Genomic DNA, 45,952 nt, shown 5'->3' with positions numbered 1-45,952 from the left:
TCGGCGGCCCGCCGCCCGTCGAACACCTCACCGGTCAGGTACAGCTCGGCGGCGGCGCGCGGACTGAGCCGGGGCAGCACGGTCGCCGAGATGACCGCCGGGATCACCCCGAGCCGCACCTCGGTGAACGCGAACGTCGCCTCCTCGGCGCAGACCGCCAGGTCGGCGGCGGCGATCAGGCCCAGCCCACCGGCCCGCGCCGGCCCGGCCACCTTCGCCAGCACCGGCTTCGGGCACTCCCGCACGGCGACCAGCACGTCACCCAGCATCCCGGCGGGTACCGTGCCGCTGGCGTACGCGGCGGCGGTCTCCTTCAGGTCGGCGCCGGAGCAGAACACCGGGCCGGTGTGGTCCAGCACGATCGCCCGGACCGCGTCGTCGGCCACGGCGGCGGCCAGGCCGGCCAGCAGCTCGGTCATCAGCGGAGTGGAGAGCGCGTTGCGGTTGTGCGGGCTGTCGAGGGTGAGGGTGGTCACCCCGGCAGTCGTGGCGACCCGCACGAGAGCGTCCGGAGAGGTCATGCCGGGCACACTAGTGGCCATGCCCGGCGTCCTTCCAGAAGGCGAGCCCGTCCCGCGCGACGGGTCGCTGCCCGCCACCGCCCGCCGCGCCGTCGGCGCCCGCGGTTTCGGGGTGTACGTGCACGTCCCGTTCTGCGCCAGCCGGTGCGGCTACTGCGACTTCAACACGTACACCGCGGCCGAGCTGGGTGGCGGGGCGAGCCGGGAGTCGTACGCCGACGCCGTGCTGGCCGAGCTGGCGCTCGCCGCCCGGGTGCTGGGTGACTCGCCGCCGCCCCGGGTGGACACCGTCTTCGTCGGCGGCGGCACGCCCACCCTGCTGCCCGCCGACGACCTGGCCCGGATCCTCGACGGCATCGACCGCACCTGGGGGCTGGCCGCCGACGCCGAGGTGACCACCGAGGCCAACCCCGAGTCGGTCACGCCGGAGTCGCTGAAGACGCTGCGGGTGGCCGGCTACACCCGGATCTCGCTCGGCATGCAGTCGGCCGCGCCGGGGGTGCTCGCCGTGCTCGACCGGCGGCACAGCGCGGGCCGGGCCACCGCCGCCGCCGTGGAGGCGCGCGACGCCGGGTTCGACCACGTGAACCTGGACCTGATCTACGGCACGCCGGGGGAGACCGCCGACGACTTCGCCGCCTCGCTGGCCCGGGTGGTCGAGGCGGGGGTGGACCACGTCAGCGCGTACGCCCTGATCGTGGAGGACGGCACCCGGCTGGCCGCGCGGATGCGCCGCGGCGAGCTGCCGTACCCCTCCGACGACGTGGCGGCGGACCGCTACCTGGCCGCGGAGGCGGCGCTGCACGCGGCGGGCTTCTCCTGGTACGAGGTCTCCAACTGGGCCCGCTCCGAGGCGGCCCGGTGCCGGCACAACCTGCTCTACTGGGCCGGCGCGGACTGGTGGGGCCTGGGCCCGGGGGCGCACAGCCACGTCGGCGGGGTGCGCTGGTGGAACGTCAAGCACCCCTCCGCGTACGCGCAGCGCCTCGCCGACGGCGCGTCGCCCGCGCTGGCCCGGGAACGGCTCACCCCGGACGAACAGCACATGGAGGACGTGATGCTGCGGCTGCGGCTCGCCTCCGGGCTGCCGCTGGACGTGCTCGACGACGCCGGGCGGACCGGCGCCGAACGGGCCCGGGCCGGCGGGCTGCTCGACGACGGGGCCTACGCGGCCGGCCGGGCCGTGCTCACCCTGCGCGGCCGGCTGCTGGCCGACGCGGNNGCCGGCCCCGCCGAGCGGGACCGGCCGGAGCGGGTCACTTGATCAGGTTGGCCGACATCGGGTAGCGGTAGAGCTGCCCCTCGTTGGCCTTCACCCCGGCCAGGATGCCGAAGATGATGCCCACGATCATGGCGCCGAAGCCGATCACCAGGCCGATCAGGATGCAGGTGAGGATCCAGCCGATCAGCGCGATGACCGACCAGACGAGCTGGAAGTTGAGCGCGGCGACCGCGTGCGCCCGGGCGGTCGGGGACTGGTTGCCCCGGGCCAGCAGCGCCACCAGCGGCGCGATCCAGCCCAGCACCCCGCCGCCGATCAGCATCCCGGCCGCGCCGCCGAAGTGCGCGACCAGCGCCCAGGTCTTGTCGTCGTTGTTGGCGTACCCGGTGGGCGGGCCGTACGCGCCGCCGCCGGGGTAGCCGGCGCCGGGTGCCCCGTAGCCCGGCGGAGGCTGGCCACCCGGCGGTGGGTAGCCGCCCGGCGGTGGGTAGCCACCCGGGGGCGGATAGCCACCGGGCGGGGGATAGCCGCCCCCGCCCGGTGCCCCGGACAGTGGTGCGGTGGGTGGCTCATCGGTCGGCGACGAGCCGTAGGGTGCCGACGGCGGGAACGGATCGGGCTGGGGGCCGGGGTCCCCCGCTCCGGGAGGGCGAGGAGGTTCAGTCATGGACGCCACGGTAGGTCCCACCGGCAACCGGCACCAGCGCGGCCCCGCCCCGACGCGTCGGACCGCGCCGGATCTCTGATCATCGCGTCCGTGGGGGTGCCGACGTAGACTGGCACTCGCTACAGTCGAGTGCCAGCCGGGTCAGGAGGTGGGAGACATGGGTCTCGACGACCGCAAGCTCGCCGTGCTGCGCGCGATCGTCGAGGACTACGTCGCCACGCAGGAGCCGGTGGGCAGCAAGGCCCTGGTCGAGCGGCACCAGCTCGGCGTCTCGCCGGCGACCGTGCGCAACGACATGGCGGTGCTGGAGGAGGAGGGCTACATCCGGCAGCCGCACACCAGCGCCGGCCGGGTGCCCACCGACCGCGGCTACCGCCTCTTCGTCGACCGGCTCTCCCGGGTCAAGCCGCTCAGCCCGGCCGAGCGCCGGGCGATCGAACGTTTCCTGGTCGGCGCGGTCGACCTCGACGACGTGGTGCACCGCACGGTCCGACTGCTGGCCCAGCTCACCCGGCAGGTCGCCGTGGTGCAATATCCCAGCCTGGCCCGGTCCAAGGTGCGCCACCTGGAACTGGTGCCGATCTCCACCACCCGGCTGATGGTCGTCATGATCGCCGACACCGGTCGGGTCGAGCAGCGGCTGGTCGAGCTGCCCGCCCCGGTCCCCGCCGACGACGTGACCGACCTGCGCCGGCTGGTCAACGAGAAGCTGGTCGGCAGCCAGCTCGCCGAGNACGAGGAACGGATCGCGCTGGCCGGCACGGCCAACCTCACCCGTGGCGGCCTGCTCGACTTCCAGGGCTCGCTGCGCCCCATCCTCGAAGCGCTGGAGGAGGAGGTCGTGCTGCTCAAGCTGATCGGGGAGACGGAGCCGAGCACCACCCGGGTGCTCATCGGCGACGAGAACGAGATCGACAACCTGCGGGCCGCCTCGGTGGTCAGCACCGGGTACGGCCCGGGTGCCACGATCGTCGGTGGGCTCGGGGTGCTCGGGCCGACCCGGATGGACTACCCCGGCAACATCGCCATGGTGAGGGCCGTGGCACGCTACGTGGGCGAACTGCTGGCACAGAACTGACCAGTCAGGGCCGACGGCCGGCTGCGGCCGACGACCGGCGAGACGCGAGACGAACATGAGGACACCGAACCCAGTGGCCAGGGACTACTACGGCATTCTCGNCGCCAGTACCACCCGGACGTCAATCCGGACCCGGAGGCACAGGAGAAGTTCAAGGACATCAACGCCGCGTACGAGGTCCTCTCGGACGACCGGAAGCGGCAGATCGTCGACCTGGGCGGCGACCCGCTCGCCCCGGGCGGCGGGGGCGCGGGCGCGGGTGGCCCGGGCGGCGCCGGTCCGTTCGTCGGCTTCCAGGACATCATGGACGCGTTCTTCGGCGGCGCGGCGGGCGGCAGCCGGGGTCCCCGGCCGCGTACCCGGCCCGGTGCCGACGCGATCCTGCGGCTGGAACTCGACCTCAACGAGACCGCGTTCGGCGTCGAGGCGCCGATCACCGTCGACACCGCGGTGCTCTGCACCACCTGCTCCGGCGCCGGCACCGCCGCCGGCACCCACCTGGCCACCTGCGAGGCGTGCGGCGGCCGGGGCGAGGTGCAGTCGGTGCAGCGGACGTTCCTCGGCCAGGTGGTCTCCGCCCGCCCGTGCACCGTGTGCCAGGGCTACGGCACCACGATCCCGCACCCCTGCCCGACCTGCGCCGGTGACGGCCGGGTCCGGACCCGCCGGTCGCTGACCGTGAAGATCCCGGCGGGCGTCGAGGACGGCATGCGGATCCGCCTCGCCCAGCAGGGCGAGGTCGGCCCGGGCGGCGGCACCGCCGGCGACCTCTACGTCGAGATCCACGAGCGGCCGCACGACGTCTACTCCCGCAAGGGCGACGACCTGCACTGCCGGGTGACCGTGCCGATGACCGCCGCCGCGCTGGGCACCCGGCTGACCATCAAGACGCTGGACAGCGAAGAGGTGGTCGACGTCAAGCCGGGCACCCAGCCCGGCAGCACGCTGCGGCTGCGCGCCCGCGGGGTGCCGCACCTGCGCGGCACCGGCCGGGGCGACCTCTACGTCCACCTGGACGTGCGCACCCCGACCAAGCTCGACGCCGACCAGGAACGGATGCTGCGTGACTTCGCCAAGACCCGCGGCGAAGAGGTCGCCGAGCTGACCAAGCAGGGCGGCTTCTTCTCCCGGATGCGCGACGCCTTCAACGGGCACGCCTGAGGTGTCCGCCCCGCTGTTCCTGGTCGAGGCGCTGCCCACCGCCGACACGATGACGCTGGACGGCCCGGAGGGGCACCACGCGGCCACCGTGCAGCGGCTGCGCGTCGGCCAGGAACTGCTGCTCGCCGACGGCCGGGGCGGCACCGCCGCCGCGGTGGTCACCGCCGTCGGCCGGGGCGCGCTCGACGTCCGGGTCACCTCCCGGGGGTACGCCGACGCGTCCGTGCCCCGGCTGGTCGTGGTGCAGGGCATCGCCAAGGGCGACCGGGGCGAGCTGGCCGTGCAGGCGATGACCGAGGTCGGGGTGGACGAGATCGTGCCCTGGGCGGCGTCCCGCTCGGTGGCCCAGTGGCGCGGGGATCGGGGCGTACGGGCGCGGGAGAAGTGGGCGGCCACCGCCCGGGAGGCCGCCAAGCAGGCCCGCCGCCCGTGGCTGCCGGTGGTGGCCGGCGCCCCCGACGAGTCCACCGCCACGGTGGCCCGGCGGATCGCCGGCGCGGCGGCCGCCTACGTGCTGCACGAGGAGGCCGACGAGCGGCTCGCCACCGTCGAGCTGCCCCCGGCCGGGGAGGTCGTGCTCGTGGTCGGCCCGGAGGGCGGCATCGCCGACGCCGAGCTGACCGCGTTCGCCGAGGCCGGCGCGCACGCCGTACGCCTGGGACCGTCGGTCCTGCGCACCTCCACCGCCGGGGTGGCCGCGCTCAGCGTGCTCGCCGCCCGCCTCGGCCGCTGGTAGGTCAGGGGCGCGGGAAGACCGCCACCGGCTGCTCCTCCGGGCTCAGGTCCAGCCCCGCCGGGCCGATGATCAACGGGTCGGGCGTGCCGACCACGTCGACGTCCTTGCCGGCGTAGTCGAACCGGTTCAGGACGTGGCGCATCGCCTCCAGCCGGGCCCGCTTCTTGTCGTTGCTCTTCACCACCGTCCACGGCGCGTCCGCGGTGTCGGTCCAGAAGAACATCGCCTCCTTGGCCTCGGTGTACTCGTCCCAGCGGTCGAGCGAGGCGAGGTCCATCGGGGAGAGCTTCCACTGCCGGACCGGGTCCACCTTGCGCACCACGAAGCGGGTCCGCTGCTCGTTGCGGGACACCGAGAACCAGAACTTCACCAGCCGGATGCCGGAGCGGACGAGCATCCGCTCCAGGTCGGGGGCCTGCCGCNCCGGTTGTACCAGGACCGGTCGAACAGCACGATCTCGCCGGCGGTCGGCAGGTGCGCCAGCCAGCGCTGGAAGTACCACTGGCCGGCCTCCCGCTCGTTCGGCTTGACCAGGGCGACGACGCTCGCGCCCCGCGGGTTGAGGTGCTCCATGAAGCGCTTGATCGTGCCGCCCTTGCCGGCCGCGTCCCGCCCCTCGAAGAGGATCACCAGTCGCTCGCCGCTGTCCTTCACCCAGTCCTGAAGCTTGAGCAACTCGATCTGGAGCAGGCGCTTCTGGCGGTTGTACTCCTCCCGGTCGAGGCGCTCGTCGTACGGATAGTCGTCACGCCAGGTCTCGACCGGGCTGCCGTCCGGGCGCAGCAGCACGGGATCGTCGTCGTGGCCGTCGACCACTCGGTAGTCGGCGGTGAGGTCCAGCAGCTCGGTGTCGGCCATGCCGGACGTACCTACCCCGTCGGGCCGGGTTCGACGCGCCCTAGCTGCGCAGGTAGGAGGCGCCGTTCAGGTCGACGATCGTGCCGGACGCCCACTCGGCCTCCGGGCTGGCCAGCCAGTGCACCGCCGCCGCGATCTCCGCCGGTCGGGCCACCCGGTGGAACGGCGACTGGGCGCGTACCGCCTCGCCCCGCTCGCTCTTCAGGTGCTCGTTGGTCATGTCGGTCTCGACGAAGCCGGGGGCCACGCAGGCCACCCCGATGCCGTACGGGGCGAGCGCCACCGCGAGCGACTGCGCCATCGCGTTCATCCCCGCCTTGCTGGCCCCGTACGCCGGGTTGGCCGGCTCGCCGCGGAACGCGCCCCGGGAGGAGACGTTGATGATCCGCCCGCCCCGCTGGCGCATGTGCTGGGCGGCGCACCAGGCGGCGTTCGCGGCGCCGACCAGGTTGGTGTCGAGCACCTCCCGCCAACGGGCCCGCCACTGCTCGTAGCTGCTCTCGAAGACCGGGTGCGGCGGATCGGCCGGCCCGAACACCCCGGCGTTGTTGACCAGCACGTCGAGGCCGCCGAGCAGCCGGGCCGCCTCGTCCACCATGACCCGGACCGTGTCCGGGTCGGCCAGGTCGGCGCGGACGACCGCGTGTCCGTCGCCGGGCAGCTCGGCGCGCAGCTTCTCGGCCAGGTCGGCGGAGTTCCGGTGGTGGATCGCCACCCGGTCCCCGCCGGCCGCGAACGCCCGCGCCACTGCCCGCCCGATGCCCCGCGAGGCCCCCGTCACCAGCACCGCCCGTCCCGCCATGCCGGCCATCCTGCCGCACCGCCCCCGGGCTGTTAAGAAGGGCCCCTTCCTATGCCGGAGGCGTTAACCGGGGGCCCTTCCTTACACTGCTGCGATGGATTGCCTGTTCTGTCGGATCGTTGCCGGGGAGATCCCGGCCACCGTGGTCCGCGAGACCGCCACCACCCTCGCCTTCCGGGACATCGACCCGAAGGCGCCCACCCATGTGCTGGTGATCCCGAAGGAGCACTACGCGGACGTGGTCACCCTGGCCGAGGGCGACCCGGCGCTCGCCGGCGAGGTGCTGCACACCGCCGCCGTGGTGGCCGAGGAGGAGGGCCTGACCGTGGACGGGTTCCGGCTGATGTTCAACACCGGCCCGTACGGCGGCCAGGAGGTCTTCCACGTGCACGCCCACCTGCTCGGCGGGGCGCCGCTCGGCCCGATGCTCTGCCGCTGACCGTGACCACGATCTCCGACCGGCTCGGCCGGATGGTGCGGCAGGCGCAGGCGAAGGGCCGGATCCCGGCGGTCTCGGCGGCCCTGCACCGGGCCGACCGGCCGCTCTGGACCTGCACGGTGGGCGGCACCGGCAACGACACGCCGCTCGATGAGGAGACGGTCTTCCGGATCGGCTCGGTCACCAAGACCTTCACCGCGGTGCTCGTCATGCAGTGCCGCGACGACGGCCTGATCGACCTGGACGACCCGGTCGGCCGGCACCTCGACCTGCCCGCGCACGGCGAGCTGACCGTACGCCGGCTGCTGTCGCACACCGCCGGCCTGCAACGCGAGCCGCACGGCGACGTGTGGGACAGCCTGCGCGCCCCGGGCGTCGACGAGCTGCTGGCCGACCTGGCCCGGGTGGAGCGGGTGCTGCCCACCGGCCGGCGCTTCCACTACTCCAACCTGGGCATGGCGCTGCTCGGCGAGCTGGTCGCCCGGCGACGCGGCGGCACCTGGGCCGAGGTGCTCACCGACCGGGTGCTCGGCCCGCTCGGGCTGGCCGCCACCGGCACCGGGCCGGGGGAGCGGGCGGCCACCGGTTTCCTGGTCGACGCGTACTCCGACGAGGCCCACCCGGAGCCGCCCACCGACTTCGCCGCGGTGGCCCCCGCCGGCCAGCTCTGGAGCACCGCGCCGGACATGGCCCGCTGGGCGGCGTTCCTGGCCGACCCGGCCGCGTTGGACCCGACCGGCGCGGTGCTCGCCCCGGCCACCGTCGACGAGATGCGCTGGCCGCTGACCACCACCGACGAGTCGCTCTGGACGGCCGGCTTCGGCCTCGGGCTGATCCTGGTGCCCCGCCCGGAGCGGGTGACCCACGTCGGGCACGACGGCGCGATGCCGGGTTTCCTGGCCGCCGTCTACGGCCGCCGTGGCGGCGAGGGCACGCCCGGGGCGATGGGCTGCGCGGTGCTCGGCTCGTCCGGCACCGGCGTGGAGGTGTTCGACCTGGCCCACGGGCTGCTCGCCGCCGCCGTCGAACACGACCCGGCGGAGATCGAGCCGTGGCGTCCCGGCCGGCCCGCCCCGGCCGACCTGCGCGGCCTGCTGGGCCGCTGGTGGAGCGAGGGGTTCGAGTTGGTCTTCTCCTGGCACGACGGGACGCTGCGGGCCCGGGGCGCGGACGACCCGCCCGGGAAGCCGCCGGCGGTGTTCGCGCCGCTGCCGGAGCGGCCGGACGTGTTCCGCACGGTCTCCGGTCGGGAGGCCGGCGAACTGCTCCGACTGACCCGGGACGAGCGCGGCGTGGTGGTCCGGATGCACTGGGCTACCTACCGCCTCACCCGGCGGCAGGAGGCCTTCGACGGGTACGACTTCCGGGCCGGCGACTGATCGTCGAGCACCGGAAATGGGCGCGGTGCGGACGGGTTCGACCCGATACGATAGGAGGAACCGTACGCCGCGCCAGCAGGGCCCGGCACCGAGATCGGAGAGCAGGTGGCGCAGGGCCCCACGGCCCGACCTATGACCGGCACCCCACCTCCCGGCCCGCCCCGGGTGCAGACCAGGATCACGGTTCCCGACCCGAAGATCATGGTGAACCTGCTCGGCGCGGGCGACGAGATCCTGCGACTCGTCGAACGCTCGGTCACCAGCGACGTCCACGTGCGTGGCAACGAGATCACCATCACCGGTGCGCCCGCCGACAACGCCCTCGCCGAGCGTCTTTTCAGTGAGCTGCTCGAACTGATCGAGAAAGGCGAGACCCTGACCACAGACGCCGTGCGGCGTACCGTCGGCATGCTCGAGCAGGGCGGCGCCGAGCGGCCCGCCGAGGTCCTGACGCTCAACATCCTCTCCCGGCGCGGCCGCACCATCCGGCCCAAGACGCTCGGGCAGAAGAAGTACGTCGACGCGATCGACGCCCACACCATCGTCTTCGGCATCGGCCCGGCCGGCACCGGCAAGACCTACCTGGCGATGGCGAAGGCCGTGCAGGCGCTCCAGGCCAAGCAGGTCGACCGGATCATCCTGACCCGGCCGGCGGTCGAGGCGGGCGAGCGGCTGGGCTTCCTGCCCGGCACCCTGAACGAGAAGATCGACCCCTACCTGCGCCCGCTCTACGACGCGCTGCACGACATGCTCGACCCGGAGACCATCCCGAAGCTGATGGCCGCCGGCACGATCGAGGTGGCGCCGCTGGCATACATGAGGGGCCGTACGCTGAACAGCGCGTTCATCATCCTGGACGAGGCGCAGAACACCACGCCCGAGCAGATGAAGATGTTCCTCACCCGGCTCGGCTTCGGTTCCAAGATCGTGGTCACCGGTGACGTCACCCAGGTGGACCTGCCCGGCGGGACGACCAGCGGCCTGCGGGTGGTCCGGGAGATCCTGAACAACGTCGAGGACGTGCACTTCGCCCAGCTCTCCAGCTCCGACGTGGTCCGCCACCGGCTGGTGGGTGAGATCGTCGACGCGTACGCCCGCTGGGACGAGCGGGAGAACCAGCAGGCGCAGGGCGTGCACGCCGTGCCGGGGCGGACCGCCCAGGGCGGCCGGCCGGGCCGGCGCCGCTAACCCACCAGAGGAAGACAGAGTTGTCCATCGAGATCGCCAACGAGTCCGGTGTCGAGGTCGACACGGACGCCGTGCTCGCCGTCGCCCGGCACGCCCTCGACGAGATGGGGGTCAACCCGCTCGCCGAGCTGTCCGTGCTGCTCGTCGACATCGAATACATGTCGGAGCTGAACCACCGCTGGATGGGTGGCGACGGTCCGACCGACGTGCTCGCGTTCCCCATGGACGAGGGCAGCGTCGACCACGGGCCGGGGGAGAGCGCCCCGGCCGGCGGTGAACCGGCCCTGCTCGGCGACATCGTGCTCTGCCCGGAGGTGGCGGCCAAGCAGGCGGCCACCGCCGGGCACTCCGCCGCCGACGAACTGCACCTGCTCACCGTGCACGGCGTGCTGCACCTGCTCGGCTACGACCACGCCGAGCCCGAGGAGGAGCGGGAGATGTTCGGTCTCCAGGCCCGGCTGCTGGCCAGCTGGCGGTCGACCCGGTCCCGGTGATGGCAACCGTGGCGGCGGCCGGCGTCCCCGCCGGCCTGCCCGATCTTCAGCTCCTGGTCTTCGCGGCCGGGCTGGTGGTGCTCGCCGGCCTGATCGCGATGACCGAAGCGGCGCTGGCGGCGATCTCCCCGGCCCGTGCCGCCGAGCTGGCCCGCGACGGCGCGCGGGGCGCGCGGGCCCTCCAGGCGGTCGCCGGCGACGTGGTCCGGCACCTCAACCTGCTGCTCCTGCTCCGTCTGCTCGCCGAGCTGACCGCCACCACGCTGGTGGCGCTGGTGGCGGTCGACACGTTCGGCGCCGGCTGGCGGGCGGCCCTGGTCACCGCCGGGGCGATGACGGTGGTGAGCTTCGTGGTGGTCGGCGTCGCGCCGCGCACGCTGGGCCGCCAGCACGCGTACGCGGCCGGCCGCGTGGTCGCGCCGCTGGTGCGCTGGCTGGGCCGCGCGCTCAACCCGCTGGCGTCGCTGCTGATCCTGATCGGCAACGCGGTGACCCCCGGCAAGGGGTTCCGCGAGGGGCCGTTCGCCACCCAGGTGGAGCTGCGCGAGCTGGTCGACCTGGCGGAGCAGCGTGGGGTGGTGGAGCACGGCGAACGGCAGATGATCCACTCGGTCTTCGCGCTGGGCGACACCATCGCGCGCGAGGTGATGGTGCCGCGTACCGAGATGGTGTGGATCGAGGAGCGCAAGACGCTCGCGCAGGCGCTGGCGCTCTTCCTGCGGTCCGGCTTCTCCCGCATCCCGGTGATCGGCGAGAACGTCGACGACGTGCTCGGCGTGCTCTACCTGAAGGATCTGATCCGGCGCACGCAGGGTGACCCGGGGGCGCGGCAGACGCCGGTGGCGGAGCTGATGCGCCCGGCCACGTTCGTGCCGGAGTCCAAGCCGGTGGACGACCTGCTCTCCGAGATGCAGGCGGCCCGCAACCACCTGGTCATCGTGGTGGACGAGTACGGCGGCACCGGCGGGCTGGTCACCATCGAGGACATCCTGGAGGAGATCGTCGGTGAGATCACCGACGAGTACGATGTCGAGCGTCCGCCGGTCGAGCACCTGGCGGACGGGGCCGTGCGGGTGACCGCCCGGCTGCCGGTGGAGAATCTGGGCGAGTTGTTCGACACCGAGTTGCCCGCCGACGAGGTGGAGACGGTCGGTGGCCTGCTCGCCCAGGCCCTCGGCCGGGTGCCCATCCCGGGTGCCGGGGCCGAGGTGGCCGGCCTGTGGCTCATCGCCGAGGGCACCACCGGTCGACGTAACCGGATCGACACCGTCCTGGTGAGCCGGGCCGAGCCGGGCGACGCGCCGGATGGCGCGGGCCGGGGCGAGCCGGGCGAGCCCCGTGGCAACCACAACCCTTCCGAGGAGAGGCAACCCGCCGATGCCTGAGTCGTCCGCCGTACCGGCCGCCCTGCCCACCCCCACCGATCCGGCCGAGTTGAGCGCCGAGGACGGCAAGCTCGTCGTGCTGGCCCGGGGCGCGCGGGGCCGGGTGGGGGCCGTGGAGGGCGCGGCGGTCCGTGACCAGGACGGCCGGACGTACGCGGCGGCCAGTGTGGCGTTGCCGTCGCTGACCCTGACCGCGTTGCAGCTCGCGGTCGCCTCGGCGGTGGCGGCGGGCGCGAGCCGGCTGGAGGCCGCGGTGGTGGTGACCGAGGCGTCGACGCTGGACGGCGCCGGGCACGCCGCGGTCCGTGACCTCTCCGCCGACGCGCCGATCCACGTGGCCGCGCCGGACGGCGCCGTCCTCGGCACGGTGGTCGAGTGACCGCGCCCGAGGAACGGCCCTACCGGGCCGGTTTCGCCTGTTTCGTGGGTCGGCCGAACGCCGGCAAGTCGACGCTGACCAACGCGATCGTCGGCACCAAGATCGCGATCACGTCGAGCAAGCCGCAGACCACCCGACACATCATCCGGGCCGTGCTGCACCGGCCGGAGTCGCAGCTCGTCCTGGTCGACACGCCTGGCCTGCACCGCCCCCGCACGCTGCTCGGCGAGCGCCTCAACGACCTGGTCCGGGAGACCTGGAGCGAGGTCGACGTGATCGGGCTGTGCGTCCCGGCGAACGAGCCGATCGGCCGGGGTGACCGGTTCATCACCGGCGAGCTGGCCAGCCTCAAGGCCACCGTGCTGGCGGTGGTCACCAAGACCGACCTGGTCGACCGGAAGACCCTGGCCGAGCAGTTGCTCGCGGTGAGCGAGCTGGCCGAGTTCGCGGCCGTGGTGCCGGTGAGCGCGGTCTCCGGCCACCAGGTCGACACCCTGGTCGACGTGATGACGGGTTACCTCCCGGAGTCGCCGCAGCTCTACCCGGACGACATGCTCACCGACGACCCGGAGCAGGTGCTCGTCGCCGAGCTGGTCCGGGAGGCGGCGTTGGAGGGGGTGCGGGACGAGCTGCCGCACTCCATCGCCGTGGTGGTCGAGGAGATGATCCCGGAGGGCAACCTCACGAAGATCTACGCCGATCTCTACGTGGAGCGGTCGAGCCAGAAGGCCATCGTCATCGGCCATCGGGGCAGTCGGCTCAAGCATGTGGGCACCACCGCCCGCCGGCAGATCGAGGAGCTGCTGGGTACGCGGGTCTACCTGGATCTGCACGTCCGGGTGGCGAAGGACTGGCAGCGGGACCCGAAGCAGTTGCGCAAGCTCGGCTTCTGACCGGGGGCCGGCGCGGCGGCGACCGGTGATCGGGATCAGCCCGGCCTATGGGACATCTCACGTCGGGTCCGGGTTACTGGCCGTTTCACCGCATGGCGGCGCAGGGTAGAGAGCGTTGTCTCTGCCCCCGGACACCGCTGCGAGCTGATGCGAAACCGCTATCTCGACCTGCTGCGTTTCCTGGCCATCCTGCGCGTCGTCACCTACCACGTCACCGGCTACGCCACCCTCACGCTGGTGTTCCCGGCCATGGCGGTGATGTTCGCGCTGGCCGGGTCGCTGATGGCCGCCTCGCTGGACCGCAGCGGGGCGCCGGCCGTCGGCCGTCGGCTGCGTCGCCTGCTGCCCTCGCTCTGGGTGCTCGCGGCGGTCTTCGTGCCGGTCATGCTGCTCACCGGGCTACCGTTCAGCCCCAAGGTGCTGCTCTGGCTCTTCCCGATCAGTGACCCGCCGGCCAACTACTGGGGCGGGTTGGCGCTCAGCCCGATCTGGTACCTGCGGGACTACCTGTGGTTCGTGCTCGCCTCGCCGGTGGCGCTCTGGCTGTTCCGCCGCGCGCCGCTGCCCACCCTCGCCGCCCCGTACGCGCTGCTCGCCGCGATCGAGTTCGGCATCCTGCTGAACCCTCCACTCGTGCTGCGTGAGTTCGGTCTCTACTTCGGCGCCTGGCTGCTCGGCTTCGCCCACCACGACGGCCTGCTGCGGCGGATGCGCAACCGGGTGCTGCTGCCGGTCGCCGCGGTGTTCGGCGCGGCCGGGCTGGCCTGGATCGTCACCCATCCCGGCCCGCGCGGCTACGACATCAACGACATCCCGCTCGGCAACGCGCTCTGGGCCACCGCGTTCATCCTGGTGGCGATCGGTCGCGCGCCGAGCGGCGCCGCCTGGGTCGACCGGGTCCCGGCGCTCGGCCGGGCGGTGACGGTGGTGAACCGGCGGGCGCTGACCGTCTACCTGTGGCACATGCCGTTCGTGGTGGCGCTCACCCCGCTGGTGGGGCTGGTCGGCTGGACGCCCCGCGACCCGGTCGGCCTGTGGCTGCGGGTGGGGCTGGTCTTCGTGCTGGTCGGCGTGGTCACCCTGCTGGTCGGCTGGGTCGAGGACGTGGCCGCCCGGCGTACCCCGGAAATGGTCCCCGGCAAGCCACGGCGGACCCCGGCCGACCGGGCGGCGGACGCGCCGGCCAGCCCGGCACCGGCCGGCGCGGCGGACGGTCTGACCCCGGCCGGCGCGGCGGACGATCTGGTCCGCGCCGGGGCCCGGGTGCCGGCGCCACGCGGTCCCGCCGAGCCGTCCGTCGCACGGTCCACCACGCGCTCGACGGACTGAGCCCGCCCGCCACCCCCGGGCCGCCCGGAGGACCCGTCGCCGAGGGGCGGACCCCGCCGCCGGCCCCGCTCAGCGGCTGGTGACGGTGACGTTGCCGCTGGTGGCGGAGACGTCGAGCAGCAGGGACGCGCCCGGGTCGTTCGTCACCCGCACGTCCAGGTCGCCGGACCGCACGTCGGCCCGTACCCGGTACCGGCCCTGCGGCACCGTCAGGTCCACGTTGCCGCTGGTGGCGTGCAGCCGGGCGGGGGCGGCCTCGTCCAGCTCGACCAAAAGGTTGCCCGAGGTGGTCTCCGCGTCGATCGCGGAGGCGAGCCGGCGGGCCTCGATGTCGCCGGAGTTGGCCCGCAGCCGGACCGGACCGGCCGCCTCGACCAGCCGGATGTTGCCCGACGTGGTCGAGGCGCGGACCTCGCCGGCCGCGCCGTTGACGGTCAGGTCGCCGGAGTTGAGCGTGAACTCCACCGCCCCGACCTCGCTGAGGTCGACGTTGCCCGAACCGGTGCCGCCGTGGACCGCCACCCCCGGCGGCGCGGTCACCTCCCAGGAGATGCTGCACCGGTGCCCGCAGTCGGTGGGCAGCACCAGTTCGTCGCCCTTGATCTCGTACCGGCTGTCCGGCTCGCCGCCCTGGTAACGGACCACGCGTTTGATCGTCACCTGGTCGGCGGGGCCGTTGGCCCGGACCACCACGTCTCCCGAGCCGCCGCCGTCCACGCTGATCCGGGTGACCTTCGTCCGTTCGGTCTGGTCGTAGTCGAGCCGGCGGAACGACAGGGTGTCACACCCGGCGAGCACGATGAGCGTGGCGGCCGCGGTCGCGGCGACCACGGACAGCGGCCGAGGGGCCGTTCGGAGCGGAGCCATGGCCAGCACCATAGGACCGGCCGGGCGGCCGACACATCCGGGATCGCCCGCCGCCGCACCCCGAGCCGACCCTGAGATCGCACCCCGAGGGAGAATGGCCGGATGGCCGGATACCGCCGACAGCTCTACCGCGACGACGCGGTGGTGCTGCGCGTGCAGAAGCTGGGCGAGTCCGACCGGATCATCACGCTGTTCACCCGCCGGCACGGCCGGCTGCGCGCGGTGGCCCGGGGCGTCCGGCGCACCAGCAGCCGCTTCGGCGCGCGGCTGGAGCCGTTCGGGCACGTCGACCTCCAACTCGCCGGCGACCCCAAGGGCAACCAGGGCAGCTCGCTGCACACCGTCAGCCAGGTCGAGGCGATCGAGCTGTACGGCAAGCGGTTCCTCGGCGACTACCCCCGCTACACGGCGGCCAGCGCCATCGCCGAGACCGCCGAACGACTGACCCCGGTCGAGCGGGAGCCGTCGCTGCGGCTGTTCCAGCTCACCCTCGGCGCGATGAAGTCGCTGGCCCGCGGCGAGCACGACACCACGCTGGTGCTCGACGCGTACCTGTTGCGGGGCATGGCGTTCGCCGGCTGGGCGCCGGCGCTGGTCGCCTGCGCGGTCTGCGGCGAACCGGGCCCGCACCGCGCGTTCTCGGTGCCGGCCGGCGGCGCGGTCTGCCCCGACTGCCGGCCGCCCGGCGCGGCCCACCCCGCGCCGGCCACGCTGGTGCTGATGTCCGCGCTGACCACCGGCGACTGGGGGTACGCCGACGCCGCCGAGACCGGCGTACGCCGGGAGTGCAGCGGGCTGGTCGCGGCGCACCTCCAGTGGCACCTGGAACGCGCGCTACGCTCGCTGCCGCTGGTCGACCGGGGTGCCCCGGCGACCGGCGCGGCCCCGCCGCCGGCCTCCGGCCGCGGGCCGGTGCCGGAGCGTGTGAACAGGGAGATGACCGAGTGATCCGATCGACGAGGGCGACCCGCCGCGAGCCGACGCCGCCGACTCCGCACCCCTCCGGCGCCCGGCCGCCGGCGTTGCCGCCCGCAGCGGTGCCCCGGCACGTCGCCATCGTGATGGACGGCAACGGGCGCTGGGCCAAGGAGCGGGGGCTGCCCCGCACCAAGGGGCACGAGCAGGGCGAGCACAGCCTCTTCGACACCATCGAGGGCGCGATCGAGCTGGGCATCCCCTACCTGTCGGCGTACGCGTTCTCCACCGAGAACTGGCGGCGCTCGCCGGACGAGGTCCGCTTCCTGATGGGCTTCAACCGTGACGTCATCCGCCGCCGCCGCGACCAGCTCGTCGACCTGGGCGTCCGGGTGGTCTGGTCGGGCCGGGCGGGGCGGCTGTGGAAGAGCGTGATCTCCGAATTGCAGACCGCGGAGGAGATGTCGCGCGACAACTCGACGTTGACGCTCCAGTTCTGCGTCAACTACGGCGGGCAGGCGGAGATCGCCGACGCCGCCGCCGCGATCGCCCGCGACGTCGCCGCCGGCAAGCTCGACCCCGGCAAGGTCACCGAGAAGACGGTCGCCCGCTACCTCTACCACCCCGAGGTGCCCGAGGTGGACATGTTCCTGCGTCCCTCCGGCGAGCAGCGCATCTCCAACTTCCTGCTCTGGCAGACCGCCTACGCGGAACTGGTCTACCTGGACACGCTCTGGCCCGACTTCGACCGCCGCCACCTCTGGTACGCCTGCGAGCTGTACGCGCAGCGGGACCGCCGATTCGGCGGCGCGCTGCCCAACCCGGTCGCGCCGGGAGTCTGAGGTCACGCTTACCGACGCGCCATGCGGGGTATCGGTACCGACATCAGCCAACGCGGAGGTGAACCACATGATTCAGAAGCGGATCGGGCAGTGGGCGGTCATGGCGGTCGCCGTGCCGCTGGCGGCGGCCGGCGCGCGCCGGCTCAGCCACTCACTGGAGGCCCGTCGTGGCCCGACCGGCGTGAGCCGTCTGCTGACCAAGGGTGCCGACCTGCTCCGGCCGCAGAAGGCCAAGCGGCGTCGGTTCTTCTGACCTGCCCGGCCGGCGTCCACCGGCCGTCCACGGAACGCCCCGCATCCGCGGGGCGTTCCGCTTTACCATCGGCGCAGGGCGCGCGCCGCCGGGCCGCGCCGCCACGGGGGTGGAGAGATGCGCGATCTCCGGTACGAGATGACGGCCGCCCTGGCCGCCGCCGACCTGGTGGAGCCGGCCCGCCGGGAGGCGGTCGCCGAGCTGTGCGCCGGGGTGGCCGAGCGCTGGTGCGCCGACCTCGGGCACACCCCGACGGTCCGCTCCGGCGAGATCGCCGAGCTGGCCGCCGGGGAACCCGCCGCCGGCTGGGCGCCCGACCCGGCGTGAGCCTCAGCCCTCCACTTCGGAACGGTCGCCGGCCCAGAGCGTGTGGAACGAGCCGTCCCGGTCCACCCGGTGGTAGGTGTGCGCGCCGAAGTTGTCCCGCAACCCCTGGATCAGCGCGGCCGGCAGCCGCTCGGCGCGCAGCGCGTCGAAGTAGGCCAGCGACGACGCGAAGGCCGGCGTGGGCACGCCCGCCCGGGCCGCGTCGGCCACCACCCGCCGCCAGGCCGGCACCCCGGCGCTGACCCGGTCGGCGAACCAGGGGGCGACCAGCAGCGTCGCCAGTTCCGGCTCGGCGTCGTACGCCTCCTTGATCCGGTCGAGGAAACGGGCCCGGATGATGCAGCCGCCCCGCCAGATGGTGGCCGTGCCGCCCAGGTCGATGTCCCAGTCGTACTCCCGGCTGCCGGCCCGGATGTGGTCGAACCCCTGGGCGTACGCGACGATCTTGCTGGCCAGCAGCGCGCGGCGCACGTCCTCGACGAACGTCTCCCGGTCCTCCACCTGCCACTTCTCGCCCGCGTCGGCGAACACGCGGCGGGCGGCCTCGCGCTGGTCGGCGTGCCCGGACAGCGACCGGGCGAACGTGGCCTCGGCGATGCCGGTGATCGGGATGCCGAGGTCCAGCGCGCTCTGCACGGTCCAGCGGCCCGTGCCCTTCTGCTCGGCCTGGTCGAGCACCACGTCCACGAACGCCCGGCCGGTCGCCGCGTCGGTGTGCCCGAGCACGTCGGCGGTGATCTCGATGAGGAACGACTCCAGCTCGCCGCCGTTCCACTCCCGGAAGATCTCCGCGATCTCCGCCGGGCTCGCCGACAGGCCCGCCCGCAACAGGTCGTACGCCTCGGCGATGAGCTGCATGTCGGCGTACTCGATGCCGTTGTGCACCATCTTGACGAAGTGACCCGCGCCGTCCGGCCCGACGTGCCGGCAGCACGACTCGCCCTCGACCTGCGCGGCGATCTTCTCGAAGATCGGCCCGAGCTTGCGGTAGGACTCCGCCGAGCCGCCCGGCATGATGCTCGGGCCGCGCAGCGCGCCCTCCTCGCCACCGGACACACCGGTGCCGACGAAGTGCAGCCCGTGCCCGCGCAGCGCCTCCTCCCGGCGGCGGGTGTCGGCGAAGTGCGCGTTGCCGCAGTCGACGACGATGTCCCCCTCCTCCAGCAGCGGGATCAGCTCGTCGATCACGGCGTCGGTCGGTGCGCCGGCCTTCACCATCACGATCACCGCGCGGGGCCGCTCCAGCGAGCCGACGAAGTCCGCCAGCGACTCGGACGGCACGAAGGTGCCCTCGTCACCGTGCTCGGCGACCAGGCTGCGGGTGCGTTCCGGCGACCGGTTGTGCACCGCCACGGCGAAACCGTTGCGGGCCAGGTTCCGGGCCAGGTTGCGACCCATCACCGCCAACCCGGTGACCCCGATCTGCGCCGTCGCCTGCTCTGCCATGCGTACCGCCACCTCTCGTCCGCGCCGCTTGTCACGACCGTCCTCGTTGCCGTCCTGCACCGTATCGCGGCCGTCGAAGGAGCGGGCCGGGACGTCGACGGCGGGTGAGGGGGCGGTGGCCGTACGTCTCAGCCCTCGGCGAGACGCGCCTCGACGTGCGCCACCTTCGCGGTCAACGCGTCGGTCACGCCGGGGCGCACGTCGGCCTTGAGCACCAGGCTGACCCGGGGCGCCTGCGCCGCGACGGTGTCCACGGCGCGCTTCACCGCCGCCATCACCTCGTCCCACTCGCCCTCGACGGTGGTGAACATGGCGTCGGTCCGGTTGGGCAGGCCGGACTCGCGGACCACCCGGACGGCGTCGGCCACCAGGTCGCCCACGGACTCACCCACGCCGAGCGGGGTGATCGAGAACGCGATCAGCATGTCGTCGATGGTGCCAGTAATTGGGGTGCGCGGCGCGCGGGCGGTGGGTTAGCCTTCCGTCATGCGTTACTGACGCCCTTCCTCCGAGCCCGGTCCACCGCCGCAGATGCCGTGGACCCGTTCTGCTCCGGGCGTCCGCATCCTCTCCCGCCGCCGTCGGTCGCGGTGTCTGTCGTGGTCGGAGCCCACCCGGAGCGCACCCGCTCGGCGCGTCCAGGTCGACGCGCCCGACAGACAGGAGGCCCGCGGATGCCCGCGAAGCGCAAATCGAAGAAGCCCCGCAAGCCGTCGCCGTCGTTGCTGGAGGTGACCCCGCCGGATCTCGACGCGCTCACCGTCGCGCCGTCGACCCCGGTGACCCTGCCCAACGACCCGGAAACCCCGACGCCGCCGAAGGCCGGCCCGCCCGCCGCCGCCCGTGACGCCCGCCTGACGGGTCGCAGCCAGCGCGCCGGCCAGACCCGCTTCTACGCCTTCCGCCGAAGCTGACCCACCCCACCCCACCCCGTCCACCCCACCCCACCCCACCCCACCCCGCCCCGTCCGCCCCGCCCGTTGATCATGAAGTTGGCTGGACCGGAAAACGCTCTCCCGCCGGTCAACTTCATGGTCAACGCCCGGCCCGGCGGCCCGGCGGCGATGGGTGTACTCAACCGGTGGTGCAACGCCTAGGGGGCTGGGTGGTCCAGTTGCGGGTCGGGGTGAGGGTGTCGCCAGTTCGGTGAAGTAGGGGCATCGTCCTGTCGGGGAAGGCACCACTTCGGCGAACTGGTGTGGATCTCGCCGCTCGGGCGATCGGGGCCGGCATCGCCAGGGCGAGCGACTCGACTCAGAGTCGAGGACGGCGGGTTCTGAGATCCTGGTACGAACAGGCCTCCCCGGGGGCGCTCCCGTACCAAGATCTCGGGTCCGGTGGCCCTCGACGCGCGTTGCTCTCAGGTTGGCGACGCCAGCTCGCCGAAGTGGCGCCTTCCCGGTGGGGCGATGCCGCCGCTTCACCGAACTGGCTTCGCCGCCCGCCGCACCCTCCCGCTGCCCCCGATGATCATGAGGTTGGCGGTGACAAAACGGACGGCGATTGCCGTCAACTTCATGATCAACGGGGCGGGGGAGAGGAGGGGGAGGGGTGGGGTCAGCCGATCAGGGGACGGAAGGTGCCCAGGGCGATGCTTGTGGTCAGGGCGGCGGCGGCCAGCAGGGCGGCGGTCAGCACGAGCAGGGTGTCCGCGCGGGTGAAGTGTTGGCGACGGGCGACCGTGCGCGGGGTGTCCGCGTCGAAACCCCGGGCGTCCATCGCCACTGCCAACCGGGTGCCCCGCCGGATCGCACCGACCAGCAGCGCGAACGCGGTGGACGCGAACAGCCGCAGCTTGGCCACCGGGTTGCGGCCGGCGTCCACGCCCCGGGCCCGTCGAGCCATGCTGATCATCCGCCACTCCTGTTCGAGGAGCGGCACCAGCCGGAACGCGGCCAGCGCGCCGATGGCGAACCGGGCCGGCGCCTTCGCGTTCTGGATCAGCGCGTCGGCCAGTTCCGTCGGATCGGTGGTGGCGAACACGATGATGCCGGGCAGCGCCACCGCCAGCATGCGCAGCACCAATCCGAGCGCGGTGACCAGTACGCCCTGGGTGATCAGCACCGGGCCGGCCTCGACCAGCACCGGCCCGGACCGGTCGGCGGCGAAGAGCGTCAGCGTGACCAGGATGCCGACGGCACCGGCCAGCAGCGGCCAGGCCCGCCGGGCCAGCACCCGGTAGCGGACGCCGAACAACGGCAGCACGGCCAGTTCGACCGCGATCGCGATGGCCGGCGCGACCGGGTCCAGCGTCGCCACCAGCACGAGCGTGAACACCATCGCGGCGGCGAGCTTCGCCACCGGATTGCGCCGGGCCAGCAGGGCACCGGGCGCCGCCACCGGTTCCAGGTCGATCATGGCGCGCCTGCCCCTCGATCGGGCGGGGACGGCGGGGACGGCGGGTGCCCCGAACCGGAGTGGCCGCCCGCCCCTCGATCGGGCGGGGACGGCGGGGACGGCGGGTGCCCCGAGCCGGAGTGGCCGCCCGCCTCTCGATCAGGCCGCCCCGAACCGGAGCGGTCCGCCCCGGCCGGGCAGCCGAGCGTGAGCGTCCGGTCGGCCAGCGCGGCGACGAAGTCCGCGTCGTGGGTCACCGCGACCACGCCGTGTCCGGCGTCGCGCAGCTCGGCGAGCAGGTCGACCAGCTCCAGCCAGGTGCGCCGGTCCTGTCCGAACGTGGGTTCGTCGCAGATCAGCAGGCGGGGCGCGGTGGCCAGGGCGGTCGCCACGCTGAGCCGCCGCGCCTCCCCACCGGAGAGGGTGTACGGGTTGGCGCCGGCCAGCCGGTCCAGCCGCAGCCGGTGCAGCAGCGCGTCGACGGTGGCGGTCGCCGCCGCCTCGGACTGGCCGGTGCGGCGCGGCCCGAGCGCCAGTTCGTCGCGGACCGTGCCGGTGACGAACTGGTGTTCCGGGTCCTGGAAGACGGAGCCGATCCGGCGGGCCAGGGCCGGTGCCCGCCATCGGTGCGGGGCCGTACGCGCGTCCCGACCGGCCAGTTCGGCGGCGGCGGTGACCGTGCCCGTGCCGGGGCGCAGCAGGCCACCGAGGAGCAGCGCCAGCGTGGACTTGCCGGCGCCGTTCGGGCCGAGTACGGCGAGCGCCTCGCCGGCGCGTACCCGGAGGTCGGTCGGGGCCAGCCGGGGTGGGAGGCCGAGCCGGTCGGCGGTGAGCAGCACGTCGCCGGGGGGTGTGGTGGCGTGCCGGGGTGGCGCGGTGTGGCCGGGCACCCAGACCCCGGCGGCGGCCAGCGCGTCACCGTGCGCGGCGAAGACCGCCTCGGGTGGCCCGTCGGCCCGGACGCCCCCGCCGGGTTCCAGCACCACCACCCGGTCGATGAGCGGCAGTGCCTCCGCGACCCGGTGCTCCACCAGGATCAGCGTGGTGTCCGGGTCGAGCGCGTCGAGCACGGCGCGGCGGATCAGGGTGGCGCCGGCCGGGTCGAGGTTGGCGGTGGGTTCGTCGAGCAGCAGCANGCTGCTGCTCGCCGCCGCTGAGCGCGGCGGTGGGGCGGTCCCGGTGGTAGGGGAAGCCGACCCGGCGCAGCGCCTCGTCCACCCGGGGCCAGATCTGTCCGGCCGGTACCCCCCGGTTCTCCAGCCCGAACGCGACGTCGTCACCGGAGCGGGCCATCACGAGTTGGGTTTCCGGGTCCTGGAAGACGACGCCGACGCGTTCGCGGGCCGTACGCGGGTCCAGCCCGTCGATCTCGACGGTGCCCTCCTGCTCGCCGGAGTCCTCCGGCAGCAGCCCGGCCAGCGCCGCCAGCAGCGTGCTCTTGCCCGCGCCCGAGGCCCCGAGCAGCAGCACCCGCTCCCCGCTCAACACCCTCAGGTCCACCCCCCGAACCGCCCACCCCCGACGCCCCCCGTGCCGCCACCCGAACCCCCGAAGAACCACCCCACTCACCGCGCCACCCCCTCCCGCTCCGCCTCAGCCTCGGTGATCAAGGAGTTCGCGTCGGGAACACCGTCCCCCGTCGACGCAAACTCCTTGATCAACGGTGCGGGGGCGGGGGTGAGGAAGGGCAGGGTCAGACCAGGGCTCGGTCCCGGCCGGCGGGGAAGCGGTCCAGGGCGCCGGTGTTGGCCAGCGCGCGGGTCAGCACCCACGCGCCGAAGCCGGCGATCACGGTGGCGCTGACGATCGTGATCAGGGCGTAGGGGATGCGGTAGCTGGTCAGCTCGTAGGCCTTGTTCCAGTAGACGAAGTCGAAGATGGCCGCGCCCAGGCCGGTGAGCGCGCCGGCCAGCACCGCCACCGGCAGCTTGAACGAGCGGTAGCGGAACGCGGCGAACGCCAGCTCGGCGCCGATGCCCTGCATCAGGCCCNCACCGTCTCGCAGTACAGCGCCGCGCCCGGCTTGCGGATGATCAGGCCGGCGAGCACCGCCGGGATCAGCCACACGCCGTAGAGCACCGCCTGCGCCGGCGGGAAGAACGCGAACGCCGCGTCGGTGGCGCTCCAGAGCAGGCCCCAGGCCCAGAAGACGACGCCGAAGGCGACGGCGATCACCGAGGCGACGACGATGTCGACCGTACGCCAGCGGTTGCTGTCGGTGTGCATGGTGGCTCCCAGTTCTCGAAGGCGAACCAGGAGAAGACGCACGCCGCGCCCGGACGTGCCGGACGGCGGCGCGGCTGGAGGTCGACCGAACTCCCTGCGCTGGCATTACCCAGATCAGGTTCGAGGGTCTGCGGGCACCGGCCCGCACTCTCAGCGCTGTGCGCTCCCCTGTCGGATGTGAAGTTGTCTCGTCGCAGACGCTAGCACCGTCGCCGGCCCCGGACCCAGCAGGGCGAAGGTCGGTACGCTGCGAGCATGCGGGTCCAGGCGCGGGGTATGACGTTCGAGGTACGCACCGGCGGCCCCGAGGGCGGCGATCCGGTCCTGCTGCTGCACGGCTTCCCGCAGCACGCCGGTGAGTGGGACGCGGTGACGCCCGCGCTGCACGCCGCCGGGCTGCGCACGTACGCGCTCGACCAGCGCGGCTACTCGCCCGGTGCCCGGCCGGAGGCCGTCGGGGCGTACCGGATCCCGGAGCTGGTGGCCGACGCGGCGGCCGTGCTGGACGCGCTCGGGGTGAGCGCCGCGCACCTGGTCGGCCACGACTGGGGCGCGATCGTCGCCTGGGGCCTGGCGGCGACGCACCCGGAGCGGGTGCGGACGCTGACCGCCGTGTCGGTGCCGCACCCGGCGGCGATGGGGCACGCGCTCGCCACCGACGGGCGGCAGAAGGCGAAGTCGGCCTACATCGCGTTGTTCCGGATGCCGGGCACGGCCGAGAAGGTGCTGCTGGCGCTGCGCGGGGGAGTGCTGCGGCGGCTGCTGCGCGGCGTCGGGGACGCGGACACGGTGGCCCGCTACGCCGAGCCGATGCGTGAGCCGGGCGCGCTCACCGCCGCGCTCAACTGGTACCGGGCGATGAGCGGGTCGGACATGAAGGCGGTCGGGCCGGTGCCGGTGCCGACCACGTTCGTCTGGAGCGACCGGGACGTGGCGATCGGCCGGACCGCCGCGCTGGCGTGCGCCGCGCACGTCACCGGCGACTACCGTTTCGTGGCGCTTCCTGGCGTCAGTCACTGGATTCCCGACGAGGCGCCCGGCCCGCTGGCCGAGGCGGTCCTCGCCCGGGTCCGGGGAACGGAGGAGGCATGACGGTGAGCGCCGAGGCGTACCTGGCGGTGGTGACCGAAACGATGGCCCGGGTGGCCGCCGGGCAGCGGGCGAACGTGGCCGCGGCGGCCGACCTGATCGCCGCGGCGGTACGCGCCGACGGGGTGGTGCACGCGTTCGGCACCGGGCACTCCGAGGCGCTCGCCATGGAGATCGCCGGTCGGGCCGGCGGGCTGGTGCCCACCAACCGGATCGCGCTGCGTGACCTGGTGCTGATCGGCGGCGAGCCGGCCGACGTGCTCGGCCCGAAGCTGGAACGCGAGCCGGCCGTGGCGCACCGGCTCTACGAGCTGGCCCCGATCCGACCGCAGGACGTGTTCGTGCTCGCCTCCAACTCGGGGGTGAACGGGGCGATGGTCGAGTTCGCATCCGTGGTCAAGGAGCGGGGGCACGGACTGGTGGCGATCACCTCGGCTGAGCACTCGGCCCGGATGGACTCGCGGCACCCGTCGGGTCGCAAGCTGGCCGACTTCGCCGACGTGGTGCTGGACAACGGCGCCCCGTACGGCGACGCCACGCTGCCGCTGCCCGGTGGCGGCGCGGTCGGCGCGGTCTCGTCGATCACCGCCGCGCTGCTGGCCCAGCAGATCACCGTCGAGGTGGTGGCTCGGCTGGTGGCCGAGGGGGAGCGGCCGCCGGTCTACCTGTCCGCCAACATCAGCGGCGGCGACGAGCACAACGCCGAGTTGGAGGCACGGTATGCGGGGCGGATCCGGCGCGGATCCTGAACCGGTTTCNGGGCACTGGCGCTGCTGCCGGCGGGCGTTCACCCGCCGGCCGCGTCGTCTTCCCCGGAGGTTCACGAGTGTCCAAGGAGTCCGAGAAGCAGCGCTGGCAGCGTAACTTCGCCGACCTGCTGCAAGAGTTGCGCGTCGCGCAGACCGGTGTGCAGATCCTCTTCGCGTTCCTGCTGACGCTCCCGTTCAGCAACGGGTTCACCCGGACCACGGAGTTCCAGCGCGATGTCTACATCGTGGCGCTGCTGGCCGCCGCCGCGGCCACCGCGATGATCATCTCGCCGGTCGCGTTCCACCGGGCGCTGTTCCGCCAGGGACGCAAGCCGGAGCTGGTCCGCTTCGCCCACCGGATGGCCACCGGCGGCCTGTTCTTCATGCTGGTCGCGATGGTCAGCGCGGTCCTGCTGATCACCGACTTCGTGCTGGACCGGCCGATCGCGTTCCTGCTCAGCGCCGTCACCGGGCTGTGGTTCCTGCTCTTCTGGGCCATCCTCCCATTCGCCCGCCGCAACTGGGGCGAAGACGACGTCGACGATGACGACGACGACCCGCTGACGTGAAAGGAGGGGCCCCTTCTTAACGCCTTCGGTAGAGGAAGGGGCCCCTTTTNCCGTTCAGGGCGGCCAGCACCAGGTACGCCGACGGCGGGATCCGGCGGCCCTTGCGGACGAAGCTCACCAGCACGCCCGCGTAGGCCAGCAGCAGCACGGCGACGACGATCAGGAAGTACAGCACCGGCACACCCTACCGGCCGCCGCGCAGCCCCAGTCTGCGCAGCTCCAGCGCGGCGAGCGCGTCGACGGTCGCGTCGTCGCCGCGCCGCCACGCCTCGGCCACGTCCGGCGCGATCCGGGTGAGCGCCGACAGCGGCTGCCCGGCGAGCGCCCGCAACGCCAACAGGTCCCGACCGGCCGGGGCGGCGGCCATGGCCCGCGCCGCGCCGGCCCGGCGGATCCAGCGCAGCCGCAGCGGCAGCCAGCCGAAGAGCACCAGGCCGAGCGGGAACACCAGCACCGCGATGGTCAGCGCGAGCGCCAACTGCCCGACCAGCTCCTGCTGGTCACGGCCCGCCTCGGCGACCGCGCGGGCGGCGTCCGCGGCCCGGGTGAAGGGTGCGGTCAGCTCGTCGCCGACCAGCGGCACCCGGCCCACCTTGCCGCCGGCGTCGGCCAGGTTGTCGGCGAGTCCGCCGCCGGCCCCCTCCAGCTTCCGTCCGGGTACGGCGAGCTTCTCCACCAGGTCGTGCACCCAGAGGGCGAAGCGGATCGCCGCGTACACCCAGGCGACCACGAGCAGATCGGTGAGGAACTGGCGGAGGGCGGTCGGAAAACGGTCGGCGTAGATCTTCACGCCGGACAGCGTGCCACGACGGACGCGGGTCGGGACAGGGTCGATCCGCGACTCAGGACGGCCCCTCCCCGGCGTGGCTGACCGCGTCCGCCACGATGTGCGCGACGTGCTCGTCGACCAGGGCGTACGCGATCTCCCGTCCGCGCCGCGAGCCGCGCACCACGCCGGCCCCGCGCAACACCCGCAGGTGCTGGGAGACCAGCGGCTGCGGCGCGCCGAGCTTCTCGACCAGCTCGTGCACGCAACGCTCGCTCTCGGCCAGCTCGCTGACGATCGCCAGCCGGATCGGGGCCGAGAGGGCGCGCAGCAGCTCACCCGCGCCCTCGAAGGCGTCGTACCCGTTCGTGCCGGTCACCCCGTAACGGTAACCAATGCCAGCAGCGCCGGCCGGTGCGCCCTCATCCCAGCAGCACCTCGTGCTCGGTCGGCTCGACCGCCGGCACCGTCGGGGACGACCGGCGCCGCCACGCCCGCACGCCGGCCGCGACCAGCGCCACCACCAGGAACGAGCCGATCGCCACCAGCACCACCGAGGCGCCGGGCGCGGTGTCGGCGGTGCCGGCCACGCAGACGCCGGCCCCGGCGGCGAACAGGCCCAGCGCCATCGCCGCCGCCATGGTGGACCGGAAACCGCGGGTCACCTGCTGGGCGGTGGCCACCGGCACCACCATCAGCGCGCTGATCAGCAGCACCCCGACCGCCCGCATGGCGATGGTCACCGTCACTGCGGTGCCCACCGCGATCAGCAGGTTCAGCGCCCGCACCGGCAGGCCGGAGACCCGGGCGTACTCCTCGTCGTGGCAGACCGCGAACAGCGCTGGGCGCAGCGCCAGCATGGTCACCAGCAGCACCGCGCCGAGCACGCCGATGGTGACCAGATCACCCGGCGACGTCGTGGTCAGCGACCCGAAGAGGTACGCGTTGAGCGACCCGCTGCTGGCGTCGGAGAGCCCGACCAGCATCACGCCGCCGGCGATCCCGCCGTAGAAGAGCAACGCCAGCGCTAGGTCACCGGAGGTGCGCCCGTACGCGCGGACCAGCTCGATGACGATCGCGCCGAGCGTCGCCGCGAGCACCGCCACCAGCACCGGGGAGCGGTTGAGCAGCAGCCCGGCGCCGACTCCGGTGAGTGCGACGTGGCCGAGGCCGTCGCCGATCAGCGCCAGCCGGCGCTGCACCAGGTAGATGCCGAGCGCCGGCGCGGCCAGCCCGATGACGAGCGCGCCGACCAGGGCGCGGAGCATGAAGTCGTACTGGAAGAGGTCCATCTCAGATGCCCGTCCAGAGCCCGGCGGGCTCCTCGTCGCAGTGCGGGTGCACGTGGTCGTGGTCGGGGTCGGCGTGGTGGCCGGCCGGTTCCGGCACCGCACCGTCGTGGGCGATCCCGCCCTGGTGCACCACGACGGCCCGGCTGATCAGCGGGCGCAGCGGGCCCAGCTCGTGGGCGACCAGCAGCACCGTGCCGCCGCCGTCGCGGAACGCGCGCAGCGCCCCGGCGAACGCCTCCTGGCTGGCCGCGTCCACCCCGGCGGTGGGCTCGTCGAGCACCAGCAGCTCCGGGCCGCCGGCCAGCGCCCGGGCGATCAGGACGCGCTGCTGCTGGCCCCCGGAGAGGGTGGACACCGGCTCGCCGGCCCGGTCGGCGAGCCCGACCGCGCGCAGCGCCTCGGCCACCGCCTCCCGGTCCGCGCGTCCGGCCGGTCGCAGTACGCCGCGTCGGGCCAGCCGTCCGGACGCCACCACCTCGCCCACCGTGGCGGGCACGCCGCCGCCCGCGCCGAGCCGCTGCGGGACGTACCCGATGCGGTGCCACTGCCGGAAGCGGCGCTGCGGCGTGCCGAACAGGGTGACCGACCCGGCGCCGAGCGGCACCAGGCCGAGCGCGGCGCGGACCAGCGTCGACTTGCCGGAGCCGTTGGCGCCGAGCACGGCGACCACCTCACCGGCGGTCAGGGTCAGCGAGACGTCCCGCAGGACCGGGCGGCCGTCGTAGCCGACGGTGGCGTGCGCGATCTCGATCACGGGGGAGGTCATGCGCAGTCCAGGGCGGTACGCAGGGCCTGGAGGTTGGCGCGCATCGCGGCGAGGTAGTCACCCTCGGCGGGCGGGCCCTCGATCGGGTCCAGGACCGCGGTCCGCGCCCCGACCGTGCGGGCGATCGTCTCGGCGACCTTCGGGCTGACCAGCGTCTCGAAGAAGATCGTGCCGGCCCGGTGCTCCCGGGCCTCCCGCACCACCTCGGCGAGGCGTTGCGGGGAGGGCTCGGACTCCGGGGTCAGGCCGGTGAGGCCGATCTGCTCCAGCTCGTAGCGCTCGGCCAGGTAACCGAACGCGGTGTGGCTGGTCACGATCTCCCGGCGCTGGCAGGTGCGCAGGCCCTCGGCGTACTCGGTGTCCAGCTTCGTCAGCTCGGCCCGCAGCGCGCCCGCGCGGAGGGTGTAGTCGGCGGCGTGGCCGGGGTCGACCGTGCCGAGGCGCTCGGCGAGCTTGTCGCCGATGGTGGCCAGCCGGGTCGGGTCGAGCCAGACGTGCGGGTCCTTGCCGCCGGCCTCCTCCTCGTGCCCGGCCTCGCCCTCGTGCTCGTGACCCCCGGCGGCGGCGTCCAGCAGCGGCGCCACGCCGGCCACGTCGAAGCCCCGGTCGCCGCCGTTCTGGTCCATCGCCTCGTCCACCGCCGGCTGGAAACCGGTGAGGTGGACGATCAGCTCGGCGTCGACCACCTGGCCGACCTGGCGCGGGTTCAGCTCCAGGTCGTGTGGCTCCGCGCCGGGCTTGGTCAGGTTGCTGACCGTGACCCGGTCGCCGCCGACCCGCTCGGTGAGGAACTGGAGCGGGTAGAACGCGACCACCACGTCGACCCGGTCCGGGTCGCTTCCCCCGCCGCCGCCGTCCGAGCAGGCGGCGACGCCGCCCAGGGCGAGCAGGGCGGCGGTGGCGGCGGCCAGGGCGCGAGGGGTGGCGCGAACGGTCATGGGATCAACTGTCCGTGACAACGAAAACTATTGTCAAAAACGCATGATTGCATGTCAGCCCAGGTCAGGCCGCACGCGTCAGCCGACCATCAGCTTCGCCAACCCCACCGCGATCAACAGGGTGAGCATCAGCAGCCGGAGCACCCGGGTGGCCGGCACCTGCACCGGCCAGGTCAGGGACATCAGCCAGACCAGCCCGGCGGCCAGCGCCAGCAGCAGGACGCCACCCGCCGGGCCGGGCGCGAAGAGGCCGACCAGCACCAGGACCAGCGCGGCGAGGAACACCGTCGTCGGGTTGAGCCGGGCCAACCGGGACGGCACAGGACTCTGCGTACGCTGCATGCCACAAACTCTACGAGGAGGAACGCCGTGCTGGTCACCAACCGGTTCCTGGTGGACGCCGAAACGGCCGACGAGTTCACCCGTCAGGCGCACGCCGCGCTGGCCGCGCTCGCCGCCCGCCCCGGCTACCTGCGCGGCGAGCTGCTCCGGGCGCTCGACGACCCGGCGCACTGGTGCCTGCTCACCGAGTGGGAGTCGGTCGGGGCCTACCGGCGGGCGCTCGGCGGATTCGACGTCAAGGTCACCGCCGTGCCGCTGCTCGCCCGATCGGTGGACGAGCCGTCGGCGTACGAGACGCTCGCCAGCGCCGCCCCGCAGGGCGAGGTCGTGGTCGTCGCCAGCGATCGTGCCGCAGGCCCGTACCGCTGAGTCCCGGGGCACTACCCTGGCGCGTATGACCGCTCCCGGACCGGCCGCGCCGCCCCCGCCACCCGTGCCGCCCGGCGTGTCGCCGGCGGACCCGGGGGTGCCCGCGCCCCCGCCCGGGCCCGGCGTCGCGCCGCCGTTCGCCGCGCCGCCCACCGAGGGCGGCCGGGCCCGGCTCTGGCTCGGCCTCGGCGTCGGCGCGCTGGCCGTGCTGCTCTGCTGCGGCGGAGGCGGCGCGGCCGTGGTCGGGCTGGCGGTGAGCAACGTGCAGGCCGTCGGCGAGCAGGGCCGGGCGGTAACCGACGACTACTACCAGGCGTTGGTCGCACGGGAGTGGTCCAAGGCGTACGACCGGCTCTGCGACGACGCCCGGCGGCGCGAGTCCCGGCCGGAGTTCACCCGGCGGGTGGCCACCGAGCCGCAGGTCTCCGGCTACCGGGTGGGCCAGGTCGACACCGCCACGCTGACCGTGCCGGTGGACGTCACGCTGGCCGGCGGGAGGCGGGAGGCGCAGACCGTCACGCTGGCGCCGGACCGGCAGACCGGCGGCCTGGAGGTCTGCGGGGTGAGCTGACCGACCCCCGGTATTCTGCTGGGCTCGGGACGGACGCGGTCGTACCGTTGTCCCGAACAGCCCGGTTCCATCCATCTCAACCGCGCCGACCGCCAGCCGGCGTAGGAGGAAACATGCCAGCCGACCGTATCGACGCCGTCGTCAGCCTCGCCAAGCGCCGGGGCTTCGTCTTCCCCTCCAGCGAGATCTACGGGGGCACCCGGTCGGCGTGGGACTACGGCCCGCTCGGCGTGGAGCTGAAGGAGAACGTCCGCCGCCAGTGGTGGCGGACCATGGTCCAGCAGCGCGACGACGTCGTCGGCCTCGACTCCGCGGTCATCCTGGCCCGCAAGGTCTGGGAGGCCAGCGGCCACATCGCCGAGTTCGTCGACCCGCTGACCGAGTGCCAGTCCTGCCACAAGCGGTTCCGCGCCGACCACCTGGAAGAGGCGTACGAGGCCAAGCACGGCAAGCCGCTGACCTCGCTGACGGAGCTGAACTGCCCCAACTGCGGCAACAAGGGCACCTTCACCGAGCCGAAGATGTTCAACGGCCTGATGAAGACCTACCTGGGCCCGGTGGAGAGCGACGAGGGCCTCCACTACCTGCGCCCGGAAACCGCCCAGGGCATCTTCGTCAACTACAAGAACGTGGAGACGGTCGCCCGCAAGAAGCCGCCCTTCGGCATCGCGCAGACCGGCAAGTCGTTCCGCAATGAGATCACCCCGGGCAACTTCATCTTCCGTACGCGGGAGTTCGAGCAGATGGAGATGGAGTTCTTCGTCGAGCCGGGCACCGACGAGCAGTGGCACGAATACTGGCTTCAGGAGCGCTGGAACTGGTATCNCTCTCCCACTACTCGAAGCGCACCGTCGACATCGAGTACAAGTTCCGGTTCGGCGGCACCGAGTTCGCCGAGCTGGAGGGCATCGCCAACCGCACCGACTTCGACCTGTCCACGCACAGCAAGCACTCCGGCGTCGACCTGTCGTACTTCGACCAGGGCAAGGGCGAGCGCTGGATGCCGTACGTGATCGAGCCGGCCGCCGGCCTCACCCGCGCGGTGCTGGCGTTCCTGCTGGAGGCGTACGACGAGGACGAGGCGCCGAACACCAAGGGCGGCGTGGACAAGCGCACCGTCATGCGCTTCGACCCGCGGCTGGCCCCGGTCAAGGTCGCGGTGCTGCCGCTGTCCCGCAACGAGGCGCTCTCGCCCAAGGCCAAGCAGCTCGCCACCGACCTGCGCAAGCGCTGGGTGGTCGAGTTCGACGACTCGCAGGCGATCGGCCGCCGCTACCGTCGGCAGGACGAGATCGGCACCCCGTTCTGCGTCACGGTCGACTTCGACACGCTGGACGACAACGCGGTGACGGTCCGGAACCGGGACACCATGGCCCAGGAGCGCATCCCCCTGGACCAGATCGAGCGCTACCTGATCGACCACCTCCCCGGCTGCTGATGGTGTAAGGCGGGGGCCCTTCTTAACGCATTTGGTAGAGGAAGGGCCCCCGCTTAACACCCCACCGCCGGGGCGACATGGACCGCGACCGTAGCGGCCAGACCCTGGCGGGAAGCGTGCGCCTGCTCCACCGTCCGGCGCACCCGCTCAGGCTCACGTCGGATCTGCGCCGGGGTGAAGTGCAGGATCATCAGCCCGAGCCGGCTCAGCTCGTTGTGGCGGTCGAGCGTGCGCGCCCAACCGTCCGGGCTGAAGTGGTACTCCCGCGAGTCGACCTCCAGCGCCAGCGCCGACTCGGCAAGGTAGCCGTCGGGTGTCGGCAGGGTCTGCCCGTCACCGGTCGTCAAGCGCGGGTTCCAGAGGATCTCCGGGAGCACTCGGCTCGCGGCGAGACAGTCCCGCAACTCGGCCTCCGGCGCGGAGCGGGTGCCGGCGGCCACCTCGTGGAACGCCTTCCGGATCAGCGCCGTACGGCTGCGCCTGGCCCGGATGATCTCCTCGTCCAGGGCGGCCAGGTCGGTGAAACTCCGTTGCACGGCCTCGGCCACGATCGCCCGTACCGTCCGCAGGTCGCGCAGGTCACGGGCCGCGTCGACGACGGCCCGCGCGGGCGAGCAGACCGGGTAGTGATCGGTCGGCCGTGCCTTGGGGTCGAGCGTCAGGGCCCGGGACACCAGCACGTGACCGGTCGACTTGCGGCTCGTCGAGTGCGGGACGAGAAGGTGTACGTCGGTGGTCCGCGGACTGTATCGGAAGCCGTGCCAGGAGAGCGCGGACAGTCCGGTCAGCTGGGCGCCCCGGCCGGCGTACAGGGCGGCGGAGATTCGTCGCTGCTCGTCGGTCAGCACGCCGGTGACCAGGGCGTATGTCGCCGGAAGCACGCGCTGCCAGCGGCCCCGGCGGGTCTGCCGGTAGATGAACATGTCGTCGTAGCCGGCTTGCAGCAGTTGGGCGCGCGTGACCAGGTCCTGCTGGCGGTGCGCGACCTCCGCCAGCCGGGGCGGGTGATCGACCATGCGGCAAGCGTGGGCGACAGGTGGGTGTTCGCGCTGCCCGTCGCCCACGTCCTGTGGACAACCGGTCCGCTTGTGGAAACCCCGCGCCTCCCACCGGCGCTGTGATATGCGCCNTTAAGCGGGGCCCCCGCCTATGCAGAAAGCGTTAAGCGGGGCCCCCTCCTTACACTTGGGCGGTGAGTGTGCTGAAGATCGGGCCGTATGCGGTGTGGCCGCCGGTGGTGCTCGCGCCAATGGCCGGGATCACCAACGTCGGCTTCCGCCGCCTCTGCCGGGAGCAGGGCGGCGGCATCTACGTCTGCGAGATGATCACCACCCGGGCGCTGGTCGAGCGGAACCCGAAGACGCTGCGCATGATCGCCTTCGGCACCGAGGAGAAGCCCCGCAGCCTCCAGCTCTACGGCACCGACCCGGAGATCACCGCGGCCGCCGTGCGGATCGTGGTCGAGCGGGACCTCGCCGACCACATCGACCTGAACTTCGGCTGCCCGGTCCCCAAGGTCACCCGCCGGGGCGGCGGCTCCGCGCTGCCGTGGCGGCGTCGACTCTTCGCCCGGCTGGTCAAGGCCGCGGTGGACGCCGCATCACCCGCCGGGGTGCCGGTCACGGTCAAGATGCGCAAGGGCATCGACGACGACCACCTGACGTACGTCGAGGCCGGCCTCGCCGCCCAGGACGCGGGCGTCGCCGCGGTCGCCCTGCATGGGCGTACGGCGGCGCAGCGCTACTCGGGCACCGCCGACTNGACATCTGGGAGGGCGAGGACGCGCTGCGGATGGTCGCGCACACCGGGGTGGACGGCGTGGTGGTGGGGCGTGGCTGCCTGGGCCGGCCGTGGCTCTTCGCCGATCTGGAGGCCGCCTTCAACGGCCGCGTCGACCGGCGGCTGCCCACCCTCGGCGAGGTCGCGGTGACCATGCGGCGGCACGCCGAGCTGCTGGTGGAGCAGTTCGTGGCCGGGGCCCGCAACCCGGCCCGGGGCGAGCGGGACGGCTGCACCGACTTCCGCAAGCACGTCGCCTGGTACCTGAAGGGGTTCCCGATCGGCGGCGAGCTGCGCCGGTCGCTCGCCATGATCGAGAGCCTGGCCCAGCTCGACGATCTGCTCGGCAAGCTCGACCCGTCGGTGCCGTTCCCGGTGGAGACGCTCGGCCAGCCGCGCGGCCGGACCAACTCCCCGGGCAAGGTCTTCCTGCCCGACGGCTGGCTGGCCAGCCGCGACGACGACACCCCGCCCGAGGGCGCCGAGCTGGACGACTCCGGCGGCTGACCCGCGCTGACTGACGGNCGTCTGTGGTCGCCCAGACGACAACAGACGCACCCGAACCGGTACGCCGAAGGGCCCGACCCCAACGGGGTCGGGCCCTTCGGCATGCGATCAGGAGCTGTAGCCGCGGCTGGCGATCCAGCGCGCCAGGGCGTCCACATCCACCTGGTAGGAGGCCTGGTCCGGGTTCGCCGAGTCGGCGATCGTCACGACCTTGCCGCCGTCGCGGTAGCCCACCACGCTGATGTAGTGGCCACCCTCGAAGGAGTGGGTGGTGCCGTCGGTGTCGGTCGCGGTGCCGGCGATGTTCGCCACCACGGCGCGGCCGTCGTCCACCGCGCGCACCACGTCGGCGCGCAGCTTGTCGGCCTTCTCACCGACCTTGTCGACCGGGATCTCGGTGGACCGGTAGACGTCCTTGCCGGTCTCCTTGTTCAGCACCGGGGTGATGTCGTTGATGGAGTTGGTGCCGGCCTCGGTGGTGCCCATCTCCTTGGCCATCGCGTCCACGTCGATGTTCTTGCCCTGCACGCTGAGCGCGTTGCGGGCCGCGGCCGGGCCGCAGAAGTAGAAGTTGGGCTGCGCCTCGTAGCGCACGTCCAGCTCCCGCTCACCGGGGCCCTTGCGGTCGACGGTGACGACCTGGGCGGCGCGCTCGGCCGGGGTGGCCTGGGCGGCGATGGCGGGGCCGGCGATACCACCGGCGGTGGCGGCGATACCGGCAGCGGTCAGAACGGTCTTGCGCAGCAGAGTGGTAGCCATGATCAGTTGCCTCTCTGTCCGGGGGTGCCGCGGCGATCGGGGGATGCCGCGAAAGTATTGGGGGTCCGTCCACGGGACGGGGCCGGCTCACGGGCGGCCAGGGGGCCTGCTCCGGCGGCTCGGGGATGTAACGACCGGTGGGCGGGGACCATTCCCGGCCCGACCCGGCGACGTGCGTCGTGGATGCAACGGCCGGTGGCCGGAGGCCATTCCCCGGGCAGCCCCGGCGTCTGGTCGCGCGCCATCTCTTGGCCGGCGGGCGGGGCCGGTGCGGCGCGGTCAGCCATGTACAACGTCCCCACCCCGGCCCCGATTCCGCCGTGGCGGTGACACCCACCACCGACCCCGCCCCGCAGAACCCGACATAATGCCCAGCAGCCTGCGCTCGCCGGGAAACCGCCTAAGAGCTCACCTGGAGGCGCGAGAGGTGGATGGGTGAGCGGCGGCGCCGCCAGTTCGGTGAAGTGGCGGCATCGTCCTGGCGGGAAGGCGCCACTTCGGCGATCGGGTGTGCTCGGGTCTGCCAGTTACAGGTCAGGGGCGGGCGGGGTCGACGGTGGTGCTGCGGGCGATGGGCTGGGTGGGGATCGGGGTGGTGGCGTGCGGCCAGGGGATCTCGGGGGAAGGGTGGAAGGTGATGCCGGCCGCGGCCCAGCGCGGGCCGTGGGTGGCGAGCCGCTCCCGGAACCCGGTCCAGTCGTGTGTCGCGCGCGGTGACCAGCCCAGTTCGGCGACGGCGGGCAGGCGCGGGAAGAGCATGAACTCGACCTCGGCGCGGGTGGTGACCGACTCGGTCCAGAGCGGGGCCTCCACGCCCAGCACCGCCTCGGCCGGTACGCCGGTCAGGTGGGTGCCCGGGTCCCACTCGTATGCCCGGCGCACGTCGATGAGGCCCGCCCAGTCGTGCCCGATCGGGGTGTCCGGGGCGTACTTCATGTCCAGGTAGGCGTGGTTGCCGGGGGAGAGGATGAGGCGGGCGCCCCGGCGTACCGCGTCGGCCGTCTCCGGGTCGTCGCCGTTGGTGCCCCACCACTGGAGGACGCGCCCGTCGACGTGGCCGGTCGGGGCGAGCTGGTGCCAGCCGACGACGGTCTTCCCGGTGGCCGCGACCAGCGCCTGGGCCCGCTCGACGAAGGCGCGGTAGGTGTCGGCCGGCACCTTGAACGCCTCGTCGCCGCCGAGGTGCAGCCACGGCCCGGGGGTCAGCGCGGCCACCTCGCCGACCACGTCGGCGACGAAGGCGTACGTCCGCTCGTCGGCCGGGTCGACGTAGCTGAACCCGACCTCGGTGCCGGTGTACGGCGGTGGCGCGGTCTTGCCGGGCGCCAGCTCGGGGTACGCGACCAGCGCCGCGTTGGTGTGCCCGGGCAGGTCGATCTCCGGCACGACGGTCACGTGGCGGCGGGCGGCGTAGGCGACGATCCGTCGGTAGTCGTCCCGGGTGTACCAGCCGCCGGGCCCGCCGCCGACCTCGGTGACGCCGCCGACCTCGGCGAGCCGGGGCCAGGAGTCGACCGCGATCCGCCAGCCCTGGTCGTCGGTGAGGTGCAGGTGCAAATGGTTGAGTTTGTACCGGGCCAGGTGGTCGACCACCCGCAGCACGTCCTCGACGCCGAAGAAGTGCCGGGCGACGTCGAGCATCGCGCCCCGGTAGGGAAAGCGCGGCCGGTCGACGATCGTGCCGCCGGGCACCGCCCAGCGCTCGCCGATCGGGGTGGCGCTCTCGATCGCCGGGGGAAGGAGCTGCCGCAGCGTCTGCGCCCCGTGGAACAGGCCGGCCGGCGCGGCGGCGGTGATCCGGACGCCGGCGGCGGTGACGTCGAGGCGGTATCCCTCGTCCCCGAGCGCGTCGTCTCCGAGCGCGTCGTCGCCGCCGGGGCCGCCGTCGGCCCGGACGCCGCCCGGCGACGCGCCGACGCCGCCCGGCGACGCGCCGACGCCGCCCGGCGACGCGCCGACGCCGCCCGGCAGCGCGCCGGGGCCGGCGTCGGTCGTCGACAGGGTGAGCGTCAACCGGCCGTCGGCCGGCTCGGCCGGCTCGGCCGGGTCGGTTACCGGGAGCGGGAAGCCGGTGGCCGGGCGCAGCCAGCCGGCGAGCTGGTCGGCGACGTGGCGGCCGGCGGGGCCGACGCGCAGCGCCACGTCCGGGGTCAGCGTGAAGTCACCGGCCGGGTCGGGAAGGACCCGCTCGGGCGCGGGGACCACCACGTCCAGCCGGACCGGCGCGGACGGGCCGAGCAGGCCGGCGGCCCGTTCGGCGGCGACGCGGGCCAGCTCGCCCGCGCTGGGGGCCGCATCGGGAAGGACGGCGGCCGGGCCCACCTCGGGAAGACCGGCGGCCGGGGTCGCGTCGGGGAAGCCGGCGGCGGGTGCGGGGCCGGCGGGACGGGTGTCGGTCGGCTGGGGCCCGTTCTCGGGGGTGGTGGGGGTGGTCGGCACGGCGACGGCTCCGAGGGGTGTATTTGCGTGGGATATGGCAAAGGTCAGGTTCGGCGAATCGCAGTGCCGTCAAGAGTACGAGGGAAATCGGCATTGCGTGTTCCTGCGCGTGGAAGCGTTCCCAAAAACCCGTACGGACGTGGGCAGTGGTGATTGTTGTGCCAATTGTCACCGAACGGTCCCAGGCTTCGCGAAGGTCGCCTAACCTTCGCCCACCGATCGCCGACCAGCCGGGATTGCCGGTGGTAGCGCCCGGGGTATGTCCGAACTGAACCTTCGTTAAGTGTCAATGGTGCGCGTGGGAGGCTCTGGTGACAGCTCAGGAAGAAACGGCCGGGCGTAAGTACGTCTACGACTTCGCCGAGGGCAACAAGGACCTCAAGGACCTGCTCGGTGGCAAGGGCGCGAACCTGGCCGAGATGACCAACCTCGGGCTGCCGGTACCGCCCGGCTTCACCATCACCACCGAGGCCTGCCAGGCGTACCTGGGCACCGGGCGCGAGCCGGACGGCCTGGCCGGGCAGATCGAGGCGCACCTGGAGGCCCTGGAGCGCGCGATGGGCCGCCGGCTCGGCGACCCGGACGACCCGCTGCTGGTCTCCGTGCGCTCCGGGGCCAAGTTCTCCATGCCCGGCATGATGGAGACCGTCCTCAACGTCGGCCTNCCTGGGACTCCTACCGCCGGCTGATCCAGATGTTCGGCAAGACCGTCTGCGAGGTGCCGGGCGAGGAGTTCGAACACGCGCTCGACGACGCCAAACGCGCCAAGGGTACGCACGACGACCTCGACCTGGACGCCGACGACCTGCGCGGGCTGGTCGACGCGTACAAGAAGATCTTCGCCAAGCACACCGGGCGGGAGTTTCCGCAGGAGCCCCGGGAGCAGCTCGACCTGGCCATCCGCGCGGTCTTCGACTCGTGGAACGCGGAGCGGGCCATCCTCTACCGCCGGCAGGAGCGCATCCCGGCCGACCTGGGCACCGCGGTCAACGTGGTGAGCATGGTCTTCGGCAACCTCGGGCCGGACTCCGGCACCGGCGTGGCGTTCACCCGCGACCCGGGCAGTGGCGCGCAGGGCATCTACGGCGACTACCTCGCCAACGCCCAGGGTGAGGACGTGGTCGCCGGCATCCGCAACACGGTGCCGTTGCAGGAGTTGGAGCGGCTCGACAAGACCTCCTACGACGAGCTGCTCGGCATCATGGCCCGGCTGGAGGAGCACTACCAGGACCTCTGCGACATCGAGTTCACCATCGAGCGCGGCAAGCTCTGGATGCTCCAGACCCGGGTCGGCAAGCGCACCGCCGCCGCCGCGTTCGTCATCGCCGGTCAGCTCGTCGACGAGGGCCTGATCGACCTGGACGAGGCGCTGCACCGGGTCACCGGCGCGCAGCTCGCCCAGCTCATGTTCCCGCGCTTCCAACTCGACCACGAGTTCCAGCCGGTGGCCAGGGGCATCGGCGCGTCGCCGGGTGCGGCGTCCGGCAAGGTGGTCTTCACCTCGGCCCGCGCGGTCGAGCTGGCCGCCGAGGGCGAGGCGGTGATCCTGGTCCGCCGGGAGACCAACCCGGACGACCTCAACGGCATGATCGCCGCCAGGGGCATCCTCACCTCGCGCGGCGGCAAGACCAGCCACGCCGCCGTGGTGGCCCGGGGCATGGGCAAGACCTGCGTCTCCGGGGCGGACGAGCTGGAGGTGAACGTGCCGGCGAAGCGGTTCACCGTCGCCGGCCACACCGTCGCCGAGGGGGACGTGGTGTCGATCGACGGCACCACCGGCAAGGTCTACCTCGGCGAGGTGCCGGTCATGCCGTCCGAGGTGGTGCGGTACTTCGAGGGCGAAGTCGACCCGGAGACCACGGACGACCCGCTCGTCCGGGCCGTACACCGGATCATGACGCACGCCGACGCGGCGCGGCGGCTGCGGGTGCGCACGAACGCCGACACCGGCGCGGACGCGGCACGGGCCCGGCGCTTCGGCGCCGAGGGCATCGGCCTGTGCCGCACCGAGCACATGTTCCTCGGTGACCGGCGGGAGCTGGTCGAGCGGCTCATCCTCGCCCACGGCGAGCGGGATCGGCAGGACGCGCTGGCGGCGCTGCTGCCGTTGCAGCGGGCCGACTTCGTGGAGATCTTCCGGGAGATGGACGGCTTGCCGGTCACGGTGCGGCTGATCGATCCGCCGCTGCACGAGTTCCTGCCTCCGCTGGAGCAGCTCGCGGTCAACGTCGCGGTGGCCCAGGAGCGCGGCGAGGACGTGGCCAAGGAGGAGGCGCTGCTCGCCGCCGTGCGGCGGATGCACGAGGAGAACCCGATGCTGGGCCTGCGCGGGGTCCGGCTCGGCCTGGTCATCCCGGGGCTGTTCGCCATGCAGGTCCGCGCGATCGCGGAGGCCGCCGTCGCGGTCACCCGGGACGGCGGGTCGGCCGCCCCGGAGATCATGGTGCCGCTGGTCGGCGCCGTGCAGGAGCTGGAGACGGTACGCGCGGAGGCCGAGAAGATCATCGCCGAGGTGGTCGGCGACAGCGGCGTCGAGGTGCTGATCGGCACGATGATCGAGGTGCCGAGGGCGGCGCTGACCGCCGGGCAGATCGCCGAGGCGGCGGAGTTCTTCTCCTTCGGCACCAACGACCTGACCCAGATGGGCTGGGGCTTCTCCCGTGACGACGTGGAGGGCGCGTTCTTCTGGCGCTACCTGGAGCTGGGCATCTTCGGCATCTCGCCGTTCGAGTCGATCGACGCCGACGGCGTCGGCCGGCTGGTGCGCATCGCCGCCGAGGAGGGCCGGGCGGCCCGGCCCGGGTTGAAGCTGGGCGTCTGCGGCGAGCACGGCGGCGACCCCGACTCGGTGCACTTCTTCCACGCGGTCGGGCTCGACTACGTCTCCTGCTCGCCGTTCCGGGTGCCGGTGGCCCGGTTGGAGGCCGGCCGCGCGGCGATCAGCACCACCGGCTCCGACTCCCGCTGAGCGCGACCGGCCGGGGCCGTCGGTGACCACCGGCGGCCCCGCCGACGCGCCTTTCCGGCCACCCCGGCGTAACCTGAGCTTCCGCCACGTGTGATCGGGAGGGTGTCCGCATGACCGCCGTCTGGGAGAACCTGGTAGTCGACGCCCGGGACCCGTCCCGGCTCGCCCGCTGGTGGGCCGAGGCGCTGGGCTACCAGGTGATCACCGACCGGCCGGACGAGGTGGAGATCCGCCGGACCCCCGAGACGCTGCCGGGCCTGGTCTTCGTGCCCGTCGCCGAGCCGAAGCCGGGCAAGAACCGGCTGCACATCGACCTGCGCCCGGCCGACCAGGAGGCCGAGGTGGAGCGACTGGTGGACATGGGCGCGCGGCACGTCGACATCGGGCAGGGCGACGTGGAGTGGACCGTGCTGGCCGACCCGGAGGGCAACGAGTTCTGCGTGCTGGCGGCGCGTGCACGCTGACGACGCGGCGCGGCTGGTCGCCGAGGCGCCCAAGGACACCGGGTACGGGCGGTCGCCGTTCGAGCGGGACCGGGCCCGGGTGCTGCACTCGGCGGCGTTCCGCCGGCTCGCTGCGAAGACCCAGGTGCACGTCGCCGGCACCGACGACTTCCTGCGTACCCGGCTGACCCACTCGCTGGAGGTGGCGCAGATCGCCCGCGAGATGGGTGCCCGGCTCGGCTGCGACCCGGACGTGGTGGACACCGCCGGGCTGGCGCACGACCTGGGTCACCCGCCGTTCGGGCACAACGGCGAGTACGCGCTGGACGAGTTGGCCGCCGCGGCCGGCGGCTTCGAGGGCAACGCGCAGACGCTGCGGGTGCTCACCCGGCTGGAGGCCAAGGTGCTCGCCCCGGACGGGCGGTCCGCCGGGCTCAACCTGACCCGGGCCGCGCTCGACGCGGTCGGCAAGTATCCGTGGCCGCGCCGTCCCGGTGAGCGCAAGTTCGGCGTGTACGCCGACGACCGCCCGGTCTTCGACTGGCTGCGTGCCGGCGCCCCGCCCGGCGACCGGCGCTGCGTGGAGGCCCAGGTGATGGACTGGGCCGACGACGTGGCGTACTCGGTGCACGACGTGGAGGACGGCATCCACGGCGGATACGTCGACCTGCGCCTGCTGGCGGACCCGGACGAGCGGCGGGCGCTCTGCGCCGACGTGGCATCCGCCTACTCCGGCGAGGCGCCGGAGGACCTGGGCGAGGTGCTGGCCGAACTGCTCGCCGACCCGGTGCTTGCCCCGCTCGCCGCGTACGACGGCAGCCACCGGGCTCTCGTCGCGCTGAAGGCCACCACCAGCGTGCTCACCGGCCGGTTCGTGTCGGACGTGGTGGCCGCCACCGAGGAGCGCCACGGCCCGGGCCCGCACCGCCGCTACCTCGCCGACCTGGTGGTGCCGCGCCGCATCCGGGCCCGGTGCGCGCTGCTCAAGGGCATCGCTCTGCGCTACGTGATGCGTCGGCCCGGTGCCCAGGGCCGCTACGACCGGCAGCGGGACGTCCTCGCCGAGCTGGTCGCCGCGTTGCTCGACCGGGCCCCGGACGCGCTCGATCCGGTGTTCGCCCCGCTGTGGCGGGACGCGCCGGACGACGCCGCGCGGCTGCGCGTGGTGATCGACCAGGTGGCCTCGCTCACCGACCCGGCCGCGCTGGCCTGGCACGCCCGCCTGGTGTCGTCGACCTGACCGCACGGGCACCGCAGGCGGAAGTTAGGTTAGCCTTACCCCATGACGGATCGCCCGAAGAAGCTCACCGCCGCCACGGTCGTCCGGACCACGCGGCCCACCCCGCACCTGATCCGCCTCGTGCTGGGCGGTCCCGAGCTGACCGGCCTCCCGGTGGGGGCGCACACCGACCACTACCTGAAGTTCGTCTTCGCGCCGCCCGGGGTCACCTATCCGCACCCCGTCGACCTGGCGACCATCCGGCGCGAGTTCCCGGCCGAGCAGTGGCCGCGGCTGCGGGCGTACACGGTCCGGGCCTTCGACGCGGCGGCGGGCGAGCTGACCGTGGACGTGGTCCACCACGGCGACGAGGGGCTGGCCGGGCCGTGGGCGGCGGGGCTGCGACCGGGCGACCGGGTGTTGTTCACCGGGCCCGGCGGCGCGTACGCGCCGGACCCGACGGCCGACTGGCATCTGCTGGCCGGGGACGAGAGCGCGCTGCCGGCGATCGCCGCCGCGCTGGAGCGGCTGCCGGCCGGCGCGCCGGCCACGGTCTACGTCGAGGTGGACGGTCCCGCCGACGAGCTACCGCTGACCAGTGCCGGCGCGGTCGAGCTGCGCTGGCTGCACCGGGCCGGTCGCCCGGCCGGCGAGGCGCTGGTCGAGGCGGTCCGGGCGCTGGCGTTCCGGCCCGGCCGGGTGCACGCGTTCGTGCACGGCGAGGCCGGCGCGGTCAAGGAGCTGCGCCGGCTGCTGCGGGTCGAGCGCGGCGTGCCCCGGGCCGACCTGTCCATCTCCGGCTACTGGCGGCAGGGCCTGGACGACGAGGGCTGGCGCTCCACCAAGCCGGCCTGGAACGCCGAGGTCGAGGCCGAGGAGGCCACCGCCGTCGCCGCCTGAGCCACCGCCGGCCCGGCCCGCGCCGTCCCCCCGGCCGCCGGATCGTCGGTCCGGCAGGGCAGGATGTACGCCGAGGGGGTGGCGGTCATGGCGGGGCGGATCCGGGACGAGGACATCGCGCTGGTCCGCGAGCGCACCTCCATCGCGGACGTGATCTCCGAGGTGGTGACGCTCAAGTCGGCCGGTGGCGGCAACCTCAAGGGGCTCTGCCCGTTCCACGACGAGAAGAGCCCGTCGTTCAACGTCTCGCCCGCCCGCAACGTGTTCTACTGCTTCGGCTGCGGCGTCGGCGGGGACGCGATCAAGTTCCTGATGGACGCCGAGCACCTCGGCTTCGTCGAGTCCGTCGAGAGCCTCGCCGCCCGGGCCAACATCCAGTTGCGCTACGTCGAGGACGACCGGTCGACGCCGCGCGCCCGCCCCCAGCAGGGGCAGCGGCAGCGCCTGGTGGCCGCGCACGCCGCCGCCGTCGACTTCTACCGCGCCCAGCTCACCACCGCCGGCGCCCGACCGGCCCGCGAGTTCCTGGCCCGGCGGGGCTTCGACCGGGCCGCCGCCGAGCGCTACGGCTGCGGGTTCGCCCCCGACGGGTGGGACCTGCTCACCAAGCACCTGCGCCAGCAGGGCTTCAGCCACGACGAGCTGGTCACCGCCGGCCTGTCCCGCCCGGCCCGGTCGGGCTCGCTGATCGACCGGTTCCGCCGCCGCCTGATGTGGCCGATCCGGGACATCACCGGCGACGTGATCGGGTTCGGCGCCCGCAAGCTGTTCGACGACGACGACGGCCCGAAATACCTGAACACCCCCGAGACGCCGATCTACAAGAAGTCGCACGTCCTCTACGGCATCGACCAGGCCAAACGGGAGATCGCCAAGCAGGGCAAGGTGGTGGTGGTCGAGGGCTACACCGACGTGATGGCCTGCCACCTGGCCGACGTGCCGACCGCGGTGGCGACCTGCGGCACCGCGTTCGGCGGCGACCACATCTCGGTGCTGCGCCGGGTGCTCTTCGACAGCGACGAGCGGGCCGGGGAGATCATCTTTACGTTCGACGGGGACGCCGCCGGGCAGAAGGCCGCGCTGCGCGCCTTCGAGGACGACCAGCGGTTCGTCGGGCGTACGTTCATCGCGGTCAGCCCGGACAACATGGACCCGTGCGACCTGCGGCTGGCCAAGGGTGACCTGGCCGTGCGCGACCTGGTGGCCCGCCGTGAGCCGCTCGTCGACTTCGCGCTCCGGCATGTGATCAACCGGTTCGACCTGGACACCGTCGACGGCCGGGTAGAGGCGATGCGCCGCGCCGCGCCGCTGGTCGCGAAGATCAAGGACCGGGAGAAACGGCCGGAGTACGTCCGCAAGCTCGCCGGTGACCTCGGCATGGAGATCGAGCCGGTGCAGCGCGCCGTGCTGACCGCCGCGCACGGGCAGCCGACGGCCGGCACACCCGCACCGGCACGACGCGGGCCGGCCACGCCGGCGGTGGACAGCCCACGGTCCATGGTGGAGCGGGAGGCGCTGAAGCTGGCCCTCCAGGAGCCGGTCCTGGCCGGCCCGATGTTCGACGCCGTCGAGGCGGGCGACTACCAGCACCCGGTGCACGTCGTGGTGCGCGCCGCCATCGCCGAGGCCGGCGGCGCGGCCGGCGCCACCGGCGGCGCGGTCTGGATCGAGCGGGTCCGCGACGCCTGCGACGACCTGGCCGGCCAGGCGCTCGTCGGCGAGCTGGCGGTGGAGCCGTTGCGCATCGACGGCGAGCCGGACCCGAGGTACGTCTCGGTCACCATGGCCCGGCTCCAGTGGAGTTCGGTCACCGGCCGGATCCGGGACCTGAAATCGAAGATCCAGCGGGTCAACCCGGTGAGCCACAAGGACGAATACTTCGCCCTGTTCGGGGAGCTGCTCTCGCTGGAACAACACGCGCGGGCGCTGCGCGAGCAGGCCGCCGGGGGGCTGTGATGGGTCTGTTCCACCGCAAGCCGAAGCTGCCGCCGGCCGACCGGCCGCCGCTGGCCGCCGACGAACGGGTGCTCGCCTGGGCCGCGGCCGGCAACGGTGAGGGTGACGGCGTGCTGGTCGCCACCAACCGGGGGCTCTGGCTGCCCGGCCGTGGCCAGCGTCTGGGCTGGCACGACATCCTCAAGGCGGTCTGGTCCGGCCGCGAACTCGCCGTCACGCCGGCCGAGGCGGTCGCCGAGCACGACGGCTACCGGGTCGTCGCCGACGCCCCGGCCGAGACCTACCTGCTGCTCGACCCCGGCGACCTGCCGCACCAGGTGCGGGCGCGGGTCACCCGCTCGGTGGCGTA

The 45,952-nt window shown here is 73.5% G+C and carries 41 protein-coding genes, 8 pseudogenes and 1 riboswitch; of the genes and pseudogenes, 30 read left to right on the top strand and 19 right to left on the bottom strand.

The features are described 5' to 3' along the window. On the bottom strand, positions 1-521 hold a 521-nt coding region (locus B1205_RS26270; RefSeq protein ID WP_254910216.1), incomplete at its 3' end, for an enoyl-CoA hydratase-related protein. Between the two features lie 19 nt (positions 522-540). Here B1205_RS26270 and hemW point away from each other — a divergent pair. Next, the gene (gene hemW, locus B1205_RS26265; RefSeq protein WP_176308804.1) at positions 541-1,785 is read left to right on the top strand and encodes a radical SAM family heme chaperone HemW; all 1,245 of its coding nucleotides are present in this window, start codon (positions 541-543) and stop codon (positions 1,783-1,785) included. On the opposite strand, the gene B1205_RS26260 is transcribed toward hemW, so the two are convergent. Next, a complete protein-coding gene (locus tag B1205_RS26260) occupies positions 1,778-2,410 on the bottom strand; it encodes a DUF4870 domain-containing protein (protein ID WP_089158044.1) in 633 nt (210 codons plus the stop codon). The genes hemW and B1205_RS26260 overlap by 8 nt on opposite strands. A gap of 157 nt (positions 2,411-2,567) precedes the next feature. Between B1205_RS26260 and hrcA the strand changes: the two genes are divergently transcribed. From hrcA to B1205_RS26245, 3 genes and pseudogenes are all read left to right on the top strand, one after another. Then, positions 2,568-3,488 (top strand): heat-inducible transcriptional repressor HrcA, encoded by a 921-nt coding sequence (hrcA, locus tag B1205_RS26255; RefSeq protein WP_089158043.1) that lies wholly within the window; start codon positions 2,568-2,570, stop codon positions 3,486-3,488. A 90-nt stretch (positions 3,489-3,578) separates the two neighbouring features. Continuing rightward, a pseudogene (gene dnaJ / locus B1205_RS26250) lies at positions 3,579-4,649 on the top strand (molecular chaperone DnaJ); the annotation flags it as partial. 1 nt (position 4,650) lies between these two features. Beyond that, positions 4,651-5,385, top strand: a complete 735-nt coding sequence (locus tag B1205_RS26245; protein WP_089158042.1) for a 16S rRNA (uracil(1498)-N(3))-methyltransferase — start codon at positions 4,651-4,653, stop codon at positions 5,383-5,385. Position 5,386: 1 nt separating this feature from the next. Here B1205_RS26245 and B1205_RS26240 read toward each other — a convergent pair. Next, positions 5,387-6,243: pseudogene (locus B1205_RS26240) on the bottom strand (polyphosphate kinase 2). Positions 6,244-6,283: 40 nt separating this feature from the next. Further along, positions 6,284-7,045, bottom strand: coding sequence for an SDR family NAD(P)-dependent oxidoreductase (locus B1205_RS26235; RefSeq protein ID WP_089158041.1), 762 nt, complete (start codon positions 7,043-7,045; stop codon positions 6,284-6,286). 94 nt (positions 7,046-7,139) lie between these two features. Between B1205_RS26235 and B1205_RS26230 the strand changes: the two genes are divergently transcribed. The 8 genes from B1205_RS26230 to B1205_RS26195 all read left to right on the top strand — a co-directional run bounded on the left by B1205_RS26230 (position 7,140) and on the right by B1205_RS26195 (position 14,531). Next, positions 7,140-7,484 carry a histidine triad nucleotide-binding protein gene (locus B1205_RS26230; RefSeq protein ID WP_089158040.1) on the top strand — a complete coding sequence of 115 codons (345 nt, stop codon included), beginning with the start codon at positions 7,140-7,142 and terminating at the stop codon, positions 7,482-7,484. Positions 7,485-7,486: 2 nt separating this feature from the next. Then, positions 7,487-8,863, top strand: a complete 1,377-nt coding sequence (locus B1205_RS26225) for a serine hydrolase domain-containing protein (protein ID WP_089158039.1) — start codon at positions 7,487-7,489, stop codon at positions 8,861-8,863. A 132-nt stretch (positions 8,864-8,995) separates the two neighbouring features. Further along, positions 8,996-10,051: a PhoH family protein gene (locus B1205_RS26220; protein ID WP_089158038.1), complete on the top strand. Its 1,056-nt coding sequence runs from the start codon at positions 8,996-8,998 to the stop codon at positions 10,049-10,051. Positions 10,052-10,071: 20 nt separating this feature from the next. Beyond that, positions 10,072-10,545, top strand: coding sequence for an rRNA maturation RNase YbeY (gene ybeY / locus B1205_RS26215; protein ID WP_089158037.1), 474 nt, complete (start codon positions 10,072-10,074; stop codon positions 10,543-10,545). Beyond that, on the top strand, positions 10,521-11,930 hold the full coding sequence (locus B1205_RS26210) for a hemolysin family protein (protein WP_176308807.1): 1,410 nt from the start codon (positions 10,521-10,523) through the stop codon (positions 11,928-11,930). The genes ybeY and B1205_RS26210 overlap by 25 nt, the downstream gene beginning before the upstream one ends. After that, positions 11,923-12,309: a cytidine deaminase gene (locus tag B1205_RS26205; protein ID WP_089158035.1), complete on the top strand. Its 387-nt coding sequence runs from the start codon at positions 11,923-11,925 to the stop codon at positions 12,307-12,309. The genes B1205_RS26210 and B1205_RS26205 overlap by 8 nt, the downstream gene beginning before the upstream one ends. Continuing rightward, on the top strand, positions 12,306-13,202 hold the full coding sequence (gene era / locus B1205_RS26200; RefSeq protein ID WP_089158034.1) for a GTPase Era: 897 nt from the start codon (positions 12,306-12,308) through the stop codon (positions 13,200-13,202). Before B1205_RS26205 ends, era begins: the two co-directional genes overlap by 4 nt. A gap of 147 nt (positions 13,203-13,349) precedes the next feature. Next, positions 13,350-14,531, top strand: coding sequence for an acyltransferase family protein (locus B1205_RS26195; RefSeq protein WP_089158033.1), 1,182 nt, complete (start codon positions 13,350-13,352; stop codon positions 14,529-14,531). Positions 14,532-14,600: 69 nt separating this feature from the next. On the opposite strand, the gene B1205_RS26190 is transcribed toward B1205_RS26195, so the two are convergent. Next, a complete protein-coding gene (locus B1205_RS26190; protein WP_254910215.1) occupies positions 14,601-15,398 on the bottom strand; it encodes a DUF4097 family beta strand repeat-containing protein in 798 nt (265 codons plus the stop codon). A gap of 102 nt (positions 15,399-15,500) precedes the next feature. Here B1205_RS26190 and recO point away from each other — a divergent pair, with 102 nt between their 5' ends. The 4 genes from recO (at position 15,501) to B1205_RS26170 (ending at position 17,735) form a co-directional block, all read left to right on the top strand. Further along, positions 15,501-16,346, top strand: a complete 846-nt coding sequence (gene recO / locus B1205_RS26185; protein ID WP_089158032.1) for a DNA repair protein RecO — start codon at positions 15,501-15,503, stop codon at positions 16,344-16,346. Beyond that, positions 16,343-17,155 carry an isoprenyl transferase gene (locus B1205_RS26180; protein WP_089158031.1) on the top strand — a complete coding sequence of 271 codons (813 nt, stop codon included), beginning with the start codon at positions 16,343-16,345 and terminating at the stop codon, positions 17,153-17,155. The genes recO and B1205_RS26180 overlap by 4 nt, the downstream gene beginning before the upstream one ends. 67 nt (positions 17,156-17,222) lie before the next feature. Beyond that, positions 17,223-17,408 carry a hypothetical protein gene (locus tag B1205_RS26175; RefSeq protein WP_089158089.1) on the top strand — a complete coding sequence of 62 codons (186 nt, stop codon included), beginning with the start codon at positions 17,223-17,225 and terminating at the stop codon, positions 17,406-17,408. Positions 17,409-17,525: 117 nt separating this feature from the next. After that, positions 17,526-17,735, top strand: a complete 210-nt coding sequence (locus B1205_RS26170) for a thioredoxin reductase (protein ID WP_089158030.1) — start codon at positions 17,526-17,528, stop codon at positions 17,733-17,735. 3 nt (positions 17,736-17,738) lie between these two features. Here B1205_RS26170 and gndA read toward each other — a convergent pair whose 3' ends face one another. Both gndA and B1205_RS26160 read right to left on the bottom strand, forming a co-directional pair. Then, positions 17,739-19,181, bottom strand: coding sequence for an NADP-dependent phosphogluconate dehydrogenase (gndA, locus tag B1205_RS26165; RefSeq protein ID WP_089158088.1), 1,443 nt, complete (start codon positions 19,179-19,181; stop codon positions 17,739-17,741). A 128-nt stretch (positions 19,182-19,309) separates the two neighbouring features. Then, positions 19,310-19,606: an MTH1187 family thiamine-binding protein gene (locus tag B1205_RS26160; protein WP_089158029.1), complete on the bottom strand. Its 297-nt coding sequence runs from the start codon at positions 19,604-19,606 to the stop codon at positions 19,310-19,312. A gap of 249 nt (positions 19,607-19,855) precedes the next feature. Here B1205_RS26160 and B1205_RS26155 point away from each other — a divergent pair, with 249 nt between their 5' ends. Next, positions 19,856-20,095, top strand: a complete 240-nt coding sequence (locus B1205_RS26155) for a hypothetical protein (protein WP_089158028.1) — start codon at positions 19,856-19,858, stop codon at positions 20,093-20,095. 643 nt (positions 20,096-20,738) lie between these two features. On the opposite strand, the gene B1205_RS26150 is transcribed toward B1205_RS26155, so the two are convergent. The 3 genes and pseudogenes from B1205_RS26150 to B1205_RS26140 all read right to left on the bottom strand — a co-directional run bounded on the left by B1205_RS26150 (position 20,739) and on the right by B1205_RS26140 (position 23,744). Continuing rightward, a complete protein-coding gene (locus tag B1205_RS26150) occupies positions 20,739-21,539 on the bottom strand; it encodes an energy-coupling factor transporter transmembrane component T family protein (protein WP_089158027.1) in 801 nt (266 codons plus the stop codon). Further along, a pseudogene (locus B1205_RS26145) lies at positions 21,536-23,087 on the bottom strand (ABC transporter ATP-binding protein). Before B1205_RS26145 ends, B1205_RS26150 begins: the two are co-directional and overlap by 4 nt. A gap of 124 nt (positions 23,088-23,211) precedes the next feature. Then, positions 23,212-23,744: pseudogene (locus tag B1205_RS26140) on the bottom strand (ECF transporter S component). A gap of 73 nt (positions 23,745-23,817) precedes the next feature. Further along, positions 23,818-23,924, bottom strand: a riboswitch (TPP riboswitch). 75 nt (positions 23,925-23,999) lie between these two features. Here B1205_RS26140 and B1205_RS26135 point away from each other — a divergent pair. From B1205_RS26135 to B1205_RS26125, 3 genes are all read left to right on the top strand, one after another. Next, positions 24,000-24,836 (top strand): alpha/beta fold hydrolase, encoded by an 837-nt coding sequence (locus tag B1205_RS26135; protein ID WP_089158026.1) that lies wholly within the window; start codon positions 24,000-24,002, stop codon positions 24,834-24,836. After that, a complete protein-coding gene (locus tag B1205_RS26130; protein ID WP_089158025.1) occupies positions 24,833-25,582 on the top strand; it encodes a sugar isomerase domain-containing protein in 750 nt (249 codons plus the stop codon). The genes B1205_RS26135 and B1205_RS26130 overlap by 4 nt, the downstream gene beginning before the upstream one ends. Before the next feature lie 77 nt (positions 25,583-25,659). After that, on the top strand, positions 25,660-26,151 hold the full coding sequence (locus tag B1205_RS26125) for a DUF6328 family protein (protein WP_089158024.1): 492 nt from the start codon (positions 25,660-25,662) through the stop codon (positions 26,149-26,151). Between the two features lie 184 nt (positions 26,152-26,335). Here B1205_RS26125 and B1205_RS26120 read toward each other — a convergent pair whose 3' ends face one another. From B1205_RS26120 to B1205_RS26095, 6 genes are all read right to left on the bottom strand, one after another. Next, positions 26,336-26,941 (bottom strand): hypothetical protein, encoded by a 606-nt coding sequence (locus tag B1205_RS26120; protein WP_089158023.1) that lies wholly within the window; start codon positions 26,939-26,941, stop codon positions 26,336-26,338. 52 nt (positions 26,942-26,993) lie between these two features. Continuing rightward, positions 26,994-27,296: an ArsR/SmtB family transcription factor gene (locus B1205_RS26115; RefSeq protein ID WP_089158022.1), complete on the bottom strand. Its 303-nt coding sequence runs from the start codon at positions 27,294-27,296 to the stop codon at positions 26,994-26,996. A 43-nt stretch (positions 27,297-27,339) separates the two neighbouring features. Then, positions 27,340-28,209 carry a metal ABC transporter permease gene (locus tag B1205_RS26110; protein ID WP_089158021.1) on the bottom strand — a complete coding sequence of 290 codons (870 nt, stop codon included), beginning with the start codon at positions 28,207-28,209 and terminating at the stop codon, positions 27,340-27,342. A gap of 1 nt (position 28,210) precedes the next feature. Beyond that, positions 28,211-28,975, bottom strand: a complete 765-nt coding sequence (locus tag B1205_RS26105; protein WP_089158020.1) for a metal ABC transporter ATP-binding protein — start codon at positions 28,973-28,975, stop codon at positions 28,211-28,213. Continuing rightward, a complete protein-coding gene (locus B1205_RS26100; protein WP_089158019.1) occupies positions 28,972-29,913 on the bottom strand; it encodes a metal ABC transporter substrate-binding protein in 942 nt (313 codons plus the stop codon). Before B1205_RS26100 ends, B1205_RS26105 begins: the two co-directional genes overlap by 4 nt. Before the next feature lie 78 nt (positions 29,914-29,991). Next, positions 29,992-30,255, bottom strand: a complete 264-nt coding sequence (locus B1205_RS26095; protein WP_089158018.1) for a DUF6703 family protein — start codon at positions 30,253-30,255, stop codon at positions 29,992-29,994. Positions 30,256-30,282: 27 nt separating this feature from the next. On the opposite strand from B1205_RS26095, the gene B1205_RS26090 reads away from it, so the two are divergent. From B1205_RS26090 to B1205_RS26080, 3 genes and pseudogenes are all read left to right on the top strand, one after another. After that, on the top strand, positions 30,283-30,624 hold the full coding sequence (locus B1205_RS26090) for an antibiotic biosynthesis monooxygenase family protein (RefSeq protein ID WP_089158017.1): 342 nt from the start codon (positions 30,283-30,285) through the stop codon (positions 30,622-30,624). Positions 30,625-30,721: 97 nt separating this feature from the next. Beyond that, positions 30,722-31,195, top strand: coding sequence for an Rv0361 family membrane protein (locus B1205_RS26085; RefSeq protein WP_089158087.1), 474 nt, complete (start codon positions 30,722-30,724; stop codon positions 31,193-31,195). A gap of 113 nt (positions 31,196-31,308) precedes the next feature. After that, positions 31,309-32,633: pseudogene (locus B1205_RS26080) on the top strand (glycine--tRNA ligase). A gap of 53 nt (positions 32,634-32,686) precedes the next feature. Here the strand turns inward: B1205_RS26080 and B1205_RS26075 are convergent. Next, the gene (locus B1205_RS26075; protein WP_089158016.1) at positions 32,687-33,649 is read right to left on the bottom strand and encodes a type IV toxin-antitoxin system AbiEi family antitoxin domain-containing protein; all 963 of its coding nucleotides are present in this window, start codon (positions 33,647-33,649) and stop codon (positions 32,687-32,689) included. A gap of 233 nt (positions 33,650-33,882) precedes the next feature. Here B1205_RS26075 and B1205_RS26070 point away from each other — a divergent pair. Next, positions 33,883-34,919: pseudogene (locus B1205_RS26070) on the top strand (tRNA dihydrouridine synthase). Positions 34,920-35,027: 108 nt separating this feature from the next. Here the strand turns inward: B1205_RS26070 and B1205_RS26065 are convergent. Both B1205_RS26065 and B1205_RS26060 read right to left on the bottom strand, forming a co-directional pair. Next, complete coding sequence (locus B1205_RS26065) at positions 35,028-35,678, bottom strand: C39 family peptidase (protein WP_089158015.1); 651 nt, start codon at positions 35,676-35,678, stop codon at positions 35,028-35,030. Between the two features lie 534 nt (positions 35,679-36,212). Beyond that, positions 36,213-38,117 carry a family 20 glycosylhydrolase gene (locus tag B1205_RS26060; protein WP_254910214.1) on the bottom strand — a complete coding sequence of 635 codons (1,905 nt, stop codon included), beginning with the start codon at positions 38,115-38,117 and terminating at the stop codon, positions 36,213-36,215. 311 nt (positions 38,118-38,428) lie between these two features. Here B1205_RS26060 and ppdK point away from each other — a divergent pair. The 6 genes and pseudogenes from ppdK to B1205_RS32400 all read left to right on the top strand — a co-directional run. After that, positions 38,429-41,085 (top strand): annotated as a pseudogene (ppdK, locus tag B1205_RS26055) (pyruvate, phosphate dikinase). 110 nt (positions 41,086-41,195) lie between these two features. Then, on the top strand, positions 41,196-41,549 hold the full coding sequence (locus B1205_RS26050) for a VOC family protein (protein ID WP_089158014.1): 354 nt from the start codon (positions 41,196-41,198) through the stop codon (positions 41,547-41,549). After that, complete coding sequence (locus B1205_RS26045; RefSeq protein ID WP_089158013.1) at positions 41,539-42,768, top strand: deoxyguanosinetriphosphate triphosphohydrolase; 1,230 nt, start codon at positions 41,539-41,541, stop codon at positions 42,766-42,768. Before B1205_RS26050 ends, B1205_RS26045 begins: the two co-directional genes overlap by 11 nt. A 42-nt stretch (positions 42,769-42,810) precedes the next feature. After that, on the top strand, positions 42,811-43,647 hold the full coding sequence (locus B1205_RS26040) for a siderophore-interacting protein (protein WP_089158012.1): 837 nt from the start codon (positions 42,811-42,813) through the stop codon (positions 43,645-43,647). 63 nt (positions 43,648-43,710) lie between these two features. Next, the gene (dnaG, locus tag B1205_RS26035; RefSeq protein ID WP_089158011.1) at positions 43,711-45,603 is read left to right on the top strand and encodes a DNA primase; all 1,893 of its coding nucleotides are present in this window, start codon (positions 43,711-43,713) and stop codon (positions 45,601-45,603) included. After that, positions 45,603-45,952 (top strand): annotated as a pseudogene (locus B1205_RS32400) (hypothetical protein); the annotation flags it as partial. The gene dnaG and the pseudogene B1205_RS32400, both read left to right, overlap by 1 nt.

Origin of the sequence: Micromonospora sp. NBS 11-29, from assembly GCF_002140155.1 — a bacterium.
Taxonomy (GTDB): Bacteria; Actinomycetota; Actinomycetes; order Mycobacteriales; family Micromonosporaceae; genus Micromonospora.
This window is presented reverse-complemented; position numbering and strand designations above follow the sequence as displayed.

Coding starts and splice junctions, on each gene's coding strand:
- B1205_RS26205 (WP_089158035.1), top strand. CDS start 11,923: ATGCCTGAGTCGTCCGCCGTACCGGCCGCCCTGCCCACCCCCACCGAT.
- B1205_RS26230 (WP_089158040.1), top strand. CDS start 7,140: ATGGATTGCCTGTTCTGTCGGATCGTTGCCGGGGAGATCCCGGCCACC.
- B1205_RS26040 (WP_089158012.1), top strand. CDS start 42,811: ATGACGGATCGCCCGAAGAAGCTCACCGCCGCCACGGTCGTCCGGACC.
- B1205_RS26235 (WP_089158041.1), bottom strand. CDS start 7,045: ATGGCGGGACGGGCGGTGCTGGTGACGGGGGCCTCGCGGGGCATCGGG.
- B1205_RS26175 (WP_089158089.1), top strand. CDS start 17,223: ATGATTCAGAAGCGGATCGGGCAGTGGGCGGTCATGGCGGTCGCCGTG.
- B1205_RS26190 (WP_254910215.1), bottom strand. CDS start 15,398: ATGGCTCCGCTCCGAACGGCCCCTCGGCCGCTGTCCGTGGTCGCCGCG.
- B1205_RS26160 (WP_089158029.1), bottom strand. CDS start 19,606: ATGCTGATCGCGTTCTCGATCACCCCGCTCGGCGTGGGTGAGTCCGTG.
- B1205_RS26105 (WP_089158020.1), bottom strand. CDS start 28,975: ATGACCTCCCCCGTGATCGAGATCGCGCACGCCACCGTCGGCTACGAC.
- B1205_RS26135 (WP_089158026.1), top strand. CDS start 24,000: ATGCGGGTCCAGGCGCGGGGTATGACGTTCGAGGTACGCACCGGCGGC.
- recO (WP_089158032.1), top strand. CDS start 15,501: ATGGCCGGATACCGCCGACAGCTCTACCGCGACGACGCGGTGGTGCTG.
- B1205_RS26095 (WP_089158018.1), bottom strand. CDS start 30,255: ATGCAGCGTACGCAGAGTCCTGTGCCGTCCCGGTTGGCCCGGCTCAAC.
- B1205_RS26260 (WP_089158044.1), bottom strand. CDS start 2,410: ATGACTGAACCTCCTCGCCCTCCCGGAGCGGGGGACCCCGGCCCCCAG.
- B1205_RS26150 (WP_089158027.1), bottom strand. CDS start 21,539: ATGATCGACCTGGAACCGGTGGCGGCGCCCGGTGCCCTGCTGGCCCGG.
- B1205_RS26220 (WP_089158038.1), top strand. CDS start 8,996: ATGACCGGCACCCCACCTCCCGGCCCGCCCCGGGTGCAGACCAGGATC.
- dnaG (WP_089158011.1), top strand. CDS start 43,711: ATGTACGCCGAGGGGGTGGCGGTCATGGCGGGGCGGATCCGGGACGAG.
- gndA (WP_089158088.1), bottom strand. CDS start 19,181: ATGGCAGAGCAGGCGACGGCGCAGATCGGGGTCACCGGGTTGGCGGTG.
- B1205_RS26100 (WP_089158019.1), bottom strand. CDS start 29,913: ATGACCGTTCGCGCCACCCCTCGCGCCCTGGCCGCCGCCACCGCCGCC.
- B1205_RS26155 (WP_089158028.1), top strand. CDS start 19,856: ATGCCCGCGAAGCGCAAATCGAAGAAGCCCCGCAAGCCGTCGCCGTCG.
- B1205_RS26050 (WP_089158014.1), top strand. CDS start 41,196: ATGACCGCCGTCTGGGAGAACCTGGTAGTCGACGCCCGGGACCCGTCC.
- B1205_RS26065 (WP_089158015.1), bottom strand. CDS start 35,678: ATGGCTACCACTCTGCTGCGCAAGACCGTTCTGACCGCTGCCGGTATC.
- B1205_RS26195 (WP_089158033.1), top strand. CDS start 13,350: ATGCGAAACCGCTATCTCGACCTGCTGCGTTTCCTGGCCATCCTGCGC.
- B1205_RS26170 (WP_089158030.1), top strand. CDS start 17,526: ATGCGCGATCTCCGGTACGAGATGACGGCCGCCCTGGCCGCCGCCGAC.
- B1205_RS26130 (WP_089158025.1), top strand. CDS start 24,833: ATGACGGTGAGCGCCGAGGCGTACCTGGCGGTGGTGACCGAAACGATG.
- B1205_RS26075 (WP_089158016.1), bottom strand. CDS start 33,649: ATGGTCGATCACCCGCCCCGGCTGGCGGAGGTCGCGCACCGCCAGCAG.
- B1205_RS26110 (WP_089158021.1), bottom strand. CDS start 28,209: ATGGACCTCTTCCAGTACGACTTCATGCTCCGCGCCCTGGTCGGCGCG.